At 63.5% G+C, this 56,887-nt stretch carries 46 protein-coding genes and 3 tRNA genes; 21 read left to right on the plus strand and 28 right to left on the minus strand.

Annotation, left to right across the window (positions count from 1 at the left end):
* Positions 1–293: 293 nt before the first annotated feature.
* The 3 genes from AB6M95_RS09315 to AB6M95_RS09325 all read right to left on the minus strand — a co-directional run bounded on the left by AB6M95_RS09315 (position 294) and on the right by AB6M95_RS09325 (position 3,356).
* Complete coding sequence (locus AB6M95_RS09315) at positions 294–650, minus strand: NirD/YgiW/YdeI family stress tolerance protein (protein ID WP_371386465.1); 357 nt, start codon at positions 648–650, stop codon at positions 294–296.
* Between the two features lie 448 nt (positions 651–1,098).
* A complete protein-coding gene (locus AB6M95_RS09320) occupies positions 1,099–2,580 on the minus strand; it encodes a helicase HerA-like domain-containing protein (RefSeq protein WP_371386466.1) in 1,482 nt (493 codons plus the stop codon).
* A 119-nt stretch (positions 2,581–2,699) separates the two neighbouring features.
* The gene (locus AB6M95_RS09325) at positions 2,700–3,356 is read right to left on the minus strand and encodes a TetR/AcrR family transcriptional regulator (protein WP_371386467.1); all 657 of its coding nucleotides are present in this window, start codon (positions 3,354–3,356) and stop codon (positions 2,700–2,702) included.
* Positions 3,357–3,443: 87 nt separating this feature from the next.
* Here AB6M95_RS09325 and AB6M95_RS09330 point away from each other — a divergent pair, with 87 nt between their 5' ends.
* Both AB6M95_RS09330 and AB6M95_RS09335 read left to right on the plus strand, forming a co-directional pair.
* Positions 3,444–4,736 carry an efflux RND transporter periplasmic adaptor subunit gene (locus tag AB6M95_RS09330; RefSeq protein ID WP_371386468.1) on the plus strand — a complete coding sequence of 431 codons (1,293 nt, stop codon included), beginning with the start codon at positions 3,444–3,446 and terminating at the stop codon, positions 4,734–4,736.
* Between the two features lie 7 nt (positions 4,737–4,743).
* The gene (locus AB6M95_RS09335) at positions 4,744–7,905 is read left to right on the plus strand and encodes an efflux RND transporter permease subunit (protein WP_371386469.1); all 3,162 of its coding nucleotides are present in this window, start codon (positions 4,744–4,746) and stop codon (positions 7,903–7,905) included.
* Positions 7,906–8,039: 134 nt separating this feature from the next.
* On the opposite strand, the gene AB6M95_RS09340 is transcribed toward AB6M95_RS09335, so the two are convergent.
* The 4 genes from AB6M95_RS09340 to AB6M95_RS09355 form a co-directional block, all read right to left on the minus strand.
* Complete coding sequence (locus tag AB6M95_RS09340) at positions 8,040–9,464, minus strand: hypothetical protein (protein ID WP_371386470.1); 1,425 nt, start codon at positions 9,462–9,464, stop codon at positions 8,040–8,042.
* 236 nt (positions 9,465–9,700) lie between these two features.
* Complete coding sequence (locus AB6M95_RS09345; protein WP_371386471.1) at positions 9,701–10,468, minus strand: ABC transporter ATP-binding protein; 768 nt, start codon at positions 10,466–10,468, stop codon at positions 9,701–9,703.
* A complete protein-coding gene (locus tag AB6M95_RS09350) occupies positions 10,465–11,238 on the minus strand; it encodes an ABC transporter permease (protein WP_371386472.1) in 774 nt (257 codons plus the stop codon). The genes AB6M95_RS09345 and AB6M95_RS09350 overlap by 4 nt, the downstream gene beginning before the upstream one ends.
* A gap of 1 nt (position 11,239) precedes the next feature.
* Positions 11,240–12,196, minus strand: coding sequence for an ABC transporter substrate-binding protein (locus tag AB6M95_RS09355; protein ID WP_371386473.1), 957 nt, complete (start codon positions 12,194–12,196; stop codon positions 11,240–11,242).
* 500 nt (positions 12,197–12,696) lie between these two features.
* Here AB6M95_RS09355 and AB6M95_RS09360 point away from each other — a divergent pair, with 500 nt between their 5' ends.
* The 3 genes from AB6M95_RS09360 (at position 12,697) to rsgA (ending at position 18,305) form a co-directional block, all read left to right on the plus strand.
* Positions 12,697–14,724 (plus strand): sigma-54-dependent Fis family transcriptional regulator, encoded by a 2,028-nt coding sequence (locus AB6M95_RS09360; protein WP_371386474.1) that lies wholly within the window; start codon positions 12,697–12,699, stop codon positions 14,722–14,724.
* A 248-nt stretch (positions 14,725–14,972) separates the two neighbouring features.
* Positions 14,973–16,481, plus strand: coding sequence for an aldehyde dehydrogenase family protein (locus AB6M95_RS09365; RefSeq protein ID WP_371386475.1), 1,509 nt, complete (start codon positions 14,973–14,975; stop codon positions 16,479–16,481).
* A gap of 714 nt (positions 16,482–17,195) precedes the next feature.
* Positions 17,196–18,305, plus strand: coding sequence for a ribosome small subunit-dependent GTPase A (gene rsgA / locus AB6M95_RS09370; protein ID WP_371386476.1), 1,110 nt, complete (start codon positions 17,196–17,198; stop codon positions 18,303–18,305).
* 102 nt (positions 18,306–18,407) lie between these two features.
* Here rsgA and AB6M95_RS09375 read toward each other — a convergent pair whose 3' ends face one another.
* On the minus strand, positions 18,408–19,517 hold the full coding sequence (locus AB6M95_RS09375; protein WP_371386477.1) for a glycosyltransferase family 4 protein: 1,110 nt from the start codon (positions 19,515–19,517) through the stop codon (positions 18,408–18,410).
* 212 nt (positions 19,518–19,729) lie between these two features.
* Between AB6M95_RS09375 and AB6M95_RS09380 the strand changes: the two genes are divergently transcribed.
* Positions 19,730–20,692 (plus strand): glycosyltransferase family 2 protein, encoded by a 963-nt coding sequence (locus AB6M95_RS09380; protein WP_371386478.1) that lies wholly within the window; start codon positions 19,730–19,732, stop codon positions 20,690–20,692.
* Positions 20,693–20,816: 124 nt separating this feature from the next.
* Here the strand turns inward: AB6M95_RS09380 and AB6M95_RS09385 are convergent, their stop codons facing one another.
* The 10 genes from AB6M95_RS09385 to AB6M95_RS09430 all read right to left on the minus strand — a co-directional run bounded on the left by AB6M95_RS09385 (position 20,817) and on the right by AB6M95_RS09430 (position 33,809).
* Positions 20,817–21,779 carry an NAD-dependent epimerase/dehydratase family protein gene (locus AB6M95_RS09385; protein WP_371386479.1) on the minus strand — a complete coding sequence of 321 codons (963 nt, stop codon included), beginning with the start codon at positions 21,777–21,779 and terminating at the stop codon, positions 20,817–20,819.
* Between the two features lie 13 nt (positions 21,780–21,792).
* The gene (locus tag AB6M95_RS09390) at positions 21,793–22,518 is read right to left on the minus strand and encodes an SDR family oxidoreductase (protein WP_371386480.1); all 726 of its coding nucleotides are present in this window, start codon (positions 22,516–22,518) and stop codon (positions 21,793–21,795) included.
* A 15-nt stretch (positions 22,519–22,533) separates the two neighbouring features.
* Positions 22,534–23,178 (minus strand): dTDP-4-dehydrorhamnose 3,5-epimerase family protein, encoded by a 645-nt coding sequence (locus AB6M95_RS09395; RefSeq protein ID WP_371386481.1) that lies wholly within the window; start codon positions 23,176–23,178, stop codon positions 22,534–22,536.
* 78 nt (positions 23,179–23,256) lie between these two features.
* On the minus strand, positions 23,257–27,891 hold the full coding sequence (locus tag AB6M95_RS09400) for a methyltransferase domain-containing protein (RefSeq protein WP_371386482.1): 4,635 nt from the start codon (positions 27,889–27,891) through the stop codon (positions 23,257–23,259).
* A gap of 91 nt (positions 27,892–27,982) precedes the next feature.
* On the minus strand, positions 27,983–29,203 hold the full coding sequence (locus AB6M95_RS09405) for a sugar phosphate nucleotidyltransferase (protein ID WP_371386483.1): 1,221 nt from the start codon (positions 29,201–29,203) through the stop codon (positions 27,983–27,985).
* A 40-nt stretch (positions 29,204–29,243) separates the two neighbouring features.
* Complete coding sequence (locus tag AB6M95_RS09410; protein WP_371386484.1) at positions 29,244–29,954, minus strand: ABC transporter ATP-binding protein; 711 nt, start codon at positions 29,952–29,954, stop codon at positions 29,244–29,246.
* The gene (locus AB6M95_RS09415; RefSeq protein WP_371386485.1) at positions 29,951–30,721 is read right to left on the minus strand and encodes an ABC transporter permease; all 771 of its coding nucleotides are present in this window, start codon (positions 30,719–30,721) and stop codon (positions 29,951–29,953) included. The genes AB6M95_RS09410 and AB6M95_RS09415 overlap by 4 nt, the downstream gene beginning before the upstream one ends.
* Positions 30,722–30,865: 144 nt before the next feature.
* Entirely contained in the window at positions 30,866–31,903 is a 1,038-nt protein-coding gene (locus AB6M95_RS09420; RefSeq protein WP_371386486.1) for a GHMP family kinase ATP-binding protein, read from the minus strand.
* A 6-nt stretch (positions 31,904–31,909) separates the two neighbouring features.
* Positions 31,910–32,923 carry a GDP-mannose 4,6-dehydratase gene (locus tag AB6M95_RS09425; RefSeq protein ID WP_371386487.1) on the minus strand — a complete coding sequence of 338 codons (1,014 nt, stop codon included), beginning with the start codon at positions 32,921–32,923 and terminating at the stop codon, positions 31,910–31,912.
* Position 32,924: 1 nt separating this feature from the next.
* The gene (locus AB6M95_RS09430; RefSeq protein ID WP_371386488.1) at positions 32,925–33,809 is read right to left on the minus strand and encodes an NAD-dependent epimerase/dehydratase family protein; all 885 of its coding nucleotides are present in this window, start codon (positions 33,807–33,809) and stop codon (positions 32,925–32,927) included.
* Positions 33,810–34,228: 419 nt separating this feature from the next.
* On the opposite strand from AB6M95_RS09430, the gene AB6M95_RS09435 reads away from it, so the two are divergent.
* Positions 34,229–34,513 carry a polymorphic toxin type 44 domain-containing protein gene (locus AB6M95_RS09435; protein ID WP_371386489.1) on the plus strand — a complete coding sequence of 95 codons (285 nt, stop codon included), beginning with the start codon at positions 34,229–34,231 and terminating at the stop codon, positions 34,511–34,513.
* A gap of 251 nt (positions 34,514–34,764) precedes the next feature.
* Positions 34,765–35,331, plus strand: a complete 567-nt coding sequence (locus tag AB6M95_RS09440; RefSeq protein ID WP_371386490.1) for a hypothetical protein — start codon at positions 34,765–34,767, stop codon at positions 35,329–35,331.
* A 169-nt stretch (positions 35,332–35,500) separates the two neighbouring features.
* Here the strand turns inward: AB6M95_RS09440 and AB6M95_RS09445 are convergent.
* Positions 35,501–35,577, minus strand: a tRNA-Asp gene (locus AB6M95_RS09445).
* 492 nt (positions 35,578–36,069) lie between these two features.
* Here AB6M95_RS09445 and AB6M95_RS09450 point away from each other — a divergent pair.
* On the plus strand, positions 36,070–37,686 hold the full coding sequence (locus AB6M95_RS09450) for a methyl-accepting chemotaxis protein (protein WP_371386491.1): 1,617 nt from the start codon (positions 36,070–36,072) through the stop codon (positions 37,684–37,686).
* A 53-nt stretch (positions 37,687–37,739) separates the two neighbouring features.
* On the opposite strand, the gene AB6M95_RS09455 is transcribed toward AB6M95_RS09450, so the two are convergent.
* The 3 genes from AB6M95_RS09455 to AB6M95_RS09465 all read right to left on the minus strand — a co-directional run bounded on the left by AB6M95_RS09455 (position 37,740) and on the right by AB6M95_RS09465 (position 39,404).
* Positions 37,740–37,816, minus strand: a tRNA-Asp gene (locus AB6M95_RS09455).
* Positions 37,817–37,862: 46 nt separating this feature from the next.
* A tRNA-Val gene (locus AB6M95_RS09460) sits at positions 37,863–37,938 on the minus strand.
* A 182-nt stretch (positions 37,939–38,120) separates the two neighbouring features.
* The gene (locus AB6M95_RS09465) at positions 38,121–39,404 is read right to left on the minus strand and encodes an NOL1/NOP2/SUN domain family protein (RefSeq protein ID WP_371386492.1); all 1,284 of its coding nucleotides are present in this window, start codon (positions 39,402–39,404) and stop codon (positions 38,121–38,123) included.
* A gap of 207 nt (positions 39,405–39,611) precedes the next feature.
* On the opposite strand from AB6M95_RS09465, the gene AB6M95_RS09470 reads away from it, so the two are divergent.
* The 8 genes from AB6M95_RS09470 (at position 39,612) to AB6M95_RS09505 (ending at position 48,618) form a co-directional block, all read left to right on the plus strand.
* Positions 39,612–41,270: an FG-GAP-like repeat-containing protein gene (locus AB6M95_RS09470; RefSeq protein ID WP_371386493.1), complete on the plus strand. Its 1,659-nt coding sequence runs from the start codon at positions 39,612–39,614 to the stop codon at positions 41,268–41,270.
* Between the two features lie 52 nt (positions 41,271–41,322).
* Complete coding sequence (locus AB6M95_RS09475; protein ID WP_371386494.1) at positions 41,323–42,330, plus strand: TRAP transporter substrate-binding protein; 1,008 nt, start codon at positions 41,323–41,325, stop codon at positions 42,328–42,330.
* A gap of 55 nt (positions 42,331–42,385) precedes the next feature.
* Positions 42,386–42,874 carry a TRAP transporter small permease gene (locus AB6M95_RS09480; protein ID WP_371386495.1) on the plus strand — a complete coding sequence of 163 codons (489 nt, stop codon included), beginning with the start codon at positions 42,386–42,388 and terminating at the stop codon, positions 42,872–42,874.
* Positions 42,874–44,175 (plus strand): TRAP transporter large permease, encoded by a 1,302-nt coding sequence (locus tag AB6M95_RS09485; RefSeq protein WP_371386496.1) that lies wholly within the window; start codon positions 42,874–42,876, stop codon positions 44,173–44,175. The genes AB6M95_RS09480 and AB6M95_RS09485 overlap by 1 nt, the downstream gene beginning before the upstream one ends.
* Positions 44,176–44,533: 358 nt before the next feature.
* Positions 44,534–46,921: an intermembrane phospholipid transport protein YdbH family protein gene (locus tag AB6M95_RS09490; protein ID WP_371386497.1), complete on the plus strand. Its 2,388-nt coding sequence runs from the start codon at positions 44,534–44,536 to the stop codon at positions 46,919–46,921.
* 12 nt (positions 46,922–46,933) lie between these two features.
* Positions 46,934–47,143, plus strand: coding sequence for a hypothetical protein (locus tag AB6M95_RS09495; protein ID WP_371386498.1), 210 nt, complete (start codon positions 46,934–46,936; stop codon positions 47,141–47,143).
* Positions 47,133–47,495 carry a YdbL family probable chaperone protein gene (locus AB6M95_RS09500; protein WP_371386499.1) on the plus strand — a complete coding sequence of 121 codons (363 nt, stop codon included), beginning with the start codon at positions 47,133–47,135 and terminating at the stop codon, positions 47,493–47,495. Before AB6M95_RS09495 ends, AB6M95_RS09500 begins: the two co-directional genes overlap by 11 nt.
* A gap of 214 nt (positions 47,496–47,709) precedes the next feature.
* The gene (locus AB6M95_RS09505; protein WP_371386500.1) at positions 47,710–48,618 is read left to right on the plus strand and encodes an RluA family pseudouridine synthase; all 909 of its coding nucleotides are present in this window, start codon (positions 47,710–47,712) and stop codon (positions 48,616–48,618) included.
* A 5-nt stretch (positions 48,619–48,623) separates the two neighbouring features.
* Here the strand turns inward: AB6M95_RS09505 and AB6M95_RS09510 are convergent, their stop codons facing one another.
* Positions 48,624–49,160, minus strand: coding sequence for a hypothetical protein (locus AB6M95_RS09510; RefSeq protein WP_371386501.1), 537 nt, complete (start codon positions 49,158–49,160; stop codon positions 48,624–48,626).
* A gap of 9 nt (positions 49,161–49,169) precedes the next feature.
* The gene (locus AB6M95_RS09515; protein ID WP_371386502.1) at positions 49,170–49,592 is read right to left on the minus strand and encodes a hypothetical protein; all 423 of its coding nucleotides are present in this window, start codon (positions 49,590–49,592) and stop codon (positions 49,170–49,172) included.
* A 135-nt stretch (positions 49,593–49,727) separates the two neighbouring features.
* Between AB6M95_RS09515 and AB6M95_RS09520 the strand changes: the two genes are divergently transcribed.
* Positions 49,728–50,288, plus strand: a complete 561-nt coding sequence (locus tag AB6M95_RS09520) for a BON domain-containing protein (RefSeq protein WP_371386503.1) — start codon at positions 49,728–49,730, stop codon at positions 50,286–50,288.
* Between the two features lie 9 nt (positions 50,289–50,297).
* Positions 50,298–50,810, plus strand: a complete 513-nt coding sequence (locus AB6M95_RS09525; protein WP_371386504.1) for a C40 family peptidase — start codon at positions 50,298–50,300, stop codon at positions 50,808–50,810.
* Here the strand turns inward: AB6M95_RS09525 and AB6M95_RS09530 are convergent.
* From AB6M95_RS09530 to AB6M95_RS09545, 4 genes are all read right to left on the minus strand, one after another.
* A complete protein-coding gene (locus AB6M95_RS09530) occupies positions 50,807–52,126 on the minus strand; it encodes a DUF697 domain-containing protein (protein WP_371386505.1) in 1,320 nt (439 codons plus the stop codon). The genes AB6M95_RS09525 and AB6M95_RS09530 overlap by 4 nt on opposite strands.
* A gap of 102 nt (positions 52,127–52,228) precedes the next feature.
* Positions 52,229–52,762, minus strand: a complete 534-nt coding sequence (locus AB6M95_RS09535) for a hypothetical protein (protein ID WP_371386506.1) — start codon at positions 52,760–52,762, stop codon at positions 52,229–52,231.
* 32 nt (positions 52,763–52,794) lie between these two features.
* Positions 52,795–53,028, minus strand: coding sequence for a hypothetical protein (locus tag AB6M95_RS09540; RefSeq protein ID WP_371386507.1), 234 nt, complete (start codon positions 53,026–53,028; stop codon positions 52,795–52,797).
* Between the two features lie 2 nt (positions 53,029–53,030).
* On the minus strand, positions 53,031–54,503 hold the full coding sequence (locus AB6M95_RS09545; protein ID WP_371386508.1) for an alpha,alpha-trehalose-phosphate synthase (UDP-forming): 1,473 nt from the start codon (positions 54,501–54,503) through the stop codon (positions 53,031–53,033).
* Positions 54,504–54,714: 211 nt separating this feature from the next.
* Here AB6M95_RS09545 and AB6M95_RS09550 point away from each other — a divergent pair, with 211 nt between their 5' ends.
* Positions 54,715–54,975: a co-chaperone GroES gene (locus AB6M95_RS09550; RefSeq protein WP_371386509.1), complete on the plus strand. Its 261-nt coding sequence runs from the start codon at positions 54,715–54,717 to the stop codon at positions 54,973–54,975.
* 175 nt (positions 54,976–55,150) lie between these two features.
* Positions 55,151–56,737: a chaperonin GroEL gene (groL, locus tag AB6M95_RS09555; RefSeq protein ID WP_371386510.1), complete on the plus strand. Its 1,587-nt coding sequence runs from the start codon at positions 55,151–55,153 to the stop codon at positions 56,735–56,737.
* Positions 56,738–56,887 lie beyond the last annotated feature (150 nt).

Below are 56,887 nucleotides of genomic sequence, written 5' to 3' on the forward strand. Positions count from 1 at the left end.
TCCCCTTCCCCCGGACCCCCATCCCCTCTCCCTTCCTAAACTTTTGGTGCCGCTTCGCGGGGGCTGCTGTCGGGGCTTGCCCGATTGACTCATTCTGCGTGTTCGCCTGTTTTTCTGGAAAGAGGCACGGTACATGGTGCCCCCACGGCCCTGCCGAAGGCACCCAAAAAGTTTGGAAGGGGGAGTCCAGAGGGGGAAACTTTTCCCAAAAGTTTCCCCCTCTGGACTCCGGAGGCACAAAAAAAAGGGACGCCCCGACGGGGCGTCCCTTTTTTAACTGTAAACCGCTCGGACTAGCGGGTGGTGACGGAGTCGGCCTGGACCTCGGTGTACATGAGGTCGCTGGAGATCCTGCCGTTGACGTCCACGTCGGCGTTGGTGATGGCGGCCTTGTTGGCCTCGGCGTTCTGCATGTGCACGACCAGTTCGCCGGTGTTGTCGGAGAACAGCACGCTGTTGTCGTTAATGACCTTGACGATGTGGCCGTGCAGGGCCACGCCGGTATCCACGGAGGAGGCATTGGCCTCGGCCACGGTGTGGGCCCGGGTGTCATGGGCCTGGAACGCGCTGCCGGCAAAGGTGGTGGCGGCCAACGCGGTGGTTACGCAAACGGTAAAGACGAGCATCAGAGCAAGGGTAAAACGCTTCATGACAATATCCTCTCTTTTAAATTTATTGGCTTCTCAATACCGGCACCCGACCGGCTACGGCTCACATCTACCACACCGCAACAAAATGTGAAGAAAAATTTTGTCGTCTAACTATATGTTTTAATTTCATTTCTAAAAAATCTTCACGTTTTAATTGATCGGTCAATCAAAAAATAAGTCCTTTTCCGGGTCTGGCAAGCCCGAAAGGTGCAAAATTTTTCCCCGACGCCGGGCCTGAAAATACCGGGTCGCCGATCCCGTTTTCCGACCCGGTCGAGGTGCCGGTTCGGATCGGGTCCGGAGAGAAAATCGGGGAGGTTCGAGGGAGGGCATCCGGCCCCTTTCCCCTGACTCGAAAAGCGGATTGCGGGCCGGGGATTATAGCGGAATCAAAAAAAAGGGACGCGGGCAGACCCGCGTCCCTTTTCACCGGCGAACGCCGGGAGGGCTATTTCAGGAGGCCGCCGAGGACGCCGCGCACGATGCGGCGGCCGAAGGCGGAGCCGATGGAGCGGATGGCGGATTTGGCGAAGGCCTCGACCAGGCCCTGGCGGTTTCCGCCCGCGCGGCTGGCCCGGGCGGCCTTGCGCTCCTCCTTTTCCCGCTCCTGCTGTTGCAGTTGCGCCTGACGCTGTTCCTCCTGCTCGCGGCGGCGGGCGGTCAGAATCTCGTAGGCCGATTCAGGGTCGATCTCCTGCTCGTAGTGTCCGTACAGGACCGAGCCCCGGATGATCCCGTCCATCTCGGCCGGTTCGAGGGTGCCCAGGCGACTGCGCGGCGGCAGGACCAGGGCGCGGCGGACCATGCCCGGCGCGCCCTTGCGCTCCAGGAAGGAGACCAGGGCCTCGCCCACGCCGAGGTCGGTCACGGCGGCCTCCACGCCCAGGTCCGGGTTCTCGCGGAAGGTTCGGGCCACGGTGCGCACGGCCTCGCGGTCGCGCGAGGTGTAGACGCGCAGGGCGTGCTGCACGCGGTTGCCGAGCTGGCCGAGCACCTCGGGCGGCAGGTCGGTGGGCATCTGGGTGACGAAGTATACGCCCACGCCCTTGGAGCGGATGAGCCGCACGACCATCTCTATCTTGTCCACCAGGGCGCGCGGGGCGCGGTCGAAGAGCAGATGCGCCTCGTCGAAAAAGAAGACCAGCCGGGGCTTTTCCGGGTCGCCCACCTCGGGCAGGGTCTCGAACAGCTCGGACAGGAGCCACAGGAGCAGGGTCGAGTAGACGCACGGGGAACGCAGCAGCCGGTCGGCGGCCAGGATGTTGATCATCCCCCTGCCCCCCTCGGTCTGCATCAGGTCGTCCAGGTTCAGCGCCGGTTCGCCGAAGAATTCGTCCGCGCCCTGCTCCTCCAGGGCCAGCAGCCCGCGCTGGATAGCGCCCACCGAGGCCGCAGAGATGTTCCCGTACTCGGCCCGGAACCGCTTGGCGTTCTCGGCCAGGTAGACGAGCATGGCGCGCAGGTCGTTCAGGTCGAGGAGCAGCAGCCCCTCGTCGTCCGCGATGCGGAAGGCCATGGACAGGACCCCGCTCTGGGTCTCGTTCAGGTCCAGCAGCCGGGCCAGGAGCAGCGGGCCCATCTCCGAAATGGTGGTCCGCAGGGGGTGGCCCTTGGCCCCGAACACGTCCCAGAAGGTCACCGGATAGGCCTGGTAGGAGAAATCGGTCAGCCCGAGCTGCTCCACCCGCTCGCCGACCTTGGCGTGGTCGCCGCCGGGCCGGGCCATGGTCCCGATGTCGCCCTTGACGTCGGCCATGAACACCGGCACGCCGATGTCGCTGAAGTGCTCGGCCAGGACCCGCAGGCTGACGGTCTTGCCCGTGCCGGTGGCCCCGGCGATGAGGCCGTGGCGGTTGGCCATGCGGGGCAGTATGCCGAGGGGGAGATCGCCGCTTACGGCCACTTCAAGCAGGGGAAGGTGTTCGCTCATGGGAGTCTCGCGCGGGTTGCAGGGATATGGCCGGACCAGCCCGGAATGATTCCCGTTTGATCCCAACATACCGCAAATCCGGCGGGAGTAAAGACGAAAGCCGCGCCGGGCGCAGCGGATCAGGCCATGCAGGCGGGCCGGTCCTTGTCGGGCAGGGTCCCTCTGAGGAATATGTCGATGCACTGGCGGAAGTGGGCGATGCGCTCCTCCCGGCCGGTCCAGCTGAACCCGCCCAGGGCGTCGAGAAAGACCGCGCCGGTGAACGTGTCCAGGAGCATGCGGGCCGCCATGCTCGTGTTGCCGATGACCAGCCTGCCCTTGCGGCACTGCCGGTCCAGCCAGTCCTTCAGCCCTGCGAGCGCCTTCTGGCCGCCGTGGTGGCGCAGGATCTCGCGCAGCTGCGGGTGCTGCAGGGACTCCGCATTGGCCGTGCGCAGAAAGCCCGCGCGGATTTCGTAGTTCTCCTGGTCCATATCTATCATGAACATGCGGGCCAGGGCCTGGCTCAGGGGGAGGTTGTCGTAGCCGTCCCCGAGATCGATCATCTTCATGCGATGGGCCTCGACCACGGCGACGAACACGTCGAGCTTGCCGGGGAAGAGGCGGTACAGGGTCTGCTTGGAAATCCTGCACTGCGCGGCGATCTCGTGGGTGCAGGTCCCGGCATACCCCTTGCGGACGAACAGTTTCTCGGCCGTTTGTACTATCTTTTCGCGGCGTTTGGCATCGGGCATGGCCTTGGGCCTACCGCGCCGGGGCTTGACTTCGGACCCCATTCCGCCACCTCCGTTTAACAATTTTTCACAATTTATTCGATTGACAGTCGGGCAAACCAACCATATTTGTACTGACGAGTACCGTAAATGATGTCGCTTTCAAGCGTCAAGGAGGAATCCGCATTGCAGATCCTGTCCATATATTCCCGTTTCGCAACGGGCCGCGTAGCCTATGTCCCGTTGCTCCTGTTGAGCCTGCTGGTCCTTGGAGGGCTGGCCGGCTGCGAGGACAAAACCCCCAAGGCCTCGGCCACCCGGGCTCCGGTGGAGGTCGGCGTCGAGGTTCTGCACCCGCAGTCCGTGCCCCTGACCACCGAGCTTCCGGGCAGGACCAGCGCCTCGCTGGTGGCTGAAGTCCGCCCCCAGGTGGACGGCATCCTCCGTGAGCGGCTGTTCCGCGAAGGCAGCGAGGTCCAGGCCGGCGAGGTGCTCTACCGGGTCGCTCCCTCGACCTACAAGGCCGAGTACAGCAACGCCCTGGCCGCCCTCAAGAAGGCGCAGGCCTCCCTGCCCAGCTCCGAAAGCAAGGCCAAGCGCTACGCCGAGCTGATCGACCAGGGGGCCATCTCCGAGCAGGACTACCAGGACGCCAAGGCCGTGTACAAATCCGACCTGGCCGCCATCGCCTCGGCCAAGGCCGCCCTGGAGAGCGCCAAGATCAGCCTGGACTACACCGATATCAGGGCCCCTATCAGCGGCCGCGTGGAGATGTCCGACCTGACCCCCGGCGCGCTGGTGACCGCCAACCAGAGCGCGCCGCTGACGACCATCCGGCAGCTCGACCCCATCAACGTGGACCTGACCCAGTCGAGCACCACCATGCTCAACCTTCGCCAGGCCATCGCCTCGGGCGCGATCACCGTCGAGGGCAAGACCATGAAGGTCAAGCTCAAGCTTGAGAACGGAACCATCTATCCCTATGAGGGGACCGTGGAGTTCTCCGGGGCCAAGGTGGACGAGTCCACCGGCACCTACACCCTGCGCGCCGAGTTTCCCAACCCCGACCGGCTCCTGCTGCCCGGCATGTACGTCCGGGCCATCATCGAGGACGGCGTGTTCCAGAACGGATACCTGGTGCCCCAGCTGGCCGTCGGCCGGACCCCCAAGGGCGAAGCCACGGCCCTGTTCGTGGACAAGGACAACAAGGTCCAGCAACGCATCCTCAACGTGCGCGGCAGCCACGGCAACTCCTGGCTGGTCGGCTCCGGCCTCAAGGACGGCGATCGCCTGATCCTCCAGGGTTCCCAATCCGTCCGCCCGGGCCAGATCGTGACCGTCAAGGAGATGGTCGTGGACGACGCCACCGGCGAAATCAAGCCCGTTTCGGCCGCCGCATCCTCCGCCACCGAAGCCCCTGCTACCGCAGCCAAGGAAAGCTAGGCCGAACATGTCCGAGTTTTTTATCCGGCGGCCCATCTTCGCATGGGTCATCGCCATCGTCATCATGCTGGGCGGCCTGCTGGCCCTGCGGACCCTGTCCATCTCCCAGTATCCCGACATCGCCCCGACCACGGTCCGCATCACCTGCTCCTACCCCGGCGCGGACGCCAAGACCGTGGAGAACTCGGTGACCAAGGTCATCGAGCAGGGCATGACCGGCATCGACTACCTGGACTACATGACCTCCACGTCGACCTCCACGGGCGAGACGGAGATCTCCCTGACCTTCACCAACGCGGCCAACCCCGACGTGGCCCAGATGCAGGTCCAGAACAAGCTGCAGCAGGTCACCTCCCAGCTGCCCGACGTGGTCCAGAGCAACGGCCTGAGCGTGACCAAGTCGTCGGCCAGCTTCCTGATGGTCCTCGGTTTCGTCTCCACCGACGACACCATGACCTCCACGGACATCGCCGACTTCGTCGACAGCTCCCTGAACGACACGCTCAAGCGCGTGGAGGGCGTGGGCGACACCCAGCTGTTCTCCTCGTCCTACGCCATGCGCATCTGGCTCAACCCGGACGAGCTGACCGAATACTCGCTCATGCCCAGCGATGTGGCCCGGGCCATCGAGGCCCAGAACACCCAGATCTCCGCCGGACAGCTCGGCGGCCTGCCCGCGATCCGGGGCCAGCAGCTCAACGCGACCATCACCGCGCGCTCCCGGCTCCAGACCCCCGAGCAGTTCCGGGACATCATCATCAAGAGTTCCCCCGACGGCTCGGTGGTACGCATCCGAGACGTGGCCCGGGTCGAGCTCGACGCCGAGAGCTACACCACCAGCACCACATACAACAACCACCCCACTGCGGGCCTGGCCATCCAGCTGGCCACCGGCGCCAATGCCATCCAGACCGCCGAGGCCGTCGAAAAGACCATCAACGAGCTCAAGCCGACTTTCCCGGCCGGGTTGGACGTCGTCTATCCCTACGACACCACGCCCTTCGTCAAGCTGTCCATCGCGGACGTCATCGAGACCCTGGCCGAGGCCATCGTCCTGGTCTTCTTCGTCATGCTCCTGTTCCTGCAGAACATCCGGGCCACGTTCATCCCGACCATCGCCGTGCCCGTCGTCCTGCTCGGCACCTTCGCGGTGCTGGCAGCCTTGGGGTATTCGATCAACACATTGACCATGTTCGCCATGGTTCTGGCCATCGGCCTGCTCGTCGACGACGCCATCGTCGTGGTCGAGAACGTGGAGCGCGTCATGGCCACCGAGGGGCTCGGCGCGCGCGAGGCCACCAGCAAATCCATGAAGGAGATTTCCGGGGCCCTGGTCGGCATCGCCACGGTCCTGTCCGCGGTCTTCGTGCCCATGGCCTTCTTCGGCGGCTCGGTGGGCGTCATCTACCGGCAGTTCTCGGTGACCATCGTCTCGGCCATGCTCCTGTCCGTGGTGGTCGCCCTGATCCTGACCCCGGCCCTGTGCGCGGCCATGCTCAAGCCCTCGCACGGCGAGTCCAGGTTCCGCTTCTTCGGCTGGTTCAACCGGGTCTTCGACTTCGGGACCAACGCCTACCACGACGGCACGGCCTGGATGCTCCGCCGCACCGGCCGCTTCCTGCTGGTCTTCGTGCTCATCACCGGCATCATGGGCTGGCTGTTCTACCGGCTGCCCAGCTCGTTTCTGCCCATGGAGGACCAGGGCATCCTGATCGCCATGGTCCAGTTGCCCACGGGCGCCACCCAGGAGCGGACCAAGCGGGTCCTGAAAGAGGTCAGCGACCATTTCCTGAACGATGAGAAGGCGGCCGTGGAGGGCGTGCTCACCGTGGCCGGCTTCAGCTTCAGCGGCGCGGGCCAGAACGTGGGCATCGGCTTCATCCGGCTCAAGCCCTTCGACGAACGCAAGGCCCCGTCCCTGTCGGCCCAGGCCGTCGCCGGGCGGGCCATGGGCGCCTTCATGAAAAACCGCGACGCCCGGATATTCTGCCTGGCCCCGCCGGCCATCCACGGCATGGGCAACTCGAACGGCTTCGACTTCTACCTGCGCGATATCAACGGCGCCGGGCACCAGAAGCTCATGGAAGTGCGCAACCAGTTCCTGGGCATGGCCGCCCAGAGCCCGCTGCTGGCCAACACCCGGCCCAACGGCCAGGAGGACGAGCCGCAGTACCACATCGACATCGACCAGGAGAAGGCCAGCGCGCTGGGGCTCTCCTTCTCGGACATCAACACCACCCTGTCCACGGCCTGGGGCAGTGACTACGTCAACGACTTCATCGACCGCGGCCGCGTCAAGCCGGTCTATCTCCAGGGCGACGCGGACTTCCGCATGCAGCCCGAGGACGTGAACCGCTGGTTCGTGCGCAACGACAAGGGCGGCATGGTGCCGTTCGCCTCGTTCGCCACCGGCCGCTGGACCTACGACTCCCCGCGCCTGGAGCGCTACAACGGCGCCTCCGCCCTGGAGATCCAGGGCCAGGCCGCCAGGGGAGTCAGCTCGGGCGACGCCATGGCCGAGGTCAGGAGACTGGTCTCCCAGCTCCCGCCCGGCTATGCCATGTCCTGGACCGGCCTGTCCGCCCAGGAGGAGCTCTCCGGCAACCAGGCCGCGCCGCTCTACGCCATCTCGGTGCTGGTGGTCTTCCTCTGCCTAGCCGCCCTGTACGAGAGCTGGTCCATCCCGTTCGCGGTCATCATGGCCGTGCCCATCGGCATCTTCGGCGCCCTGCTCGCGGCCAGCTCTTTCGGGCAGAGCAACGACGTCTACTTCAAGGTCGGCCTGCTGACGACCATCGGCCTGACGGCCAAGAACGCCATCCTCATCGTGGAGTTCGCCGTGGCCGAACAGGCCGCCGGGCTGGGCGTCATCAAGGCCACCCTCAAGGCGGCCAGGCTGCGCCTGCGGCCCATCCTGATGACCTCGTTCGCCTTCATCCTCGGCGTCCTCCCCCTGGCCATCGCCTCGGGCGCGGGCTCCGGCGCGCAGAACTCCGTGGGCATCGGCGTCATGGGCGGCATGATCTCGGCCACCGTGCTCGGCGTGTTCTTCATCCCGCTGCTCTACGTGGGGCTGCGCAAGGTCTTCAAGTACAAGCCGCCCCAGCACCTGGAGAGCGCCCAGGCAGCCGTCCCGGACGGTCCCGCTGACCCGGACGAGAACGCATAGAGCGCCATCGGAAAAGCAATCGCAAGGCCGCGCCCCGACAAATGGGACGCGGCCTTTTTCACGCCTCTCCGAAGAACAAAAAAAAGCCCTTTGACCGGGATCAAAGGGGTGTTGCACGGGATATCGAGCAGGGTTCAGATATGGATGTCGAGACGACGGTGGCGGTAGTTGGTCGCGCCGCGCCCGTCAAAGGCGCCCGCAAACCGTTGCGGACCCGGCGTGGGCAGCAGTCCGTAATATCCCCGTTCCGCGTCCCTGCCCACGACCACTGCGGCGGTGCCGTCCCCCGGGTCCACGTCGCCCTCGGGCTCATGCCCGCTCCGGACCACGTCGGCCCCCTCGCCGGTGTCCACGTCGCCCGAGATGGAATATCCGGCCCGGACCACGTCCGATCCGGCCCCGGTGTCGACGGCCGCTTCGATTTGGTACCCGGCATCCAGAAAGTCGTTGCCCTCGCCGGTGTCGATAGTGCCTTCCATCTCGTACCCGGCTTCCAGGACGTCGCCGCCGTCGCCGGTCTGTACGTTGCCGTCGATCTGATACCCGGCACCGAGGAAGTCGTCGCCCTTTCCGGTATCGATATGGCCTTCGATCTCATACCCGGCATCCAGATAATCGTTGCCGTCGCCGGTGACGATATTCCCGCCGATGGAGTACGCTGCGCCGAGGACGTCGTCGCCCTCCCCGGTATCGACGACGGCGTTGATATTGTAGCCGGCGTCGAGCCGGTCCCGGCCGCTTCCGGTGGAGACGGTGCCGACGATCTCGTAACGGGATTTCAGTTCGTCCTCCCCCGCACCCGTGTCGATAGTCCCGCCGATGGAGTATCCGGCCCGGAGCGAATCGTCGCCGTCCCCGGTGTCGATGACGGCGCTGATCCCGTACGACGCATCTACGACATCGTCCCCGGCACCCATGTCGATGGTTCCGTAGATGACTGTACCCGTAACGGTGTCGTCGCCGCTTCCGGCGTCGAGGTCGATCGCCAGCCCGCCGGACACGGTCACGCGATCATCGCCGTCTCCGGTTTCGACGCCGACCGGGGTCCGGCCCCCCCCGTATAGGAACACGGAGTCATTCCCGTCGCCGGCGTCAATCATAGTGCCGTCCAAGGAAGGGCTCCCGCCAAGCCCCAGGCTGATGATTTGATCATCGCCGCCCCCGCCCGAGACGGCCTTGCCCGAGGTGGCGATGATGATGTCGTTCCCGTCGGTCTCGTCGCCCTGGACATAGTTCTCCACGACCAGGTTCCCGGACTCGTCCTCGCGCACGAGGACGTCCCCGTTCAGGGCCACGGTCTTTTCCACCTGGCCCTGGGAGTCGAGAACGTTCATGCGGTACAGGCCCCCGGTGCGGTCCTGGATTTCCAGGGTCCTGCCCGAGGCAGTGGCCAGGGAGGTTACGGTCCGCCATGTGTTGGTATCGCCGGAGCCGACGTACACGTCGGCGGATGCGGCCCGCGTGGCCCGGCTCAGGTCCAGGGCCCGGTCCGACAGGGTCGCGACATCGCCGTCAAACGGATGGGACGCCCCGTTCGGGCCTTGCCGGACGCCGAGCACACCCGTACCGCCCGGGCGAAACGGATTCCCGCTCGCCCCCGTTCGGCGGGGCATTGTCGGAGACAGGGAGGAAAGGGCGGACATGCGGCTCTCTTTTTCAGACGGAAGTTGAAAGCAAAGACCCCTGGTCAACACTTTCCTATCGTCGGAACCGGCAAAAACTTTAGGGGGAACGGGCCGATCCACGGCAATGGTTCCAGGACGCGGGAGAACGGCGCATCCTCCCGGCCTCCGGGCTAGCCCGCCGAGATCTCTTCCCAGAGCAGATCCATGATCTGCGCCTTGACCCGGGAGAACTCCGGAGTCAGCGAGGCCTTGTGGTCGCGCGGACGGGCGATGTCCACCGGCACCTTGGCCTTGATCCGGCCCGGCCGCCTGGACATGATGTAGACGTTGTCGGCCAGCAGGATGGCCTCGTCGATGTCGTGGGTGATGAACAGGATGGTGCTCGATTCCTTGCGCCAGACGTCCAGGAGCAGCTCCTGGAGGAGCAGCCGGGTCTGGGCGTCCAGGGCCCCGAAGGGCTCGTCCATGAGCAGCATGACCGGCTTGTTGGCCAGCACGCGGGCGATGGCCACGCGCTGCTTCATGCCGCCCGAGAGCTCCTTGGGCAGGGCGTTCTCGAACTCGGCCAGGCCGACCAGATTGATGTACTTGCGGGCGATCTCCGCGCGCTCGGCCGGGGGCACGCCCTTGAGGCGCAGGCCGAACTCCACGTTCTTGCGCACGGTCAGCCAGGGGAAGAGCGTGTAGGACTGGAAGACCATGCCCCGGTCCGCGCCCGGCCCGGTGATGGGCTCGCCTTCGAGGACGGCCGCGCCCGACGAGGCCCCCTCCAGCCCGGCCACGATGTTCAGCAGGGTGGACTTGCCGCAGCCGGACGGCCCGACGATGACGGCCAGCTCGCCCCGGTCCACGGTCAGGTTGATGTCCTCGAGCGCGGTCACCTCCCCCTTGTTGGAGTCGAAGACCTTGCCCAGGTTGTCGATGGACAGCATGGTCATCGCTTTTCACTCCAGGGGGTTATGACGCGCGCGAGGAACTTGAACAGGTAGTCCGTCGCCAGCCCGAGCACGCCGATGATGATCAGCCCGGCAAAGATGCGGTCGATGGCCAGGAACCGCTGGGCGCGCAGGATCATGTAGCCCAGCCCCGAGTTGGCGGCCACCAGCTCGGCCACCACCAGGTAGGTCCAGGCCCAGCCCACGGTGATGCGCAGGTCGTCCATGATGCCCGGCAGCGCGCCGGGGAACAGGACCAGCCGGTAGGTCTGCATGCGGTTCGCGCCCAGGGTGGCGGCGGCCCGGCTCAGGTCGCCGGGCACGTTGGCCACGCTGTCCGCGACCATCAGGACCAGTTGGAAGAAGGTGCCCAGGAAGATGATGGCGAACTTCTGGGCGTCGCCGATGCCGAAATAGAGCAGGGTCAGCGGGACCAGGGCGACCACCGGCAGGTAGCGGGCGAACTCCATGACCGGGGCGACCATGTGCGAGGCGCGCTTCGAGGTGGCGATGAGCAGTCCGAGCGGCACGCCGATGACGGCCGCCAGGGACCAGCCGACCATGACCCGGTAGACGCTGTCCCAGGTGTAGGAGAAGAGGATGCCTTCCCGGTACATGGCCCCGAAGGACAGAAAGACCTTGTGCGGCGGCGGCAGGAACAGCGGCTTGACCGAGCCGGTGTAGGCCAGGGCCGCCCAGACGCCGAAAACGGCGGACAGGGACGCGGCCGCCAGCCACGCCCCTCTCCGCACGGTCGGGATTCCTTGTTTCATGCTACTCGGCGTTGACGTAGTCGGCGCTGATCAGCGTATCCACCGAGACGTCCTTGGTGATGATGCCCTTGGACTTCCAGAAGGAGATGGCCCGGTCGGCGACCTCATACACGCTGTTGGCCTTGGACTTGTCGAAGAAGGCCTTGTTGACATCCTTGCCGAGGAAGGTCACGCCCGAGGCCATGTCGGCCATTTCCTGGGTGTCGAGGCCCATGGCCTTGGCCATGATCTCGTTGCCCTTGTCCGGGTTCTGCACGTACCAGGCGATGGCCTCGTTCCAGCACCTGGTCATCTTGGCGGGCACCTCGGGGTGCTTCTTGACGTAGTCGGAGTTGAGCACGAACACGTCCACGATGGTCTTGGGCATGTCCTTGGAGGAGACGAGCACGTGGCCGCCCTCGCGCTGGCCCGCGTTGGTCAGCCAGGGCTCCCAGGTCACGGCGGCGTCGATGCTGCCCGCGACAAAGGCCGCGCCCGCGTCCGAAGCGCCCATCTCGGTGATGTTGATGTCCTTCTCGTCCACGCCGTACTTTTTCAGGATGGACAGGAAGAAGAAATAGGAGGTGGAGGACTTGTCCAACCCCACGGTCTTGCCCTTGAGGTCGGCCACGGTCTTGACGTCGCCCGAAGCGACCACGCCGTCGCCGCCCGAGGACTCGTCCATGCCGAAGACCACGACCTCGGGGGTACCCTTGGCGAAATGGATGACCTCGCGGTCGAGCACGTTGCCCAGGCCGTCGATGTTGCCCGACGCCATGGCCGCGGCGTACTGGGCCTCATCCTCGATGATGACCAGGTCCACGTCCAGCCCTTCCTTTTCGAAGTAGCCGAGTTCCTTGGCGATATACAGCGGGCCGTAGCCGACCCAGGTGGCGTGGGCCACCTTCACCGGCGTACCGGCAAAGGCGGTGGAGGCGCAGAGCGCCAGCGCGCAGACCAACATCATAATCCGTTTCATGATTTTCCCCCCTCAGGGCGTTCGGGACGGGAAATCCCCCTCGGCCGTACGCTGCCGGAACCCCTCCTCGCGCGTATCAGCCCGGATTTCCTGCAATCCGCATTTAGTCGTCACCTGATAGTCCACTTCCGCCCGGCTCGCAACATTTTCGAGCAAACCGCGCCCGGCCGGGCCGATCCCGAGGAGGAGGAATCACGATTTCCGCATTTGGGGCTCCCGCGCCACCCGTCCCTGGAGCCCGGGCCCGGTCGGCCTTTCCATCAGATCAACGCCTCTGGATGTTTGTATTCGCGCCGCATCAATGCTAGGAATCGTAAAAATCTTGCGCCCACGCCAGGGGCTCGGTCCGGGATTGTGTCAATTCGGGCCGAAAAGGCGGGATCTTGCATTCCCGGCATCCGCGTTCAATACGTAGGATACCGGAGCGGGAGCGGATTGTCTTACGTCGCCGCAGCCATTTCTTTCGCACTGCGCCTCACGGCCGGATGGAGGTACGAAAGATGGGCTCGAACAATGTATTGCAATTACCCGGCTCGACGGTGGAAAGCGCTTGGAAGCAATTCGTCCGCACAGGCTCCGCCCAGCCCGGCGCCGTCAGGACCGAAATCCTGCATTCGTGGCAGCGCTGCCACGAGGCCAGGGTGAACCCGTGCGGCGGCAGCGGACGCCTGCTCCGGGAACAACGGAAGGCCGAACGGGCCCGGAACGGTCGCTCGGATCTCCTCGCCATCGCCAAACCGTTCATGGACCGGCTCTACCGTTTCGTGGCCGGTTCCCGGCTGGTGGTCTTCCTGTCCGATGCATCCGGCGTGATCCTGGAGTGCATCGGGGACCACGAGATCAAGGACAATGCCTCCAAGGTCAACCTGGTGGCCGGCACGGACTGGCGCGAGGAGGCCGTGGGCACCAACGGCATCGGCACCGCCATCAAGCTGCGCAAGCCCATCCAGATATCCGGCATGGAACACTACTGCGCCCGGCTGCACAGCTGGACGTGTTCGGCCGCGCCCATCTTCGACGACGGCGGCGAGATGATCGGCGTCCTGCAGGTCTCGGGGCCCTCGAACGAGGTACACCTGCATACGCTCGGCATGGTCGTGGCGGCGGTGGAGGCCATCCGGGACCAGATTCGGATCAGGAAAAAGAACCTGGAACTGAACAGGCTGAACGACAGCCTGAACAAGATCTTCCACAGCATGTCCGACGGCGCCCTGATAACGGACGACGGCGGCGCGATCAGCCATGTCAACAGGGCGGGGAAAGGCATCCTGGGCGCGGACATCGAGGGCAGGCCCATCGGGGAGGTCCTGCGCGGCAACCCGCTGATCTGGAAGCATCTGCAGCACGGCGAGGGGTACACAGACGTCGAGCAGATCATCGACACCCCGAGGGGCTGCATCCATTGTCTGGTTTCGGGCACGACGCTCAGGGACGACGCCGGGGCCCCAAACGGGACGGTCGTCTTCTTCAACCGGATCAACAAGGTCAAGAAGCTGGTGAACCGCCTGAGCGGCGCCCTGGCCTCGTTCGGTTTTTCGGACATCATCGGCTCCAGCCCCAAGCTGCGGGACGCCATCAAGGCGGCCAGGGGGGCGGCCGCGGGGAGCAGCAACGTCCTTGTCCTGGGGGAAAGCGGCACGGGCAAGGAGCTGTTCGCCCAGGCCATCCACAACCACGGCCCGCGACGGGACGGGCCGTTCATCGCCCTGAACTGCGCCGCCCTGCCCCGGGAACTGATCGCCAGCGAACTCTTCGGCTACACGGACGGCGCGTTCACCGGCTCCAAGCGGGGGGGCAGGCCCGGCAAGTTCGAGATGGCGGACGGCGGCACCCTGTTCCTGGACGAGATCGGTGACATGCCGCTCGACCAGCAGGCCATCCTGCTCCGCGTGCTCCAGGACAGGACGATCACCCGCATTGGCGGCGACCACGTGATCCCGGTCAATGTGCGGTTCGTCTGCGCCACGAACAAGGACCTGCTGGAAGAGGTGCGCAAGGGCAACTTCCGCCTGGACCTCTACTACCGCCTGAACGTCATACAGGTGAAGGTCCCCCCGCTCCGGGAGCGCATAGGCGACCTGAACGACCTGTTCCGCCACCTCCTGGACAAGATCTGCGCCAGGCAGGGACGCCGCATCAAGCACGTCTCGGAGAAGATGCTCCAGCAACTGGCCCGGCACGACTGGCCCGGCAACGTCCGGGAACTGGAAAACGTCATCGAGAAGATGCTCAACGCGGACCACGACGCCACACGGCTGGCCTTCAAGCACCTGCCGGAACGGATCGCGGGCCGGAACATGGGCCCGGCGGTCTGCTCGTCCCCCTTCTACCCGAGCCAGGACCGCCACTTCGGCAAAAGGGAAAAGGAGATGACCGACCTGCTGCGCGAGAAGGAGCTGCTCCTGAAGCTCCTGTCCGGCCACCGGGGGAACGTCAGCAAGGTCGCCCGGGAGATGGGTCTGTCCCGCAACACCATCTACCGCAAGATGCGGTTCTACAAAATATCCAGGGAACAGGTCTTCCAATAGGGGCGGCCGGAGCGGTCTCCGGAGGGTAACACCTGTCCCCCGAAACGGGACACCCATGCAAAGTGTCCCGCAAAAGGTCACACTCCCTCTCCGGGCATCCTCCGCGCCTTCCCGGCGCGAATCCACTGTTTCCGCCATCTCCTTCGGGACGATGTCAGGCGGCACCATACTTGCTCTTCGCGGGTGCGGTTCAAGCGATCCCTTCCGGGTCGCACAACGTCGCCTAAATCCAACAGGAGGGTACTATCATGAAGGAACCGATGAGCTTCGAAGGAACGGTGGCGAACAGCCCCATCGACCGGAGTTATCAGCTGTACATCGACGGGAAATGGGTGGACGCCAAGGACGGCAAGACGTTCACGGCCTACTGCCCGGCCAACGGCGAAGCGCTCGCCACCTGCGTCAACGCAGGCAAGGGCGAGGTGGACATGGCCGTGGCCGCCGCGAAAAAGGCGTTCGCCACATGGAGGAACGCCCCCCCCCAGGAGCGCGCGGCCTACCTGCTGAAAATAGCCGACCTCATCGACGAGCAGGCCGACAGGCTCGCCCTGGTGGAAACCCTGGACAACGGCAAGCCCATCCGGGAGACCAGGAACATCGACGTCCCGCTCGCCTCGGACCACTTCCGGTATTTCGCCAGCGCCATCCGCACCGAAGAGGGCTCGGCCACGATGATCGACAAAAACACCATGAGCATCATCATCAACGAGCCCATCGGCGTGGTCGGACAGATCATCCCCTGGAACTTCCCGTTCCTCATGGCGGCCTGGAAGATCGCCCCGGCCCTGGCCGCGGGCAACACCGTGGTCATCAAGCCCTCGTCGGAGACGTCCCTGAGCCTGCTGGAATTCGCCAAGATCCTGGACAAGGTCCTGCCCGCCGGGGTGGTCAACGTCGTCACCGGCGGCGGCTCCACGACCGGCAACTACATCCTGGAGCACGAGGGATTCAGCAAGCTCGCCTTCACCGGCTCCACGGACATCGGGTACATGATCGCCGACGCGGCCGCCAAGAAGCTCATCCCGGCCACGCTGGAACTGGGCGGCAAGTCCGCCAATATCTACTTCCCGGACTGCCCCTGGGACAAGGCGGTCGAGGGCGTGCTGCTGGGCATCCTGTTCAACCAGGGCCAGGTCTGCTGCGCGGGTTCGCGGGTCTTCGTCCACGAAGACATCCACGACCGCTTCCTGTCGGCCCTGGAAAAGAAATTCGAGAAGGTCAACGTCGGCCTGCCCTGGGAAGAAGGCACCGAAATGGGCAGCCTGATCAACGGGCACCAGCTGGGCAAGGTCCTCGGCTGCATAGAGGACGGCCAGAAGGAAGGCGCGCGCCTGGTCACCGGCGGCACCCGGCTGACGGACGGCGAGCTCGGCAAGGGCAGCTTCCTGAGCCCGACCATCTTCGCGGACGTGGACAACTCCATGCGCATCGCCCAGGAGGAGATCTTCGGCCCGGTGGTCTGCGTCATCAAGTTCAAGGACGAGGACGAGGTGATACGCATGGCCAACGACAGCGAGTTCGGCCTGGGCGGGGCGGTCTGGAGCCGGGACATCAACCGCGCCATGCGGGTGGCCACCGGGGTCGAGACCGGCCGCATGTGGATCAACACCTACAACCAGCTCCCGGCCCACACGCCCTTCGGCGGCTACAAGAAATCCGGCATCGGCCGCGAGACCCACAAGATGATGCTCTCGCACTACAGCCAGACCAAGAACATATACATCAGCCTGGACGAGAGCCCGTTCGGACTCTACTAGGCCCCGGTTTCAACACCCGCCCCCTTTCCGTCCAGGGTCGCGGGATATGACGCGGCCGCATTCTCCGGGCACCTTCCCCGCCCGGAGAATGCGGCCAAACCGGCCAAAGGGGCAGCCTTCGGGCCGTCGAGCCATGTTGGAATCCCCGATAAACGCCACGGGTTCGGCAAGGTCGGGATTGGCTTCCGGGAATTCCACGGCATAGTCGCCCGCGCACCATGCCGCGATTTTCCCCTTCGGGTGCGAGGCGAGAAAATTACCCGGGGAGCCCCCTCAATGCGGCTGCGAATCGAAAAGAATTGATTCAATCTCAAGGTACTCAGTGGGTTTTTCCCCTGCACGGGGGATCGCCCCGTGCAAACGCATCCTCACCACGCAGCGCCGAACGCCCTTGACAAGATATGCATTTGCGATAACCATCCAGTCATTATTCATCAAGGAGTTTGGATGATTACCCAGTCTATGGATCTTGCCGCCCGGAATATGGAAAAGGGCGCCCCGCAGGTCTAAGCTGCCTCCAAGCCGCACTTTTTAGCGCGGCTTCCATACGGTTGATTCAGCCGACAGGACTTGTTTCGCCTGAAACGGGTCTGTTTTTACGTCCTTTCTCCATATTCCCCATTCCGTCTCCCGTTGACCGCCGACCGCTGGTTCGGTCGGCCGTGATCCCACACGATCGAAGCCCGGCTTCGATGCAACCGCAATGGAATCAAGATGAATATACCGACACTTTCCACACGTGACGACGAACGGACAAACCGCCTCCGCCGACTCGGCTGGGACGATCATTTCGAACGGCTGGCGGCCGATGAACAACTCGACCTGGACCGGGTGGCCCGCGTCCTCAGCGCGCAGCGCAGCCTGTTCCTGGTCACCGACGGGCGCGACGAACGGCTCTGCGCCCCTTCGGGCAAGATGCACCATCACCGGCGGGGGGACTACCCGGTCACCGGAGACTGGGTGCTCACGGACGGCAACGCCCTGCAACGCGTCCTCCCGCGCAAGAACACCCTCTGCCGGGGCGAGGCGGGGACGCGGGGGAAGCAGGACGGCGCGGCCCGACGCGAACAACCGCTGGCCGCGAACATCGACACGGTGTTCGTGGTCTGCGGGCTCGACCGCGACTACAACCCGCGCCGCATCGAGCGCTACCTGGCGCTGGTCTACAACTGCGGCATGGCCCCCGTGGTCGTCCTGACCAAGGCGGACCTCCACGACGCCCCCGATTCCTTCCGCGAGGAGGTCGAGGCCATCGCGTTCGGCGTGCCCGTGGTGCTGACCTCGACGCGGGACCGAAGCGGCGTGGACGCGCTGCACGCCTACCTGAACGAGGGACAGACCGTGTCCATGATCGGCTCCTCGGGCGCGGGCAAGTCCTCGCTGGCGAACATGCTCCACGGCAGCGAGGTCCAGGCCACCGCCGCCGTGAGCCTGAGCGTGGGCAAGGGCCGCCACACCACGACCTCCCGGGAGTTCATCGCCATGCCCCGGGGCGGCCTGCTCATGGACAACCCGGGCATCCGCGAAATCGCCTTCGCCAGAGGCGGCGACGGCCTGGACGCGACCTTCGCCGATATCCGGGACCTGGCCGAATCCTGCCGCTTCGCCGACTGCTCGCATCGGCAAGAGCCCGGCTGCGCCGTGCTCCGCGCCGTGGAATCCGGCGAGCTCCCCCAGGCGCGGCTGGACAACTACCGCAAGATGCAGCGCGAAATGGACTATGCCCAGGCCCGCAGCGAAAAGAGCGCGGACTATGTCGAAAGAGAGCGCTGGAAGGACATCGCCAAGGAGATTAAGCGCATGAACAAGCGTATGAAACGCTGACCGGCGTGTCAGCCAGACACGGGCCCCCGGCCGTGCCGGGGGCCCGCTTCGGCGTGCGGGAACTCCGCCAATATCTTTTATATCTCCAGGCGCGTCGCCGGGCTAGCCGCGGAATGCACGCAGCGTTTTCCGAGCCGTTTCCTGCCACGAAAATTGCTTTGCCCTGGCAACCCCTTTGGCGGCCATGTCCGCGAGCCTGCGGTCATCGCCGACCAGGGCGTCCACGGCCTCGGCGAACGAACGCGGATCCAGGGTGTCCACGCGGGCTGTTGCATCCCCGCCCACCTCGCGCAACGCCTCGGCACCCGAGGACAGGACCGGACAACCGCAGGCCATGGCCTCCAGCACCGGCAGGCCGAAGCCCTCGTATTCGCTCGGCATCAACAGCAGCCTGGCCCGGCGGTACAGCTGCGCCAGGACCCGGTCGGAAACATAGCCTATGTCCACGACCCCGCGGGCCCTCGCATGGTCCCAGCCGCTCCAGCCGACCACGACCAGGGGCAGCGGCCAGCCCAGGAGTTCAAGCACCTCCACGGCATGATTCAGCCGCTTCCGGGGGTCGCCGCTGCCGACGAAGAGCAGATACCCGCCGGACACCCCGGCCTTGTCCAGCAGGGCCTGCGCCTCCAGGTCGTCCCGCCGGTTGAAGGCCGCCTCGTCCACGCCGAGCGGCGTCACCGTGATCCTGTCCGGGGACAGGGCGAGATGTTCCGTCATCTGCCGCTTGGTGAACTCCGAGACCGCGCAAAAGGCGTCCGCCCATCCGACCCTCTCCGCGAAGTGGCGTTTCCAAAAGGCCACCCGCTCGGCCGGATGCCATTCGGGATGGAGCAGCAGGGACAGGTCGTGCATCGTGAACACGATTCTGGCCTCACGGCGGCCGCAGGGCATCGGGAAATAGCCCGCCTCGTGATACACCGTCCAGTCCCCGCAGAGTCTCGCGAACCGTCGCTCCTGAAGGCCGTTCCGCACCAGCCTCGCCCGGAGCGCGATCGGGGTCGGCATCCTCCAGAGCAACTGCCCCACCCGTTCCCGCCACCCCGGCGCAGGGCAGCCGGGCAGCCCGGAGTCGACGCTCCGGCCCGTGAAGTAGCCGATGGACCAGCCCTCGTCCAACTCCGCTTCAAGGGCCCCATACAGCCCGCGCAAATACCGTCCGACGCCGGTGCCGACCACCATCAGCGGGAGCGCGTTCACGAGGATTCCAGGCATGTGCAATTCTCCGTTTGCCCAATCTATTCATTGTGATGAACACACCTATAAACTTGATCCAACAGCCCGTCCAGCTTGGGGAGTTACGGAGCATGCCCCTCCCTGCCGCAGCAAAACCTCCGGCGGGAACCCGGCGCCCCCTGCCCCGGCCGCACCCGCGTCGGGAGGCCCCATGGCTTGCGATTCTCCCGCAACCCACCTATTGTGCGCAAATGCCCGATGCGCTCGCCTCCTCCCCCCGAATTGCCATCATCATCGTCCACTACGGGGACCCGTCCGCCACCCTGCGCTGTCTGCGCTCCATCGGGGGCGGGCCACACGGGGCCGCCGTCATCGTCGTCAACAACGGTACGCAAGAGCAAGGCGCTCTGATCGCTCAGGCGATGGACGGACTCTTCGCCGAAGTCGCAACCTTGCGGCCGGACGAGGCCATGCCGCCCCACGCGGACGCCGCCCTGATCCAGGGCGGCGGCAACCGGGGCTTTGCGGCAGGCTGCAACGCCGGACTGCGCGCCGTTTCGGGCAACGGCGGCATCACGCACACCTGGCTGCTCAACAATGACGCCGCGCTCGGCCCCGGCTCCCTGTCGGCCCTCGCCGCCTGCGCGGCCTCCCACCCCCGGGCCATCATCGGGGCCACGGTCGTCCATGCCGATGCGCCCGACAGGCTCCAGGCCGCCGGGGGAGTGCGCTACCTCCCGGCCAGCAGCCGCATACGCCCGGCGCACGAGGGGGCCAGCCTGGGCGATGTCCCGTATCTGGCCGACCCCCGTCTGGATTACATCTACGGCGCGAGCATGCTCATCCCCATGCAGGCCGTGCGGGCCGTGGGCATGTTGGATGAGGGATTTTTCCTCTTTTACGAGGAAGTGGACTATTGCACCAGGGCCCAGGCCGCGGGGTTTCGTCTGCAATGGTGCAGGGACTGCGTGATACGGCATGAGCAAGGCGCGAGCACGGGACGCGAGGGGAAGGCTTCGGCCGAACGCCTCGCCCTGACGGCGTACCACGAGGCCCGGTCCACCGTGCGCTTCACGCGCAGGCATCATCCAGCCCTGCTGCCCTCGGTGCTGGCCGCCCGGCTGTTCGCAAAGCCGCTCTTCCTGGCCTTCCGGCGGCAATGGCGGTCCATTCCGGCCGCCCTGCGCGGCGTGCTGGCGGGCCTGGCGGCATAACTCCCGTTTCGATCCGGGCGCGGGCAAGACAAAGGCCCCTCCCCGTCCTGTCGGTCGGAAAGGGGCCGGATTAGGCCGCAGACGGACACCCCGCTGCAAGGGCGGGCCACCCCCTTGAGGGGGATCAGGCGAAGTTTTCCATCTTCTTGAAGACCTTGATGTTGTAGTAGCGATCAGCCTCGAAGTCCGTGTACTCGTCGATGTGGTCGAAAATGGACTGGAGGATATCCTCGATGCCGTATTTCGGCATGAAGCCCAGGACCGTCTTGGCGCGCTCGCAGCTCACCTTGTAGTTGCGGAAGTCCCGCATGTTGCCGATGTTGAGCTTGACCTTTTCGCCCATCAGATTCTGGACGCTTTCGGCGACGATGTCGCCGACCTGCCCGACGGTGAAGTTTCCGCTGGCCACGTTGAACACGCCCGAGATGCTCTCGTTGGCCTGCACGGCCCGCAGGAAGGCGCTGGACGTGTCGCGCACGTCGAGGATCGGCCGCCAGATGGAGGGATTGTTCACGGTCACCTGTCCGGTGGTGTAGGCCGCCTTGAACATCGTGTTGATGATCAGGTCGAAGCGCATGCGGGGGCTGTAGCCGCAAACGGTGCCCTGGCGCAGGCAGATGACGGAGAAATCGTCGTCCACCAGCTGGAGCGCCCCGCGTTCGCCCTGGAGCTTGCTGATCCCGTAGGGATAGCCGCAGGTGACGGGATCGTCCTCGTCGTACAGTTCATCCACGGTATAGCCGTAGACCGAGCAGGAGGAGGCGTAGATGTAGCGCTTCACCCCGGCGCGCTTGGCGATGTAGGCCAGATAGCAGGGCAGCGCGCAGTTGAGTTTGAAATTCAACGCCGGGCTGAACTCGGCCATGGGATCGTTGGAAAGGCCGCCCAGGAAGACGACCTGGTCATACCCGCGCAAGTCCTCTTCCTGGAGGTCGAACAATTCCGACTTCATGACCTCGATGTCCTCGGGCAGATGGTTGCCAAACCACAGGGAGTCGCAGACCGTAACGTCGTATCCCCGGTCCCGGAGCATCGGCGCCAAGACGCAACCGATGTAGCCGGCGCCGCCGGCGAGCAAAATTTTCACGATAGCTCCTCGATTACTTTGATTCTTTGAAAAGGGATTTGTACCGAGCCGTGTCGAGCGAGGTGTCCACCGGGACCGTAAAAGCCACGTCGTTGATGGACAGCTCCCCGATATCCTTCCCCGGGGATATCTCCCTGGCATATTCCATGATGGTCCTGCGCTCGCCGCCCACGTGGAGCACGCCGCGCAGATCTTCCCTGCGGATGATCTCCACCAGCTTGGCGGCGATGGCCGTCACCGGCTGGCGGCTGGTCCACTGGTCGACGAACGCCTTGGGGTAGGGGAACTCGTCCTCTCCCAGGCTTGTCCTGACGATCAGCGAGTTGTCGTACAGGCGTACGGCGCACTCGCCCCCCAGCTTGCTCCAGGCATACTTGTTCTGGGGCAGGACCTCGTCGTTCTCGCCATAGCGGCCCTTGTCGCCCTTGAAAACGTAGTCGGTGGATATGTAGACGAGTCTCCACCCGTTTTCAAAGCACAGTTTGACGACGTTGGCCGTCCCCGCGATGTTGCTGTCCAGGGCCTTGATCGGGTTTTCGTCTATCTTGGGCGGGGAGGTGAAGGCCGCGCCGTGGAAGACCGTGGTGATGTCCCGACCGGCGACGTACCGCCGCATCTGTTCGGGATCACACACATTGAATTCATCGGAGGCGGGGTACAGGGCTCTGGGCATGGCCTTTTGCAAGGCCGTCCCCAGCAGGCCGCTCCCGCCGGTCACCAATATGTGCGCATCGCTCATGAGCTGTCCTTCCCGCTAGCAGCGACCGTAGACGAAATTGGCGGAACGCTCGTCCCCGGCCCAGGCGGCGAGTGTCAGGCCCGCCTGATCCTTCTCGGAGAGGATGAGATCCTTGCCGGAGACCAGGTTGTCGAACCGGGCCTTCAGGTCCGCCGGGCACAGCGACCAGTCGAGGTCCTCGGCCAGCGGCGAGATGGCCGCTTCGCAGCCGGGGCTGTATTCGCCGGTGCACAGGTATTCGATGCGGTTCGACTCATCCAGGAAGAAGTTGCCGTGGGCCATCCCCGGCGGCACCCAGATCCAATCGCAATAGTTCTCGGCGTCCATGCAGGGCATGTCGTAGAGGGATATCTTGCCGAAGGTCGGGCTATCCTTGCGGATGTCCAGGAACATGTCAATCATGTGCCCGGCGATCGTGCGCACCAGCTTGCCCATGAAGGGATTCCACTGGAAATGGAGGCCGCGCATGACACCCTTCCTGCTGAGGCTTTCGTTGACCTGGACGATCTCCTGCCCGGCTACGCTCCCCACTCCCGCAGCGCCCAACAGGTCGGACTTGCGGAACGGTTCGGTGAAGAATCCCCGTTCGTCGGGGAAATAGCCGTAGCGGATGACTTTGACATCCTCCAGCTCCAGACTTTTCACTTCCAATATCTTCATCTTGTCTCCTCGTTTTCGTCGTTGATCATGCTCCCTGCGGACCGGGTGCCCGAACCCGCGACAGCGCCGCGACCAACGCTATTTCATAGCGCGAAAAACAATAAGGCTATCGCCGAAGTGCGCGTGTTCCTTATCCCTGTAGACTTCGCCGACGACGGAGGTAAAGCCGCACGACTTCAAGGTCTCGACGGCGTCCCAACCAAAGACGGTGAAGACGAGCGATCCGTCGGGCGACATGGGGTTCCCGTGGTAGGTCGGCGGGAGGAGATGTTCCAGCTTGCCGTCCACCACCCTGGCCCTGATCTCGGCTTCGTCCCTCTCGACCTCCAGGGGGAAGGTCGCCAGCATCGTCCCGCCCGGCTTCAGGACCCGGGCGCACTCCGCGAACGCGACCGCAGGGTCGGGGACGTGTTCGAAGACGTCGTTGCTCACGATGAGGTCCAGGGACCCGCTCTCGAAGCTCAGCGCCAGCGCATCCTCATGGCGGATGCCGTCGACGACGGTCCCGCTTTCCAGATCGTCGCGGACGTACTCGCTGCCCGTCAGTTCATGGTCCTGAAGGTTCTCCCTGGCCCACTGGAATATGGGCGTGACCTGTTCCATCAGATAGACCCGACTTCCCCGTCGGCCCTCAAGCTGTTGCAGGATGAGCGCGCACATGAGCCGCTGCCGGTTGTTCATCCCGCAGTGCGGGCAGACGAGCCGCTCCCGCCAGTTGGGCAGGAACGTTCCGTCATCGAAACGGATGCCCCCGCCCTCCAGATCGACCAGGAAGTCCACCTTCCCGCCGCAGGCCTCGCACCTGCCCGGAACGGAAAAGACCTCCTGCGGCGCGCGCGAAAGCACGCCCCGCTCCAGAGCCGCCATGTCGGCGATCCCCTTGCACTTCATCAGGGCCTCGTATTCCGCCCTGTCGCCGACGCTCCCCACAGGCTGGATCGTCCCGGAAGTCGAGCCCGGAGCGCTCTTGCGCGCCGCGTACAGGGACAGGGGGTACGGACTGGTCTCGACCGCAAACCCCAAGGAGGAAAGAATACCTGCCAGGTGATCCCATGCGGCCCGCCCGCCCCACAGCTTCTCCGCCGTGGCGAGCCCGTTCGCGCGGATGGTCTCCCAACGGGGCTTGTCGGTATACAGCCCGACAAGGGCCTCCATGAAGTCCCGCTCTCCATCGGCAAGGACGATGTCCTTGCCGTCCTCAAGCCCCATCCCCTCCGCGGCGACGGAGGTGGCGACCACGGGGAGGCCCATGGCCATCGCCGTCCCGACCTTCCCCTTGATCCCGGCGCCGTAGCGCAACGGGGCCACGGAAAGCCGGACGCCCTCCAGCAGCGCGCCGAGGTCCTCGACGAACCCGGTCACGACCACGTCGTCCGAGGCCAGCTTCCTGACTTCGTCGGTGGGGTGGCTGCCCACCACATAAAACTTGATTCCGGGGATGCTCTTGCGCAATCCGGGCATGATGTCGTCAACGAAGTACTCCACCGCGTCGACGTTGGGCGGATGGGCATAGCCGCCGACAAAGGCGATCCCGCTCCGCGCCTCGAACCCCGTCTTGGAGCCCGGCACATCCATTATGAGCGGGAACACGAAGATGTTTGCATCGGGGACGATCCCGGCCAGCATTTCCGCCTCCGCTGTGCTGTGCACGATGGAGGCGTCGACGCCTGCCATCGCCCGCAACTCCGCCTGCCTGATCTCCGCGGCCTCCTTGCGCTTCCTATCGCTGCGCTCCAATTCGGCCTCGCGCATGATCCGCAGGAAATGCAGGTCCACGGTGTGGAACAGGAACTTGGCGTTGACGCAGTACTTCTTCAGGGTTTCCATGTGCCGCTCGACAACGCCGACGCGGAACAGGACGACCAGGTCGTACAGCTCGCCGAACTCGCGCGCGTGGGCCTCCATCGTGGTCTCGTGCGGCGCATAGATCACTTCTATTCCGTTTCGCTGCAACATATTAGTATATTTTGGGATATACGCAAAGTTGTCCTCCGGGACGAAGGTCACCTGAAAGTCCATGTCGCGAAGGAGAAGCAGCGTGTTAAACAGAGTCAACGAGCCGGCGTCCTGGTCGGGGGCCGGGGTGCAGTGATCCAGCACAAGGGCCTTTCTCGCAACGCCCCGGTTCCGGGCGTGGACGACATCCTCGCCCGGCTTCTGGTGATGCCGGAACCGGTGTTTCCACCTCTCGTACAGCTTCTTCGTATTGACGACCTGATACGCCTTCACGCCCTGGTCGACGTCGACCCCATGCGTGACGCCCTCGAAATGTATGATGGAGGACATGGGCTGGTATATGACCCTGTAGCCCTTGTCGCGAATCTTCACGGCCAGGTCCGAATCCTCGCAATAGGCCGGGAGATAATGCAGGTCGAACCCGCCGCATTCCTCGAACAGCTTGGCGGGAACCATGATGGACGCGCCGGAAACGTAGTCGACCTCCCGCGCGTAGTTAAAGCAGGGAAGCGAAGGGTCCTGCAGCCTGCCGTAGTTCCACGCGCTGCCGTCCCGCCAGATGATGCCCCCGGCTTCCTGCAGCCTGCCGTCCGGGAAGACCAGCTTGGAACCGGCGAGACCGGTACCCGGAAAATCGATGAACGTCTGATACAGGGCATCAAGCCAACCGGCGGTGACCTCAGTATCGTTGTTCAGGAAGTAGACATATTCGCCGCAGGCGTAGGTCGCACCGATGTTCGAGGTCCTGATGAAGCCCGAATTCTCTTCGTTGCTGTAGAGCCTGATCCCCTTCATCCGCTTGAGAATATCAAGGGTTTCCGCGCAGGAGCAGTCGTCAACCAGCACGATCTCAAAGGGCACGTCCGGGATGTTGTCGTATATGGACTTGAAGCATTTGACCGTATAGTCCACGCCCTCGTATGCGGGCATGACGATGGAGACGACCGGGGAGTCGCTCACGAATCCGGTGAAATCGACCCCTTCGGCAAGCGCCTTCAACTCCTCGCGGTCAAGCGTTTCCCGGGGCGGCTCGGCTTCCGTTTCCACCGGAGCGACCTCCTGTCCGGCGTTCATCACTGCGCCGCTGGCTGCCAGCACTCCCGGGTAGTATTTCGCAAGCCAGCGCCTGTGGGCGACCTTGGTGCCGTAGCTCAACAATGAGGAATTATTGTACCGCTCCCGCGCCCACTTGAGGGCCGCAAACACGGGCTTCATCAGCAGGGACGCGGTACGGGCAAGGAACGAGCCCAGGACGCCGCGGTCCTTCGCAGGATCGGCCGACGACCGTCCCCCAGCATGGCCGCACCCGCTGACGAACACCGTGTCCTCGCGACACCCGCTGGCCAGCAGCAGCCCCGGACAATTCCGCTGCATCCAGGCCCGGTGGGATATCTTCGTCTCGTCCGACAAAGGCGCCGCATTATACAGCAACCGGCTCAGGATGATTGCCCCCTTCAGGGCGTACCGAAGCCCCGTCAGCAGACGCCGCATCAAGCCTTTGCGGTTTGAGACCGCCTCGTTCGTCCGGGCCGCGAGCACCTTCAGTTCGGCAATATCCCTGCGCGTGGCGTCGTTCATTTCCCGCAGTGCGCCGTGCAGGCCGGAGACCTGCGACTCCAGCCCCTCCACCCTTTCGGCTAGACTCCGGCCTTCACGCCTCTGTTCCCCGAGGTCCCTTTCGATGCACTCGACGGCCTTCTCGACCTCCAGGATCTCCCTGGAGAGGCCGACGACTTCTCCGCTCACCCCTTTCATCCCGCCGGACAACGACGAGGCGTCTTCGGCCAGTCCGTCGACGGCAAGCTTCATGTCCATCATCAGCGCGTTCTGGGCGTCGAATTTCGATTCAAGCTTATCCAGCTGCTCTTCTTTCGCGTACGCTTCCCGCTCATCGAGCAAATCCTTCAATTGATCCAGCTCCTTTTCATGAGCATCCTGCATATCCGCCATGGCTTTCGTCTTGTCATGCATCAACGCCTCGACATCCTTGGCCCATTTCGCAAACTTGACGTAGTGGTCAACGAGATCGTCCGTTTCGGGATACAAAACCGAGACGTCCAGTCTCGGGGTGGATGAGGCGTCCTTCCCGCAGATCGCCAGGAAGTATTCCGGAGGGACCACCTCCCTGTGCTTGTTCCTCACGGTCTCCCCATCGTCGAACCATGCCCGGCAGGAGGGTCTCCCCCCGGTCATCGGCTGGACAAGTGATCCCATCTGCACCTTTTGCCCAAAATATCGTACGCATCCGAAGAACTTCGACAGCAAGGCATCCAGTTCGTCGAAGTCGAACTCCTTGACGTGGAACGTATTCGGCTCGTTATCCTTTTCGTACACCGGCCGGTTGGGAGAGGATATTACCAAGACGCCGTCCGGCCGCAGCACCCGTTTTATCTCCGCAACCATCTCCTCCTGCTCGCCGATATGCTCTATGGTTTCGAACGAGACGACCATATCGCAACAGGCATCGGGAAGATCGAGTTCCCGCACATCGGAAACGACGAACGACAGATTCGGCCTCTTGTACGTTTCGGAAGCATGGTCGACGACCTCCCCGGAGATGTCCACTCCGACGACGGACTTGGCAGTCTCGGCGAGCATGGCGGCCCCATACCCTTCTCCGCAGGCCATATCGACAACATCCCTGCCCTTGCACAATTGCGCAGCAACGACATACCGGTGCAGGTGCTCCAGGCGCAGCTTTCCCCCTTCGGACGGGATGTACCGCTCGCCGGTAAATTCAAGATTCTTCTTGCTCACAACCTCTCTCCAGATAAGAGAACGCACCATTGTGCCCGCAAGGATACGGACCATCACAATCGGGCATACGCGGACATGCCTAGCCGAAACATCACAATATGGAAAGGACAAGACGGCGCAGATCATCCGGCTCGCGATCATGGAGCAGCCACCGTCCTACTCCCGCACGCCTTGCCTCTGACACGCCGGAGGACGAACCTCCGATCATCGCACTCGCGGCCATGTCCACGTTCCAGTCCCGCCCGAACGCCGCCAGCATCGCCGGGGCGGGCGAACGGCCTTCGCGCGGATAGTGGTACACCGCGTCGAAATGGGCCCCGGCATCGGCCAACCCGCTGGCCGCTATGCCCTCGAAATGGGGAGAGTCCGGCCCCGGACAATCCCGCCCTCCCATGTCGGGCCGGGCCGACACGGCAAAAACCAGCCACCCGGCGTCGTTGGCGGCCTTGACCGCCTCGCAGACTCCGGGCCGCCACGCGAAATCCCCGTCCTCAAACCCATGCCCGGAGTCGTCCTCGACAACCACGTCCCGGTCCAGGAACAGCGCGGGCTTTCGCCGCCAGGCGGGCACATCCGTCTGGGCGCGGGCAAGGTCTTCCGGCACGCCGATATCAAGGAAAAAGCCGGAGTATTCCTTGCAGAACAACCGGCCCCTTGCGGCCAGTTCCGGAAACACGTCCTGCTCCAGCGACACGGCCCCCTCGGGCAGCTCCCGAACCACCTCCCGGGTCAGCAGATAGATTCCCCCGTTGATGGCCCCGGGCCCGCCCGCGCCCTTCTCGCTGAACTGAACCACCCGGCCGGACCGATGACGGACGGTCCCGAAACGCGACGCATCCTCGACCCGCCGCAGGGCGATCCGGGGGTTGCCCTGCGCCCCGGCCGCGAGGTCCAGGTAATTGATGTCGAAGATGCTGTCGCCGTTCAGCACGAGAAAGGTTTCATCCAACAGGCCGAGACAGTTCCGCACGCCCCCCCCGGTCCCGAGAGGCTCGCGTTCACGGACGTAGGAGAGCCGCACGCCGAGTTCCCGGCCATCGCCCAGCGCGTCCCTGAGCTTCTCGTGCAGGTACCCGGTGGACAGGACAATCTCCCTGATCCCGTGCCGCGCCAGATTCCAGATGAGGTACGAAAGGAAAGGGACGCCGCCCACGGGGATGACGGGTTTAGGGACCTCCCTGGTCAGCTCCCCCAATCGGGTCCCCCTGCCCCCCGCAAGAATCACGGCCTGACGCACCATCGTCTTCCTCACCGGGGCGAAGCCGCCAGGCTTCGCGGGAGCCCGTTCGACGAGCCCCAGGTCAATGGACAAAATATCTCCGCAACTTGGCGATGCAATTCGCGAATAGTCATCATGCCTCTTGATGGTTGCCGAACGCCAGGTAGGCGGCGATCACCTCGTCCGTTCCGCCCTCGGCCATGGTCTGGCCGTCCTCTATCCATAGGCATCGGTTGCACAGCGACTTCACGGTGGCCAAATCGTGGGAAACGAAAACGATCGTCTGCTCCGACTGCATTTTCTCCTGCATGGCCCGCGAGGACTTCTGCTGAAAGCTCTGGTCGCCCACGCCGAGGACCTCGTCGATGAGCAGGATGTCCGGGGACATCTCCAGCGCGACCCCGAACCCCAGCCGCGCCTGCATGCCCGACGAGTAGGTCTTCAACGGAGAGTCGATCCATTCCCGGAGTTCCGCGAACTCGATGATCCGATCCAATCTGGCCTCCGCCTCCTCGCGGGTGAAACCGATGAGCATGGCGTTGATGATGGCGTTGATCCTCCCCGAGAGCTGCGGGTTGAACCCCATCTGAAGACTCAAAAGCGCCACCGACGCGGGCTGGAAGTATTGGATCAAGCCGGAATCCGGCACCAGAATACCGGCGATCAGCTTGAGGAGAGTGGACTTGCCCGCACCGTTGTTCCCGATCACGCCGAGGGTATCCCCCTGGTTGATCGACAGCGAGATATCCCTCAAGGCGTCATAGGTCCTGAACCGGAACAGCCCCTGGCGCACCTTGAAGGAACAGCGCACATGGTCGAACGTTACAAGCGCAGGCGTACTCACTGCTGACACACCTTGGGATAAACATGGTCATACTTCCGCAGGAAGAGCAGGAAAACGGCGGCAAAGAAGGACGAACAGAGCGCGACGACCGCAAGGTACTTCCAGTCGGGCCACTGCCCGTACAAAAGGACCATTCTGTAATTCTTGATCAGGCCGGCCATCGGGTTGAGATAGACGAAAAAGGAATGTTTCGGGATGACCATGCGATCCAGATCGTAAAAAACGCCCGAAGCGAAAAACAGGAGCTCGATGCCCGTCGAGATGACGAACCCCAGGTCCGGGACAAAGGGGACCAGTGCGGAGCAGAACAGGGAAACCGCAAAGATGAGTATGAACTGAACCAGCATCAACACGGGGAGAGCCGCCCATGTGATCGTCACCGGAGTCGGATAGAAACAGAGGAAGAGAAGAAGCAGGGCGCAGACGAACAGGTGCTTGAACGCATCCTGGCAATTCGTCACGAAAGGGAAGAAACATTTGGGGATGCGCACCTGGAGTATAAGTCCCCGGGCATCATAGATGCTGTTCTTGCTGTTTCCGACGCTTCGCCCGAACCAGTTCCATGCGGTCAGGCCGACCAGCAGGAAGCCGACGAAGTTGTCCGTTCCCTGATGCAGCATGATGTCGAAGACGACATAGAACACGCACATCATCAACAGCGGTTCGAGTATCCACCAGACAAAGTTCAGATAGTACGAAGACACTTCAATCCTCAGATTTGAAGAGACGTACAACTCTGCCAATTGCATGAAGTTCTTAAAGCGCATCGTGCTCACCAACCATTCGTCTCGAACCCCTTCTACGGACGACGGAATACAGGCTCACCGGCAGGCCCGTCGATCGATCGCGGCAACCGCCCGCCCCCTCCGGGGCATTCGGCGCCTTTAAAGGGTTCCCATGCAGACCGGGCATCAGCCGTGATCCGCAGTCCAAGTAATCAAACCGTGACGGGTGAACTCGTATCGGCGGAATTCGAGGTTCAAGGCGGATAGGGCCTTGATGACGTCATACCGCGTCTCATCCGGGCAATAGAACATGGCGAACCCACCGCCGCCCGCGCCGGATATCTTGCCCCCCGTCGCCCCGCTCTTCAGGGCGAGCGCATAGATGTCGTCGATATGGGAGTTGGTGATGCTCAACGACGTCTTTTTCTTATTCGCCCACCCATAATTGAGATTCTCGCCAATGGCACGGAGATTCCCCACCACCAACTCGTTCTTCAGCAGCAAGGCCTGCTTCTTCACTTCCAGCATGGCTTCGACGCTTGCCGACTCGCCGGAGGAAAACCGTTTTTCCTGCTCGACGATGATGTCGGACGACACCCGGCTTACCGAGGTGTAGCAAAGCACGAGGTTGAATGCCAACTCGGCCATCAGCTCGTCCTTGATCCGCAGGGAATTGACGATCACCGAATCGTCCGGCAAAAACTCGAGGTAGTTGAACCCGCCGAAGGCTGCCGAATACTGATCCTGCTTGCCCCCGGCAAAGCCCAGGTCGATCCGCTCGATCTCGTACGCCAGGCGGGCGATGTCGTATTCGCCCAGCGGCAGCTTGAGCCACTCGGAGAAGGCCCCGATCATGGCGACGACCAAGGTGGACGAGGACCCCAATCCCGAGCCGGGGGGAACGTCCACGAACGTGGTCAACCGGAAGGACAGGGGCTTCTTGGCGTAATCCTTGACGATACGGTTGTACACGCCTCTCAGAAGGCACAGGCCGTCCTCGATGTCGAGTTGCATGGCCGCATCGAAAACAAGGCATTCCCCCGTGTCCCGCGAGCAGAATTCGATCTTCCCGTTGTCCAGCGGTTCGATGCTGGCGTAGGCGTACATGGAAATGGTCGCATTGAGGATGGCCCCGCCGTGTTCGCGGAAGAAGGCGGGAAGGTCCGACCCGCCCCCGCCCAGGCCGAGCCGTAATGGCGCTTTCGCCCTATATACCTTTTTCAAGACGGATTACCTCGACAGCTGCTTGTGCCCGGCGCCGATGCGGCCACGCCAGTATTCCAGAAGATCCCCCATGGTTCGTTCGAACGAGTATTGGGGAGCCCAGCCCGTGTGCTTGCAGAATTTGGTCGTGTCGGGAACCTGCAGATCCGCGTCGATGGGCCGCAGTCTTTCCGGATCGATCTCCACCGAGATTTGGTCCTTCATCGGGGATCTGGCGATCAGATGGTCGAGCATGTCCCGGATGGTGCACGAGAACGTCCCGCCGATGTTGTAGAATTCACCGGCAACGGGCTTGACCGTGACCAGCATATAGTAGGCCCGGACCGCGTCGCGCACGTCCGCCCAGGTCCGCATGGAGTCCAGATTCCCGACCTTGATCACCGGCGGGATCAGGCCCGCTTCGATCATGGCGATCTGCTTGGCGAACGTGGATTCGGCGAAGACGTCTCCCCGCCGCGGGCCGGTGTGGGTGAACATCCTGGTCGTCATGACCTTCATGCCGTAGGCGTCGCCGTAATAGCGCCCCACCAGATCCGTACCCACCTTGGAGATGGCATAGGGCGAGGCGGGATGAAACGGAACGTGCTCATGGATGGGCAGGAATTCGGCCGACACCCGGCCGAAGACCTCCGAGGACGCGCAGACATGGATGACGGCTTCGGGCACCTTCCTGCGCAACACCTCCAGCAGCCTGGTCGTGCCGAGGATGTTGGTATTCAGGGTCTCGATGGGGGAATCGAAACTGGTCTTGGGGTAACTCTGCGCGGCCAGGTGGAACACATAGTCCGGCTTGACCGTATCGACGACCGTGTCCAGCGAGCAGTAGTCGTTCAGGTCGGCATAGTGGAAAAAGACCCTGTCCCCGGCGTTCACGCGATCCAGCAGATGCTCGACGTTGTCGAGGGGGCTCCTCCAGCGGCACATGCCGTGCACTTCCCAGTCGGTTTCCTCCAACAGGAAGTCCGCAAGATGGGAGCCGACCATCCCCGTGACGCCAGTAATCAATGCTTTCATAGTCATCTTAATCTTTCCGTTGAGAAGTATGCTCCGCGGCAAGGGCTTCCTCTATGCGGAGCGGAGAGCGGCCTAACAAATCACGGAGACGGTTCGAGGTCAACTCGACGACCTCCGGACGCGACAGAAAAAAATCTTCGCCGGGATGGACAACCGTATACTCCAGCCCGGGATCGACCGTCCTTTTGAAAATCTCCGCCAGATCCCTGCGGGAAAGGAGCTGCGGGCCGCAGAGGTTGACCGACCTCCAGTCCAGCTCGCCCCACCTACCGGCAATCTCTTCCACTGCCCGGCAAACGTCCCGCAATGCCACGGCGCTACGGCAAAGGGGATCGAAGACCTCCGCAACCTCTCCCCGCCCGGCGCATGCCGCCAGATACCGGATGTATTTGTCTCGCACGGAGACAACATAGGACAGGCGAAGAACCTTCACGCCCTCATCCGAGGCGAAATAGTTCTCCACTTCCTGTTTCATTGCCGCGTATTCGCCCACGGGGCGGTAGGGAGAGTCCTCGTCCAGCCCCCTTCCCGAGCCGAGAACGAGATCCGTGGAAAAAAAGAGGACCCGCGCCCCGCGTCTGCGGCACCCTTCGATGAAGGCGATCGTTCCGTCCACATTGACGGACCGGGCCCGGTCGGGGTGCTCGGCGCAATAGTCCGGAGAGGAAATGGCCGCTGCATGCGCCACGACATCCCCTCCCCCGATGCGGCTGAAATCGAAATCGGCCATTCTCCGCAAATCGAAAGGGACACACCCCTGGTCCCCGGAGCAGTCTCTCGACAGGGCGAGGACCTGATGGCGGGGAGACAGAAACCGCCGGAGCGCCCCCCCCACCAGACCCGTGTTGCCCGAAATCATGAATCGTATTTTTTCACCATTGCTCAATGACATGGCCCTACAACTATATGCAAATCCGAAAAAACTCCAGGGCCTGACCCCGGAGAGGCGCTCGGCATCCGCCCGGTTGCGAGGCCGTGGCCGCTGGATACCGAAAAAGTCGCCCTGACGGACTCAAAAAGTATTGGCGATACAACCCAAAACCACACGCATGTGACAAGTGCCAGGCAACAAAGAGGCTGTGGTCTGAGGAAAACCCGTGACCGGTACACCCAAACTGCAAATGTGAGGTTGAAGAATTCGAGGCTGTCGGAGTAGCAGGAAGAGTCGACGCTATCTGTGTACCGCCCGGAGTTGATTTAGCTGCGAACATTGCTGAAGCTCGCAGAGCCGCAAAAGACTGTGAAGCCAAAGCACGTAAAATCGTATCCCAGTCAGCAGCGCACTACAGTTCCGAAAAAACGGTCGAATACTTGACGTTTGGTTTTAAGTGCTGGTGGATATACGAGAACTTCGCTTCTGGAGCGAGATACGACTTCAAAGACGGCGGCAACCACCCAGAATATGAAGACTTTGGCAATTATCACTACGGTCTGTACATTAAAGCGATGGGGATCAATGTAACCTTCGCCCAAGCAGCCACAGGTGCATGGCAGATCAAACAAAAGACCTCAGATTGGGGGTTCATAGGCGCATGGTTCGACGACCCGCGTGACAACCGTCGCATTAAAGAAGGACAAAATTATCCACTGAATTAGAATGAAGGGACTCAACCGAGTCCCCTTTCTATTTTTCGCGTTGCTCACAACAACCTATATTGATATTTTGCTACCCACTTGGTCATAAAATAGTAAGTTCAATCCATGAGTTTGAGCATAGGCCATAAACATAAAATACTTCCGACCATTCTTCGCAAAGGCCAAATCTCTCCCTTTTGATAGTCCATGAGAGAGGCAGCGAAAATGAAGGACCTCCCGTCGTTTGTCTTCGCTGGAGGCAGAGATCAAATATGAATTGTGGACACAGAATTATTAAAACAATTAAATGGATTGTAATATCGGTTGCCCTTCTTAGCGTCTTATTTGCAGGCGGATGTTGGCTTCTTTTGGAGCTCACATCTCCTTCGCATGACTCCGATGACGCTCTGCTCCATAACTTCGCCAATAACCGGGCAATATTCGAGGGAATAGTAGCCAAAGTGCAAGATGACGGTGACATAATCAGAATAGGCAAAAACTGGTACAAGCTGGCTGATTGGATAGCTCGAAGCGATAATCCCGACAGGATTGTACAATACAGGAAATTATTCAAAGAGATTTCGATAGATAGCGGAATTCACGTTACATATTCGTCGGCAGGTAAAGCACGTGTGTTGTTTTACTCCAGCTGGACTGGATTTCTTTCACCAGGATCATGTAAAGGGTATGCATATGAACCATACCCAATAGATGCAGCCATCTTGGTAGATAGTATCGACGGCTATAAACCAAAAGCAAACAGGTCATCATTCTGGCGGATCTACAGAGGGATAAAAGAAGAAAACAATTGGTACCTTTATTATGAATCTGACGAGTAAACCAATGGTATACTTATGTCACAACATCACTTTATAACGTCGGAAGACGGGACGCATCTAACCAATTGAAAACACGTTTCCAAATATGACCCTAAGGTGGGGGACTTTACAAGTTTTATGGCAAAAGAAAAAGGACACCAACCTGTTGGTTGATGTCCTTGATCTTTAGTGGCGGAGCCGACGAGACTCGAACTCGCGGCCTCCGGCGTGACAGGCCGGCGTTATAACCAGCTTAACTACGGCTCCGCACTTATATGATAAAGGGTGTTAAGCGTACCCTCTATTTCAAGATGGCGGGCGACAGGGGGCTCTCCCCTGCGGCTCTCGGCTTGTGGCCGATGCCCTCCCTGACGAGCTGCTCGCCCGCAGGAAGAGCCTGTCTAATCGGACTTGAAGGGGTTGTCAATCCATTTCTTTTCCTTCGCATCGCTTTATTGCCCTATGGCTCCCCCGGCATGTCGGCCCGGCGTGCCGGGCGCAGCCATAGGGCGAAAAGTCCGGAACTCCCGGCGCCCTTGAAACGGCTTGGCATAAAGCCGACGCCACCTTTCGCCGCATGTGCCCGCGGGGCGCCCGTTTTTACCTCCGCCGACATAAACAATCCAGCAAATACAAACAGGTATGTTGGACTATTATTAAGCTTTGCGCCCCCCTACAAAATATCCGCCATTCCATGCTATGGTGTCTTTGAATCCCTCCACCTGGAAACTACAAGCCTAAAAAGCATGGCAGGTCCTTATGCTCAACAACGTCAGTGTGAAATTGAAAACAATCATCCCCGCACTCGCAGGGCCGGTGATCATTGCGCTCGTCCTGGGAGGGCAGCAGATCCACACCATACACGACAAAAGCGAAGAGGCCCTGCTCATGCAAAGCAAGGCGATCGTCCTGATGGCCGAGGCGGCCCGCAACGAGATGAGCGACAAGATCAACTCGGGCATCATCAAGCCGTTCGATCAGATCCCGGCTGACCAGGTCGTCAACGCGGTGCCCGTCATCACCGCCATCAAGATGGCGATGGCGAATGCGGAAAAGGCGGGCTACGCCTTTCGGGTTCCCAAGGAGTCGCCGCGCAACCCGGCCAACACCCCGACCAAGCTGGAGGCAGCGGCCCTGGCCGAGATGAAGGCGGCCAACAAGGAGGAGCTCACCCTTATCGACGGCGACCACATCCGCTATTTCAAGGCGATACGCCTCACCAGGGAATGCCTGTACTGCCATGGGGACCCGGCCGGGGAAAAGGACGTGACCGGAGGGACGAAGGAAGGCTGGAAAACAGGCGAGATCCACGGCGCTTTCGAGATCATCAGTTCTCTTGCCGCCTCAAAGGCGGACTCGCGAAATGCGGCGATCTCCTTTTCTCTCTGGACCCTTCTGATCCTGGGCGTCATAGCCTTGATCGTGACTTGGATACTGCGTTCATCCGTGCTGCGCCCCCTGCTGGAGATCACCTTCCTGACCGGCGCCATGTCCGAAGGCCGTTTCAAGGGCGGGATCGAAAAAACCGCCAACGATGAAATAGGCAAGGTCGGGAAATCCCTCAACTCGATGATAACCAGCCTGGGCAGCGTGATCAAAACCGTCACCGGAGCCGCCGGAGAAGTCAGTACGGGAAGCCGCGAGCTGGCGGCCGCCGCCGACAACGTGGCCACGGGCGCGGCGCAACAGGCCGCCAACGTGGAGGAACTCTCCGCCAGCATGGAGGCGATGACGCACCACATCATGAAAACGGCCGACAATTCGGCCACGACCAAGGAGATAGCCGTCAAAAACGCGGCACACGCCGAACGCAGCGGGAAAAGCCTCTTGGAAGGACTCGGCGTGCTCAAGGAAATCGCGGACAAAATCCAGGTCATCGAGGAAATCGCCCGACAGACGAACCTCCTGGCCCTGAACGCGGCCATCGAGGCGGCCCGCGCCGGGGAGCATGGAAAAGGCTTCGCCGTGGTGGCTTCCGAAGTTCGCAAATTGGCGGAAAAAAGCGGTCTGGCGGCCCAGGAGATAATCCGGATATCCGAGGCAAGTGTGGAAGTGGCCGACAATGCAGGGACCCAGCTCGCCGAAATGATACCCGAAATTCAACGTACGGCCGAATTGGTGGAGGAAATAGCCGAGGCCAGCGCCATTCAGGACGAGAACGCCAGACAGATCAACCAGGCCATCATGGAACTCGGCAACGTGGTCCATCAGAACGCATCCGCCGCCGAGGAGATCTCCAGCACCGCCAGGGAGCTCGCCGCCAGATCCAAGGAGCTGACGGACGCAACCGATTTCTTTGACGTGGAAGGCGAAACGGTCTTCTCCGTTGCGCAACTCTGTGAACAAGACAGTAAAAAATCCTGCCCCCGGGAGTAGGCCCCGATAAAGAAAAAGCCCTTACAACGAATTGTAAGGGCTTGATCTTTTAGTGGCGGAGCCGACGAGACTCGAACTCGCGGCCTCCGGCGTGACAGGCCGGCGTTATAACCAGCTTAACTACGGCTCCGCACTTATATGATAAAAGGTGTTAAGCGTACCCTCTATTTCAAAGATGGTGGGCGCGACAGGGCTCGAACCTGTGACCCTCGGCTTGTAAGGCCGATGCTCTCCCAGCTGAGCTACGCGCCCGCAGGAAGAGAGTCTTTAGCTTGGCGGGGTCAGCTTGTCAACTTCTTTCGGCGGCGAGGCCGCCCACTCGTCCAAGCCTTGATCCGCATTCAGCGACGAACGGCATACTGCCCTTACGCCTCTCTTTTATCAACGCTTTTTACTATTTTTTTTGCGCGATACAACTTGCTGAAATCTAAAGATCATTTCGCAGACCAGAGAAGCCGTCCACCCTTCCGGGCCAGCCAGCCCACGGGCAGGCCCCGATAATACAGGCCCACGCTCCCCCTGCCCTGCCCAAACGGCACGCTCTGGCCGGTGAACAGCCGCTCCAGGACCGCCGTGTCGTCCGCGTCGAGCACGTCGCAGGCGGCCCGGGAGGGGTCCGCGGGGAGCAGCACGCGGGCCAGGGGCGCGGGGGTGAACTTGGCCCGGTCGCCCTTGCCCGCCGCCTTGCCCAGGGGGAACCCCTGCCAGCGCAGGCCGTCGGGCACCAGGCCCAGGGCCCTCCGGTGGAGAAAGTATGCCTTGCCGCCGAAATCGTAGACCTCGCCAGGAGGCAGCCGGGTCAGGTCCAGCTGGTCGCCGCCCACCATCCTGGCCAGGTCCAGCCGATCGCCGGGCAGGTCTCGTTTTTGCGCGCTCTCACCAATGATTGCGCTCTCACCGTTCCGCTTGACGAACCGGGCCAGGAAGAACCCCTGGCCGTCCGAGTCCTCGGCCACACGCAGGACGCCGTCCATGCCCGGCATGTGCGGGGGCTCGAAGACGAACCCTTCGGGCTCGGCAAGCGGCGCGAGCTCAAGGTCGAGAGTCTTGAGGGCCCATGCAACCTGCGCCTCGTTTTCCTCGATGTTGGTGGTGCAGGTGGAGTACAGGACCGTGCCGCCGGGACGCAGCATGGCCGCCGCCTTCTGAAGGAGCGTCTTTTGCAGGGAGACCAGCGGGGCCGTCTTGGACCCGGACCAGACCTCCATGACCTTGGGATTCTTGTCCACGGTGCCCCATCCGCTGCACGGCGGGTCGAGCTGGATGTGGCTCCAGGAGCCGTCCGCAAAGGGCAGGTCCTGGGCCATGGCCTTGGCCGTGGCCGCGTTGACCGAGCCGGTGCGCCGCAGGTTGGCACGCAGGGTGCCCAGCCGGTCGGCGGAGGGCTCGGACGCGAAGACGAACCCCTGCGGCCCGACCAGGCGGGAGAGCAGGCTCGTCTTGCTGCCCGGCGCGGAGCACATGTCCAGGACGTCGGCTCCGGCCGGCGGGTTCAGGGCCAGCGGCGGCAGCATGGAGGAGCGGTCCTGGATGTAGATCAGGCCGAACCGGGCGGCGAGACTTTCACCAAGGGGAAACGGCTCATGGATCAGCCTGCGGGCAAAGGCGTAGAACGGCTCGGGCCCGAAATCGAAACCCTGCGCGCGAAGCAGCCCTTCCACCTCCGGAACGGCCGGTTCGTCGCAGACCAACCTGAAGGTGCGTCCGAATTGAATCATGTATTCTCCCTGAAGCGTCCCGCGACCGGACCGCCACTATATCGTCCGGCCCGCCGCCGACGCAGCAATAGCCGCTATCGTCCGCCTTATCAACTCGCTTGGCCCTTTGCATCCGGCCGGGAAACTGGTACAAGGGGCTCCCGTGCGAAACCGCATGTCCACAAAAGTCACAAAAGCAAGGTTATCACCTACCTTCCGGAGGAATACATGGCAAGAAGACCCCTCACAACCGTCTTGATCGCCCTTGCGGCCGCCCTGCTCCTGGCTGTTCCGGCCATGGCCCAGGAAGCCAGGACCTTCGCGGTCCTCCCGTTCGTTTACAACGGGCCCCAGAAATACGAATACTTTTCCAAGGCCGTGCAGGCCAGCCTCGAGAACGACCTGGAATGGATCGGCCATGCCGAGCCCACGGCCAAGGACCTCCAGTCCGTGGCCGTGCCCAAGGACAAGGGCGCGGCCCTGAACGCCCTGCGCAGCCTGGGCGTGGACTATATAATGTACGGTGAGATCGCCATCCTCGACCAGAAGGCGCACATGCGCATCGACACGGTCGCGGCCGATGGCCAGTCCTGGCAGAAAAAGGGCGAGGTGGGCATCGACGAGATGACCAGCTGGCTGGACAACCAGGCCAAGCTCCTGCAGGGCGACGTGTTCAACCGCCCGGGCTACGGCACCGTCGAGAAGGAAAAGGCCGCCAAGAACACGATGCAGGCGACGGCCCCCTCGGAGAGCCCGTTCATCGCCGCCGACGGCCAGGCGGCCTCCCCGTCCAACACTCTCAACCCGCAGTTCCGCTATGAAGGCGGCACCGAGACCACCGGGCGCTGGAGAAGCCAGACCCTGCCCTTCTTCTCCTACGGCATGTACATCGCGGACGGCGACGGCGACGGCCGGAACGAAATCTTCATTCTTCAGGAATCGTCCATCTCGGCCTACCGCTACAAGGAGGGCAAGCTCCAGCTCCTGACCTCCTTCGACCTGCCCGCCAACGTCATGTGCATGCGCCTCGAGATCGCGGACCTGGACCGCGACGGCCTGCCCGAATTCGTCATCGGCGCCTACCAGTTCCAGGATCAGGGCGGCGTCCGGGCCCCGCGCGGAAAGCCCCAGTCCAGCATCCTTTCCTTCGAGGGCGGCAGATTCAAGTATCTGGTCAAGAAGGTGGACCGATTCCTGGGCGTGCTGCGCATTCCGCCGACCTACATGCCCATCCTGGTGGCCCAGAGAAAAGGCCAGCGCGACCTCTTCGACAGGCACATCAACGAGGCCTTCCTCAAGAACGGCGACATAGAGATCGGCCAGGCCGTGCCCGTGCCGCCCTTCGGCAACGTGTACAACCTGACCTATCTGCCCGACGGCCTGGGATACAAGTGCGTGGTCATCAACAACAGCCACAAGCTGGTGGTCTACAGCCAGTCCTTCGAGCGGCTCTACGAGAGCGACGAGACCTACAACAGCTCCGGCGTGGTCATCGAGACCGCCGACAAGATGGTCGGCATGGGCGGCGGCCCCACCGAGGAGCACGGCATCACCTACAACATCCCCATCCGGGGCATCACCGCGCCGCTGACCTCCAACAAGCGCTACGAACTGCTGCTCAACCGCGACCTGTCGGCCACGGCCCAGGTGTTCAAGAACTATAAATACTACACCCAGGGCGAAATCCACTCGCTGGTCTACGACCAGGTGGGCCTGAACCTGGCCTGGAAGACCCGGCGCATCAAGGGTCAGGTCTCGGATGTGGCCCTGGCCGACCTGAACAACGACGGCAATCAGCAGCTGTGCGTACTGGTCAACACCTTCGTGGGATACGGCTACGGCAACCGCAAGACCCTGGTCCTGGCCTACGACCTGAACGCCAAATAGGGGGGGCGGCCGACCGGCCGCTCCCAACCATACGCATTTCAAGGAGAGAGTGATGCGAAAAACAATGTCCGTGCTGGCCGCGAGCCTGGCCCTGATCGGCCTCATGTCGGCCACGGCCCTGGCCGGGACCATGGTGACCTACGCCAACTTCCCGCCCGCCAAGACCTTCCCCTGCGTCCAGATGGAACGCTGGAAGACCGAGGTCGAGAAGCGCACCGGCGGGAAGCTGACGGTCCAGACCTTCCCCGGCTCCACCCTGCTCGGGGCGAAGAACATGCTGCGCGGCGTGCAGACCGGACAGGCCGACATCGGCTGCATCTCCATCGCCTACTACCCCGGCGTGTTCCCGCTCATGTCCGCGGTCAACCTGCCCGTGGCCTTCACCTCCACCGAGGCGGCCAGCCTGACCATGTGGGACCTCTTCCAGAAATACCAGCCCGAGGAGTTCAAGGACGTCAAGGTCCTGACCATGTTCACCTCGGCCCCGTCCCAGATCATGAGCAAGGAGCCGGTCAAGACCCTGGCGGACCTCAAGGGCATGGAGCTGCGCGCCTCGGGCACCATCCTGCGGGTCCTGAGCGGCCTGGGCGCCCAGGGCGTGGGCATGCCCATGTCCGAGACCCCCGAGGCCCTGCAGAAGGGCGTGGTCAAGGGTCTGGTCTCCTCCTTCGACGTGCTCAAGGACTTCAACTTCGCCGACATCTGCCGTCATGAGACCATCACCAACCTGCCGGTCTACCCGTTTGCCGTGATCATGAACAAGGCCAGGTGGGAATCCCTGTCCGGCGATGTGAAGGACGTGCTCAACGACCTCGGCCGCGAACAGGCCCAGTGGACCGGGCAGTACCTGGACGCCCACATCAACGATTCCCTGAACTGGTCCCGGGAAAAGTATCAGGTCGAGGTCTACAAGCTGACCCCGGCCGAGCACGCCGAGCTCAAGAAGCTGGGCCAGCCCCTGGTCGACGACTGGAAGGCCGAGTGCGCCAAGGCCGGCATCGACGCCGACGCGGTGCTCAAGGACCTGCTCGAGTACCAGGCCAAATACGAATCCCTCTAATCGCATACATCACCGCCCCCGCGTCCGCGCGGGGGCGTTTTTTTCGGGGCCTCCCATGATGCATTTCCTTGATCGCGCCAGCGAGCTCGTCGCTCGGGCGCTGGCCGTGCTGGCCGGTGTGTTTCTCGTCTCTATGATGCTCCTGGCCTGCGCCAACATGGTCCTGCGCGCGGTCTGGGTGCCGGTGCAGGGCACCTTCGAGCTCATGGGCTTCCTCGGCGCGGTGGTGGCCGCCTTCTCCCTGGCCTTCGCCCAGCGGCGCAAGGCGCACATCGCCGTGGGCATCCTGCTCACGCGCTTTCCGTCCTGGTTCCGCCGCCTGGCCGACGCCGCGACCAACGCACTGTCCTGCGGCTTCTTCCTCCTGGCGGGCATCGAGACCTGGAAATGGGCCGCCTTCCTGGTCCAGACCGGCGAGGTCTCCGAGACCCTCCAGATCGTCTATCATCCCTTCGTGTTCGCCTCGGCCGCCGGGTGCATCGCCCTGGCCTTCGTCCTGGCCGTGGACACGCTCAAGGCCCTGACCCAGGAGAAGGTGGCGTAATGGATCCGATCACCGCCGGCATCCTCGGCACCCTGCTGCTCCTGGTCTCCATCTTCCTGTTCCGCATCCCCGTGGCCTTCGCCATGGGCATCATCGGCTTTTCCGGCTTCGCCTACGTGCTCAACTGGAACGCGGCCACCGGCATGCTCGGCACCGAGCTGTGGAACGTCTTTTCCAACTACGGGCTGACCGTCATCCCTCTGTTCATCCTCATGGGCCAGATCTGCTTCTACTCGGGCGTGAACGAGCGGCTGTACAAGTCCGCCTATGCCTGGATGGGCCAGATCCGGGGCGGCATCGCCATGACCACGGTCCTGGCCTGCGCCGGGTTCGCGGCCATCTGCGGGTCCAACTCGGCCACGGCCGCGACCATGTCCACCGTGGCCCTGCCCGAGATGCGCAAGTTCAAGTACAACCCGATCCTGTCCACAGGCTCGGTGGCCGCGGGGGCGACGCTCGGCGTGGTCATCCCGCCGTCCGTAGTCCTGATCATCATCGGGTTGCAGACCAGCCAGTCCATCGCCCAGCTGTTCGTGGGCGGCATGGTCCCCGGCGTCCTGCTGACCGTGCTCTTCCTGGGGACCATCTGGTATCTCTGCAAGCGCCACCCCGAATGGGGTCCGGCCGGTCCCAGGACCACCTTCTCCGAAAAGCTGCGCTCCCTGCCCGGCTCCATCGAGATGGTCACCCTGTTCTTCCTGGTCATGGGCGGCCTGTTCATGGGCCTGTTCACCCCCACCGAGGCGGGCGCGGCGGGCGCGGCCCTGGCCCTGATCATCGCCACGGTCTCGGGCAAGATGAGCGTGGAGAAATTCCGCCTGGCCGTCAGCGACACCCTCAAGATTTCCTCCATGATCATGGTCATCATGCTCGGCGCGGTCATCTTCGGCCGTTTCCTGGCCATCACCCGCCTGCCCTTCGAGGCAGCGGACTGGGTGGCCGGGCTGCCCATCCCGCCGGTGGTCGTCATCATGGTCATCTGCCTGATCTACGTGGTCGGCGGCATGGTCATGGACGCACTGGCCCTGCTCCTGGTGACCATCCCCATCTTCTTCCCGGTGGTCACGAACATGGGCTACGACCCCATCTGGTTCGGCGTGCTCATCACCGTGGTCACCACGCTCGGCGCCATCACCCCCCCGGTGGGCGTGAACCTGTTCATCGTCGCGTCCATGGCCCACGACGTCACCATGACCGACGCCTTCAAGGGGGTCGCGTATTTTGTGGCCGCCTATGTCATCTGTGTCGCGCTGCTCCTCGCGGTTCCTCAGTTGGTCACGTTCCTACCAAGCCTCATGTAGAAGGTGGCGGCACAGCACGTAATGCGGCTCCCGATAGCGGGCCATCCGCACTTTTTTCGCGAGGCCATTTAATCCTCACGTAGACTGCTACGCTGCGGTTAAATGACCTCACTAAAGATGCACTGCTGACCCACTCTCGAAAGCCTATCCCGAGCGCGGGGGACTGAGCCGCTGTCGGGTGCTGCGCACCCGATTCGCTCCACGAAGAGGGAACAGGCCCCTTGGTTCATGTCGGACCAGGGGCTATTTATGCGCCTTGCCCCGCGAAGCGGATACTCAAGGTTTAGGAGGGGGAGAGGGATGGGGGTCCGGAGGCATTCCCTTGCCAACCGGTGACCGGGGCTTGTATGGGTAATGCATGGCGAAATCCCTTGGCAAATCCATACTGAAGTGGACCGTGCTGGTCGCGCCGTGGGTGCTCACGGTCTTGCTGGCCGTGGGCTGGTGGCTGACGGTCTGGACGCCGGGGTATCTGGAGCGGCTGGTGCCGAAGCTGGCGGCGGACATGGGCCTCAAGCTGAGCGAATTCCACGTGCGCAACGCCGGGCTGTTTTCGGCGGACATCGGGCCGGTGCGGCTGGGGGAAGGCGCGGACGGGCTGACCCTGGCCAACGTGCACGTTACCTATTCTCCGACCTCGCTCAGGGCCGGACGGGTCAACGCGGTCCGGCTGGACGGGCTGCACCTGGCCTGCTCCTATGACGGTAAGCGCTTCCGGCTGCCGATACTGAACATGCTGCCCGCCTCAAACGAGGGCGAAGACTCCGTGAAGGGCGCGCCCGTTCCGGCCCTGCCGCTGGACACCCTGACCCTGCGCGACGCGGTCCTGGACTGCGAGATCCTGGGCCGATCGGTGTCCGTACCAGTCAATGCCGAGATCACGCCGGGAAAGACCGTGTCGTTTAAGGCCGAACTGATGCCGCGCGACCAGGCCGTGCGCGTGACCGGGGCCCTCGGGCCGACCCTGGACGACCTGTCGCTCACGGTCACGGCGGACGCGCTCCGGGTGGGCGCGTTCAGCGATTTTCTGCCCATGCCGCTGGAGGGCACGGCGGCCGTGGCGGCCACCGCCGAAGTGGACCTGGCCGACCCGGCAAAGGCCGCCGCCGATCTTTCGCTGGCCCTGTCCGGCTGCGACCTGCGCGCCCTGGGCGTGGAGCTGGCCGACGGCGCGGTCATCGGGATCAAGGGACGGCTGGAGGATCGGGAGGTCATCTTCTCCATGAACCGCGTGGCTCTGGCCGAGCCGTACCCGGCGTCCCTGGCCATCCCGGCGGGCAGGCTCGGCGAGAACGAGCTGTCCGCGCAGTTCTCCGTGGCCGGGGCCGGGGTGGAGATGGGCGGCCGATTCGACGCCCTGCGCAAGGGGGACGGCGGCCTGTGGGACGTATCCCTCACGGCGGCCAACCCGGACAACCTGACGGTGCGCACCTCGGGCCGTATCATCAAGCTCAACGGATTCATCTTTTCCCTCCAGGGCACGGCCGGGCCCGAGACGGCGGACGTGGTCCTGAACTGCGGCACCCGGGGCACGGCCTTGGAGAACACCGGATTTTCCTCCGGCCCTATGCGGTTGACCCTGCCGCTCCAATGGCCCGCGCCCAAGGCGAACAAGCAGGGGACCATCAGCCTGTCGAACCTCGGGCTGGACAAACGCAAGCTCGGCAACGTCAAGGCCGGGGTACGCCAGGAGGGCACGGACCTGGCCTTTGGCGGGACCCTGTACACCGAGCTGCTGCCCGGCCTGCGGGTGCCCTTTTCCGGGCGGTCCTCCATGGTCCGCAACGAGTCGGACGTGACCTTCAGGGTGGCCGGTTACGCCCTGCCCGACGGATTCGACCCGGCCACGCTCGCGCCCGCGCTCAAGGGCGTGGCGCTGAGCGGAACGCTGCGCGCGGACGGCGGCATCAACGTCGGCGAGCGCGGCGTGGACAGCCGCTTGGAGGTTTCCCTGACCCATGGCAGGCTGACCATGAACGAGGGCAACACGGTGGTCGACGGCATCGACCTGGCCTACGACACCCCGGACCTGTTCACCCTGCGCAGCGCCCCGGCCCAGACCCTGTCCTTCGACTCGCTGACGGCGGGCGACATTGCCTTGACCAAGGGGCGGGTGGTCTACCAACTGGAGTCCATGGGCTCCATCCTGGTGGAGCAGGCCGGGTTCGACTGGTGCGGCGGGCACGTGTCGAGCAGGGCCTTCCGCATCGTGCCCGAGTCCGACGAGTACGCGGTCACCCTGTTCTGCTCCGAGCTGAAGCTCTCGGAGATCCTGGGCCAGCTCGGGCTGGCCAAGGCCCAGGGCGAGGCCGCCCTGTCGGGCGAATTGCCGGTGACCTGGAAGAACGGAAAAATTTCGTTCAACGGCGGATTTTTGCACTCCACGCCGGGCGAAGGCGGGACCATCCGGGTGGAGGCCATGCAGGATCTGGTGGACGCCATTCCCGAGGGCACGCCCGAACGCGGCCAGTTGGAGCTGGCCCGCGAGGCGGTCCGGGACTTCGACTACAAGTGGGTGCGCATCAAGGCGGACACCGTGGGCGAGGATCTGCTGGTGCGCCTCTCCGTGGACGGCAAGCCCGCCTCGACCCTGCCCTTCGTCTACAAGCGGGAGTTCGGCGGATTCATCCGCGTGACCGGCGACGTCAAGGGCTCCAATTTCCAGGGGTTGCGCCTGGACGTGAATTTCAGCGTACCGCTGGACCGGATTTTGCTGTATAAGGACATCACACGCATGATCGAATAGGGAGAACATGCCATGAAACATTGTTTAGCCGCTACGGCCTGCCTCCTGCTGCTCTTCGCCATGGGCTGTTCCACCAGCCACAGGGTGGAGGTGGCCCCGGTGGAGGTCAAGCCCATCCACATCACCATCGACGTGAACGTCCGGGTCGACCGGGCCCTGGACGATTTCTTCTCCGACGTCGACGAAGCTCCAGCCGCACCGGAGGCGACCAATGCGAAATAAAACCCGATTCGTCCTCATATTGACCCTTGTCCTCGGACTGGCGGCAAGCGCCGCCCTGGCCGGGCCGCTCAAGGACCGGTTCATCGCCCGCAAGCCCGCCGTGGCCGCGCTTTTGGCCGACGGCACCGTGGGCGAGAACAACCAGGGATTCCTCGAATTCCGTGGGGCCAGGAAACAGGCCGACGTGGTGACCGCCGAGAACCAGGACCGGGCCACGGTCTACGCGGCCATCGCCAAGAAGACCAACACCACCCCCGACCTGGTGGGCCAACGCCGGGCGTCCCAGATCGCCCAGCAGGCCCCGTCCGGCACCTGGCTGCAAAACCCCGACGGCACCTGGTACAAAAAATAACCCCACACCAACTCTTCGCCCCCCCACTCCCCTTTCGCGAAGCGACCCAAAAAGTTTAGGAAGGAAGAGGGGATGGGGGTCCGAGGGAAGGGGAGAGGGAAACCCTTTTCTCAAAGGGTTTCCCTCTCCCCTTCCCCCGGCCGATCGCTGCTGTCCTCATCCGTAAGGCTCGAAGACTCGCCAACGGCTGGAGGCCCGGAGGCACCCCAATAATATGCCGGAAACACAATTCGTTATCGTCACGCAGGCCGAGTCGGGCCAGAAGCTGTTGCAATTTTTGGAGCGGCGGCTGACCGGCGAGGTGCCGCGTTCGGCCATACAGAAATGGATCCGCACCGGCCAGGTGCGCGTGGACAAGGGCCGCAAGAAACCTTTTGACCGCATCGAGGCCGGGCAGTCCGTGCGTATTCCGCCGTACACGCCGGGCGAGGGCAAACAGGTGTCCGAGACGGGCGACCTGAAGGTGGCCTTTGAGGACGCCGAGCTGCTGGCCGTGGCCAAGCCCGCCGGGCTGGCGGCCCACGGCGGCGACGGCGTGACCGACTCGGTCACGGCGCGGCTGCGGGCCAAGTACCGCGACGCGGCGTTCATGCCCACCCTGGCCCACCGCCTGGACCGCGACACCTCGGGCCTGCTCCTGGCGGCCAAGAGCTACGAGGCCCTGCGCGAGCTCAACGACTTGTTCGCGTCGAACGGCGTGGCCAAGGTCTACCTGGCCTGGGTGGAGGGACGGTGGGACGAGCCGGACGGCGCGCTGCTGGAAGACGTCATGGAGAAACGCGGCGAGCCGGGTCGGGAAAGGGTCCGCACCGGATCGGGCAAGACGGCACTGGCGCGGGTCACCGGGCTCGTCACGGGCCGGGACCGCTCGCTGCTGGCCGTGCGCCTGCTCACCGGGCGCACGCACCAGATCCGGGTGCAGCTCGCCACACGCGGGCACCCCGTGGTCGGGGACAGGAAGTACGGCAAGGCCGGTTCGCGCACGTCACGGACATCCATGCGCCTGCACTGCTACGCCCTGCACGCCGGGGAGCGGACCATCAGCCTGAAACCGGCCTGGTCCGGCGGCTGGGAGGTAGACCGGGAGGCCCTGCAAAAGGCCCTCGGGCTGCTCTTCGACTGAGCCCGCTACCAATCTATGGAAATGTCCTGTTCGGCCCTGCGGTCGAACTCGGCCACCTCGTCCAGATGGGCGGCCATGTAGTCGTCGTTCCCGACCAATCCGTCGCACTCCCCTTCGGGACGCGGGCCGAACTTGACCACGGCCACCACGTCGCTGTCCAGGGAGACCACATAGGCCCGGACCAGCTGGCACAGTCGAGGCAGCCAGGAGGTCTGCGGCGGGTAGGCCTTGATCCCGCTCTTCGGGGCCTCGATGGACCGGCCGATGAGGTCCTCGAACTTGGCCCGGTCCATGCTGGAGACCAGGACCGAGGTGCCGTCTTCGGCGCGGTAGAGCCAGCCCTCGATGGTCGCGCCCATGAAGTCGCGGTGCACGCGCTTTGCGTATTCGAGATCCGGGCCGAGCGTGACGGTCACGGCGTTGCCGGTATCGGTCCGAGTAACGCGGACCACGTTGTCCGTGCGGTCCTCGGCCAGCGGGCCCCGGGCCGCGCAGGCGGCCAGGAGGAGCAGCAGCGGGATGAGCAAAAGCAGGCGTTTCATGGTCTTCTCCTATTTCCAGCCGATGACGTCGTAGCCCTTTTCGCGCAGGCAACGGTCGACGAAATTCTTGTGGATGGTTGTCGGATCGCCGGACTTGAAGCCCTCGTTGACCGCGCTTCCGGCCGCTGCGGCCCCGCCCGTGGCGGCGGCTGCCCGGCCCACGTTGTTGCCCATGATCGCGCCGAAGACCGCCCCGGCGGCCGTGCCTATGGCCCCGGACCTGGCCACGTTTCCGACGGCCGCGCCCGTGTCCGTGGCGTTGGCCCCGGCGGCCTCGGCCTTCATGATGCAGTCGTCTATGTCGACCTGGACCACCTGCATGCCCACCTCGTCCAGGTGCGCGTTCGGGTAGAGGACGGGCCGCTTGGGGCCGCAGCCCGCCAGAAGGCATCCAGCCAGAAAGAGCATGAGAATGTACAGCATTCGTTGCATCGCGCCACCTCCAATGGCAGTATGGGGAGTATGAGGAAATAGGCGTACCGGGTCAATGGCCCCGGCCGCCGAGGTTGCCACCTCAGCCCAAAATCGGTATATAGAGATACTCTAGGAAAAATCAGGGAGAGCTCCATGCACCACAAAAAACTTATATTTTCGATTGTTATGCTCATGGCCGTAGGCCTGTTCGCCAACGGCTGCACGGTCTACGACGTGGCCGTGGAGGAACGCAACGTGGGCGACTACGCCAGCGACGAAAAGATCGCCTTCCTCATCGAGAAGGATTTTCTGGCCGACGATCTGGTCAAGTACATGGACTTCGACGCGTCCAGCTATGAGGGAATGGTCTACATCGTGGGCGAGTACGAGTCCCGCGCCCAGGTGGACCGGGCCGTCAAGATCGCCAAGTCCGTGGAGGGCGTACGCTCGGTGACCACCTACCTGCTGCCCAAGAAGGCCAACGACTCGTGCGGCACCACCGACAACCTGGAGCTCTACGCCAAGGTCAAGAACCTGCTCGTGCAGGACAAGGACATCTGGTCCACCAACGTGGAGATCAAGACCGTGCAGTGCAACGTGGTCCTGCTCGGCATCGTCGGATCGGCGGCCGAGCGCGACAAAATCATTGCTCACGCCAAGTCCGTAAAGAGCGCGCGGTCGGTCAAGTCCTTCCTGCGGATCAAGCGCGGCTAGACGGCGGTCATGCGGACAGGCCGGACAAGCGGACTGCTCCCCGCGTTCGGGCTGGCGGCCTGCGCGCTGCTGCTCTGCGCCTGCGCGGCGACGGCGCCGGTCGCGCCGCCTCCGCCCGAGGCCGTGGTCCGGCCCGAACCCGCCGCGCCCAAGGCCGCAAAGATCATCCGCCTGGCCCGCGCGCTCGTCGGCACCCCGTACAAGTGGGGCGGCTACTCGCCGAAGACCGGTTTCGACTGCTCCGGGTTCATCTGGTACGTCTACCACCAAAACGGCGTCAATCTACCACGCATATCGTGGCAGCTGCTCGGCGCGGGCAAGCCGGTCCGGCGCGCGGACATCCGGCCCGGCGACCTGGTCTTCCACCAGGTGGACAAGGACGGCAAGTCCCTGCACGTGGGCATCGTCACCGAGCGGGGCACGTTCGTGCACTCCCCCAGCTCCGGCAGGCGGGTCATGGAATCGAGCCTCAATTCGCCCTTCTGGTCGGAACATTATCTGAGCGCGCGGCGCGTGCTCTAGCCGTCTTCGGACGTTTTCTCCGACTTCTCCGGCCGCTTCTTTCGGCGCAGCAGCGTGTCGCGCACCGAGCGCACGCCCTGCTCCACCGACTTGCCCGTGGAACGCAGCGCGCCCCTGGCCGAACCGGCCGCGCCGGTCACTGCTCCCCCCGCCTTTTTGGCCAGCCGCCCGGCTCCGCCCGCCGCGTCGCGGACCTTGCGGGCCGACTTCCGCACGGCCCCGGTCGTGGCGTCCACGACCTTGTCCACGGCCCGGTCCACGCCGTCCACCGCCGAGCGGGCGGTATCCGAGACCCCGCGCCCGACGTTTTTCGCCCCGTTGCCCACGGCTCCGGCCGCGCCCGTGACGCCGCGCCCCACGCTCCCGGCGGCCCCGGTCACGCCCTTGCCCATCGTGGTGAAGGCCTTCTTGGCCCCGCCCTTGACCGCCCGGGACGAGCCCTTGACCAGCAGTTTGGTCACCTGGGTCACGGTCTCGCCCGAGATGGACATGAACATGCGCGCGGCTTCCAGGGTGGCGGAGCGGCGCATGGCCCCGCGCCTGTCCAGGTCCAGGCTCATGTAGTTGCGGGCCACGATGCCGCAGCGCATGGCCAGGAGCGCGTTGGTGGAGCCGCTCAGGATGGAGCTGGTCACGGTGGAGGCCACGGCCTCGGCCCCGGGCATGACCCCCAGGGCGGACCCGGCCACCAGCGGGCCCATGAGCTCGTGGACGTACTCCTCGATGCCGAATTCCTCGATGGACCCGGCCAGGAACGAGGTCGCCGCGATGTTCACGTACAGGTTGACCAACTCGCGGTAGTGCGGCCGCTGGGCGTAGAGCTTGGAGATGCGCCAGGCCAAGCGCGAGATGAGAAAGAGGACCACCAGGGAGTCAAGCCGCCCGTTCTGGGACACGGCCGAGCCGATGAACACGCGCTTGGCCGTGCTGCGGATCTCCTCGTCCGCCCGCTTGCGCAGGACCTCGAGCCCGAGCTCCAGGCCCGATTCGTCGCGCACGTCGACCCCCGAGTCCTTGAGCACGCGGTTTCGGGACAGCCGCTTCACGAGCTCCCGGCGAAACGCGTCCATCTCCTCGGGGGTGGGATCGGCGTGGACCAGGAGCGGCTTGGGCCGGACCAGGGCGAGGGAGCCCCACCAGGCCAGCGAGGCCAGGACCACGGCCAGCAGCCCCCAGAAGACCCAGGGGGCCAGCGCCGGATTGATGCGCCCGGCGAAATCGGCCAGCCCAGCGATGCAGTTGTACAGGAAGACGAAAAACGATCCCAGGATGATGATCCCGGCGATGGTCAGGAAATTCTTCATCTGTTTCGACATGGATTCCTCCACGCACAGGATAAGCACGACCAGACCAAAGGCAAATGGCGGAAAAGGCCGCCCCGATCCGGGACGGCCTCGAAAAAGCCGATCAGGCGGCCGCTACTCCTGAGGAATCAGCGGCTTGTAGTACATGCCGATCTTGATGCGGTCCGTGGCGAACTGGCTCTTGAGCTTGACCTTGAGGTCGTCGGTCTCCCAGCGGTACTCGTCCCAGCCGTCCGACTGCTTGTGGTCGGGCAGCCCGTAGGAGTCCATCAGGGTGGCCACCACCTGCTTGACGTCCTGGGCTTTGGCGATCTCCACCAGCACGGTGTAGAGCTTGCCCAGCCGGAAGCCGTAGGTCACGTTCGCGCCGTCGACGTTGAACACGCCGCACGGCTCGGTCTTGGTCACCTTGTAGTATTTCACCCCGGCCACGGTGTGGGAATAGGTGATCTCCTCCACGGAGGAGACGGGCGCGCCCCAGGGGATGGAGCCGCACCCCTCCACGGCGGGCTGCGCGGGCGCGGCCGACTCGGTCTCGGCGGCCAGGGCAAAGACGGCGGAGGCCAGGATCATGGACAGCATCAGGACCGGAATCAGCAGGCGGGTCTTCAAGGCGGGCTCCTTGTTCACGGGTTCCATTATACTCATATGCATACCTTTTCCGAAAGGGCCAGCGGCTGTCAACCGTTGGTTTTGGTTCCCTTGTAGGTGAAAGCCTTTTTATCCATCGTGTAGTGGCTCCCCCGGTCGATGCCCACGGCCCGGCCGCAGGGGCAGAAGACCTTGCCGTCCCGTTCCTCCATGTTCCACACCTTGTCGATACGGTCCTTGTGGCAGCGGTGCACCTCGCCCTGGCCTATCTTGTGATAGCGCCACAACTTGCGGCGGCAGTCGGCGCACTTGAGGACGAGCACGGCTAGACCCTGTTGAAGTGCACGGTGTCCGCCTCGGGGAAATCGTCCAGAGTCTTGGCGATTCCCGCCCGAAGGAAGGAGTCCACCCAGCGGAAGATGTTGTTGCGGCGGATCTGCTCGCGCAGCCGGGCCATGTGCGCCCTGCGCTCCTCGAGCGGCCAGTGCAGGGCGCGGTGCAGGGCCTTGGCGATGCCCTCCACGTCGTACGGGTTGACCAGGTAGGCGTGCCGCTGCAGCTGAGCGGCGGCACCGGCGAACTCGCTCAGGACCAGGACCCCGTCGCCCTTGTTGTTGCAGGCGCAGTACTCCTTGGCCACCAGGTTCATGCCGTCGCGCAGCGGCGTGACCAACCCCACGTCGGCGGCGGCGTAGTAGGCCACCAGGTCCTCGTGCGGCAGGCCGCGATAATGATAGTGGACCGGCACCCATCCGGGGAAGGAGAACTCGCCGTTGACCCGGCCCACCAGTTGCTCGATCTCGGTCCGAAGCTCCTTGTACTCGTCCACCTCCTCGCGGCTCGGGACCGCGATCTGAATGAAGTTGACCTTGCCCTTGAGGTCCGGATAACGGCGCAGCAGGGTCTGGATGGAGCGGATGCGCTCGGGGATGCCCTTGGTGTAGTCCAGCCGGTCCACGCCGAGGATGATCTTGCGGTGCCGCAGCGCCTCCTTGAGGTCGAAGGCCTTCTGGACCACGGCGGGCCTGGCCGCCATCTCCGAGAACTGGGCGAAGTCGATGGAGATGGGGAACGCCCCGGCACGGAACGAGCGGTTGCCCATGTTGATGGTCACCACCGCGCCGCGCCCCTCCACCTTGGCCTCGGGCATGAGCCGGTGCAGGCTGCCCACGAAGTTGCGCCGGTCCTGGACCGTCTGGAAGCCCACCAGGTCGAACTCGGTCAGGGCCTGGATGAGCTTGGACCGCCACGGCAGCTTCATGAAGATGTCCGGCGGCGGGAAGGGGATGTGCAGGAAGAACCCGGTGTTGCGCCGCACGCCCATGGACTTGAGGAAAAAGGCCTGGTGCATGAGGTGGTAGTCCTGGATCCAGATGTAGTCGTCCGGCGAGGAGCGCCGGGCCACGGCCTCGGCGAACTTGAAATTCACGTCCAGGTAGGTGCGCCAGTAGCGGGGATGGAAGCGGCAGCGGCTCTGCAGGTCGTGGAACAGCGGCCAGATGATCTCGTTGGAAAAGCCGTAGTAGTAACCGTCCACGTCCTCCTCGGTCAGGGGCACGGTGCACAGCTCGTACCCGGCCTCCTCCGTGAAGTCGGCCAGGAGTTCGTCCATGTCGGCCTCGCCGTCCGACGCCCCGGACCAGCCTATCCACATGCCGCCCCGGTTCCTGAGCACCGGGGCCATGGCCGTGACCAGGCCTCCCGATCCCTGTTTGATCTTCCAGCCGTCCTCCTCCTTGCGGAGGGCGACCGGAAGGCGATTGGAGACCACCACCAGCCGTCTTAGCGCGGGTTCCATTCTGTACCTTCTCCCGTTTTCTCGGTTAGTTGATTTTTTCTCTACCTATAGCACTACCCCGCTTCCACGGGGATTTCAACCTGGCCTCCGAAACGGTCGGGAAAAATATCCCGCCCGCCTGTTGACACCGCCTATACCGTACTTATCTCTTGGCCCAGTCGAAACATACGCCGCCACTGCTTGCGGTGAAGACAGCATAAGGAGACTTTTCATGGGTTTGAAACCGCTCAATGACCGCGTCATCGTCCAGAGGAAGGAAAAAGAGGAAAAGACCGCCGGGGGCATCTACATCCCTGATTCCGCCAAGGAGAAACCCCAGAACGGGATCGTCGTGGCCGCCGGCCCCGAGTGCAAGACCGTCAAGGAAGGGGACATCGTCCTGTTCGCCAAATACGCGGGCAGCGAATTCAGCATGGACGGCGACGAGCTGATTGTCATGCGCGAGGACGACATCCTCGGCGTCTTCGCATAAAACGGCGCATAGCGGTCCAATTGCTTCGTTGCTTCAAAGCGGCCAAACCCTCGCGTAGGAAGACTACGCTTCGGCCTTGTCCGCTTTTCGCGCCTCGCACTTGAACCACTCCGCACCGTTTTACCGAACGGAAATCACCATTACAGACAACCACTTTTCATAGGGATTAGGAACAATGTCAAAAGCAATTGATTACAAAGCGGTAGCCCGCGAGGGCATGCAGCGCGGTGTCAACACCCTGGCCAACGCCGTCAGGGTCACCCTGGGCCCCAAGGGCCGCAACGTCATGCTCGAGAAGACCTGGGGCGCTCCCCAGGTGACCAAGGACGGCGTGACCGTGGCCGAGAAGATCGACCTCGAGGACAAGCTCGAAAACATGGGCGCCCAGATGGTCAAGGAAGTGGCCAAGAAGACCAACGACATCGCCGGTGACGGCACCACCACCGCCACCGTCCTGGCCCAGGCCGTGTTCAACGAAGGCGTCAAGCTCCTGGCCGCCGGACGCAACCCCATGTCGCTGAAGCGCGGCATCGACGCCGCCGTGGCCGCCGTGGTCGAGGAGCTGGACAAGATGGCCAAGCCCATCAAGAAGACCTCCGAAATCGCCCAGGTGGGCGCCATCTCCGCCAACAACGACATGACCATCGGCGAGATCCTGGCCGAGGCCGTGGACAAGGTCGGCAACAACGGCGTCATCACCGTCGAGGAGTCCCAGGGCCTGACCACCGAACTGAACGTGGTCGAAGGCATGCAGTGGGACAACGGCTACCTCTCCCCCTATTTCGTCAATAACCAGGATGCCCAGAACGTCACCTTCGAGAATCCGTTCATCCTCCTGGCCGAAAACAAGATCTCCAACATCAAGGCGCTCGTGCCCATCCTCGAGGCCGTGGCCAAGGCGGGACGCCCCCTGCTGATCATCGCCGAGACCGTGGAAAACGAGGCCCTGGCCGGACTGACCATCAACGCCATGCGCGGCGCGCTCAAGGTCTGCGCCGTCAAGGCCCCGGGCTTCGGCGACCGCCGCAAGGAAATGGTCCGCGACATCGCCATCATGACCGGCGCCACCCCGGTTTCCGAGGACACCGCCGTGACCCTGGAATCCATCCGTCCCGAACACTTCGGCACCGCCAAGAAGGTCGTGATCGACAAAAAGAACACCCTCATCGTGGACGGCGCGGGCGACAAGAAGGCCATCGAGGCCCGCTGCGACGAGATCTCCAACATGGCCAGCAACGCCACCAGCGACTATGACCGCGAGAAGCTCCAGGAGCGGCTGGCCAAGATGGTCGGCGGCGTGGCAGTGGTCAAGGTCGGCGCGCCCACCGAGATCGAGATGAAGGAACGCAAGGACCGCGTCGAGGACGCCCTCAACGCCACCCGCGCGGCCGTTGACGAAGGCATCGTCCCCGGCGGCGGCACCGCCCTGGTGCGCGCCGGAAAGGCCCTCAAGGCCCTCAAGGGCGCCAACGACACCGAACAGGCCGGCATCGACATCATCGCCCGCGCCATCGAGGAGCCGCTCAAGCAGATCGCCAACAACTGCGGTCTCGAAGGCACCGTGGTCGTCGAAAAGGTCAAGGAGCTCAAGGGCAACAACGGCTTCAACGCCGCCACCGGCGAATACGCCGACCTCGTCAAGGAAGGCGTCATCGACCCCAAAAAGGTCACCCGCATCGCCCTGCAGAACGCCGCGTCCGTGTCCAGCATGCTGCTGACCACCGAATGCGCCATCTCCGACTACGTCGCCGACGAAGACTAGTCTCCCCGATTCATCGATAATAAAAAGAGCGGACGCGCATGGCGCGTCCGCTCTTTTTTTTGCCTCCGGCGGCCGGGGGAAGGGGAGGAAAAACCCTTTGAAAAGGGTTCTTTCCTCCCCTTCCCCCGGACCCCCATCCCCTCCTTTTCC

This window comes from Pseudodesulfovibrio karagichevae, assembly GCF_041414475.1.
Taxonomy (GTDB): domain Bacteria; phylum Desulfobacterota; class Desulfovibrionia; order Desulfovibrionales; family Desulfovibrionaceae; genus Pseudodesulfovibrio; species Pseudodesulfovibrio karagichevae.

Bases quoted from the DNA above. Each gene is read 5' to 3' on its own strand.
- AB6M95_RS09325 (WP_371386467.1), bottom strand. From the start codon at position 3,356: ATGGGGTCCGAAGTCAAGCCCCGGCGCGGTAGGCCCAAGGCCATGCCC.
- AB6M95_RS09505 (WP_371386500.1), top strand. From the start codon at position 47,710: ATGCCGGAAACACAATTCGTTATCGTCACGCAGGCCGAGTCGGGCCAG.
- AB6M95_RS09360 (WP_371386474.1), top strand. From the start codon at position 12,697: ATGGGCTCGAACAATGTATTGCAATTACCCGGCTCGACGGTGGAAAGC.
- rsgA (WP_371386476.1), top strand. From the start codon at position 17,196: ATGAATATACCGACACTTTCCACACGTGACGACGAACGGACAAACCGC.
- AB6M95_RS09375 (WP_371386477.1), bottom strand. From the start codon at position 19,517: ATGCCTGGAATCCTCGTGAACGCGCTCCCGCTGATGGTGGTCGGCACC.
- AB6M95_RS09335 (WP_371386469.1), top strand. From the start codon at position 4,744: ATGTCCGAGTTTTTTATCCGGCGGCCCATCTTCGCATGGGTCATCGCC.
- AB6M95_RS09320 (WP_371386466.1), bottom strand. From the start codon at position 2,580: ATGAGCGAACACCTTCCCCTGCTTGAAGTGGCCGTAAGCGGCGATCTC.
- AB6M95_RS09485 (WP_371386496.1), top strand. From the start codon at position 42,874: ATGGATCCGATCACCGCCGGCATCCTCGGCACCCTGCTGCTCCTGGTC.
- AB6M95_RS09450 (WP_371386491.1), top strand. From the start codon at position 36,070: ATGCTCAACAACGTCAGTGTGAAATTGAAAACAATCATCCCCGCACTC.
- AB6M95_RS09425 (WP_371386487.1), bottom strand. From the start codon at position 32,923: ATGACTATGAAAGCATTGATTACTGGCGTCACGGGGATGGTCGGCTCC.
- AB6M95_RS09545 (WP_371386508.1), bottom strand. From the start codon at position 54,503: ATGGAACCCGCGCTAAGACGGCTGGTGGTGGTCTCCAATCGCCTTCCG.
- AB6M95_RS09315 (WP_371386465.1), bottom strand. From the start codon at position 650: ATGAAGCGTTTTACCCTTGCTCTGATGCTCGTCTTTACCGTTTGCGTA.
- AB6M95_RS09510 (WP_371386501.1), bottom strand. From the start codon at position 49,160: ATGAAACGCCTGCTTTTGCTCATCCCGCTGCTGCTCCTCCTGGCCGCC.
- AB6M95_RS09430 (WP_371386488.1), bottom strand. From the start codon at position 33,809: ATGTCATTGAGCAATGGTGAAAAAATACGATTCATGATTTCGGGCAAC.
- AB6M95_RS09380 (WP_371386478.1), top strand. From the start codon at position 19,730: ATGCCCGATGCGCTCGCCTCCTCCCCCCGAATTGCCATCATCATCGTC.
- groL (WP_371386510.1), top strand. From the start codon at position 55,151: ATGTCAAAAGCAATTGATTACAAAGCGGTAGCCCGCGAGGGCATGCAG.
- AB6M95_RS09550 (WP_371386509.1), top strand. From the start codon at position 54,715: ATGGGTTTGAAACCGCTCAATGACCGCGTCATCGTCCAGAGGAAGGAA.
- AB6M95_RS09330 (WP_371386468.1), top strand. From the start codon at position 3,444: ATGATGTCGCTTTCAAGCGTCAAGGAGGAATCCGCATTGCAGATCCTG.
- AB6M95_RS09515 (WP_371386502.1), bottom strand. From the start codon at position 49,592: ATGCAACGAATGCTGTACATTCTCATGCTCTTTCTGGCTGGATGCCTT.
- AB6M95_RS09345 (WP_371386471.1), bottom strand. From the start codon at position 10,468: ATGACCATGCTGTCCATCGACAACCTGGGCAAGGTCTTCGACTCCAAC.
- AB6M95_RS09355 (WP_371386473.1), bottom strand. From the start codon at position 12,196: ATGAAACGGATTATGATGTTGGTCTGCGCGCTGGCGCTCTGCGCCTCC.
- AB6M95_RS09475 (WP_371386494.1), top strand. From the start codon at position 41,323: ATGCGAAAAACAATGTCCGTGCTGGCCGCGAGCCTGGCCCTGATCGGC.
- AB6M95_RS09520 (WP_371386503.1), top strand. From the start codon at position 49,728: ATGCACCACAAAAAACTTATATTTTCGATTGTTATGCTCATGGCCGTA.
- AB6M95_RS09525 (WP_371386504.1), top strand. From the start codon at position 50,298: ATGCGGACAGGCCGGACAAGCGGACTGCTCCCCGCGTTCGGGCTGGCG.
- AB6M95_RS09530 (WP_371386505.1), bottom strand. From the start codon at position 52,126: ATGTCGAAACAGATGAAGAATTTCCTGACCATCGCCGGGATCATCATC.
- AB6M95_RS09500 (WP_371386499.1), top strand. From the start codon at position 47,133: ATGCGAAATAAAACCCGATTCGTCCTCATATTGACCCTTGTCCTCGGA.
- AB6M95_RS09470 (WP_371386493.1), top strand. From the start codon at position 39,612: ATGGCAAGAAGACCCCTCACAACCGTCTTGATCGCCCTTGCGGCCGCC.
- AB6M95_RS09465 (WP_371386492.1), bottom strand. From the start codon at position 39,404: ATGATTCAATTCGGACGCACCTTCAGGTTGGTCTGCGACGAACCGGCC.
- AB6M95_RS09535 (WP_371386506.1), bottom strand. From the start codon at position 52,762: ATGAGTATAATGGAACCCGTGAACAAGGAGCCCGCCTTGAAGACCCGC.
- AB6M95_RS09480 (WP_371386495.1), top strand. From the start codon at position 42,386: ATGATGCATTTCCTTGATCGCGCCAGCGAGCTCGTCGCTCGGGCGCTG.
- AB6M95_RS09495 (WP_371386498.1), top strand. From the start codon at position 46,934: ATGAAACATTGTTTAGCCGCTACGGCCTGCCTCCTGCTGCTCTTCGCC.
- AB6M95_RS09490 (WP_371386497.1), top strand. From the start codon at position 44,534: ATGGCGAAATCCCTTGGCAAATCCATACTGAAGTGGACCGTGCTGGTC.
- AB6M95_RS09390 (WP_371386480.1), bottom strand. From the start codon at position 22,518: ATGAGCGATGCGCACATATTGGTGACCGGCGGGAGCGGCCTGCTGGGG.
- AB6M95_RS09415 (WP_371386485.1), bottom strand. From the start codon at position 30,721: ATGCGCTTTAAGAACTTCATGCAATTGGCAGAGTTGTACGTCTCTTCA.
- AB6M95_RS09395 (WP_371386481.1), bottom strand. From the start codon at position 23,178: ATGAAGATATTGGAAGTGAAAAGTCTGGAGCTGGAGGATGTCAAAGTC.
- AB6M95_RS09365 (WP_371386475.1), top strand. From the start codon at position 14,973: ATGAAGGAACCGATGAGCTTCGAAGGAACGGTGGCGAACAGCCCCATC.
- AB6M95_RS09350 (WP_371386472.1), bottom strand. From the start codon at position 11,238: ATGAAACAAGGAATCCCGACCGTGCGGAGAGGGGCGTGGCTGGCGGCC.
- AB6M95_RS09440 (WP_371386490.1), top strand. From the start codon at position 34,765: ATGAATTGTGGACACAGAATTATTAAAACAATTAAATGGATTGTAATA.